This window comes from Polynucleobacter bastaniensis, assembly GCF_018882205.1.
In the GTDB taxonomy this organism is placed as follows: domain Bacteria; phylum Pseudomonadota; class Gammaproteobacteria; order Burkholderiales; family Burkholderiaceae; genus Polynucleobacter; species Polynucleobacter bastaniensis.
In genome coordinates, this window is record NZ_JACVOU010000005.1 from 173,015 (window position 1) to 229,607 (window position 56,593).

The following is a 56,593-nucleotide window of genomic DNA, read 5'->3' on the forward strand; positions in this document are numbered from 1 at the left end:
TATTTTATCGTCCTCAGAACCTTTTTCGATACCGGCCGCCTTCAATTGCTCCAGAAGGTCTGGCGCGGTACGTTTTAATTCTTTAGCGAGTACTTTTACTGTTGTTGCCATGTACTACTTCCTCTCATGAAGTAAACCAATGTTCGCGCGCTTTCATGATGAGCGTTTTCGCGGTTTCTTCATCAATTTGTGTCGCCTCAATTAGCTCATCAACAGCCAGTTCAGCTAAGTCGTCACGGGTATGAACTTGATTGTCAGCAAGCTTTGCAACCAATTCAGTCGTCATTCCCTCAAGGGAACGCAAATCTTGTGAGACTTCGCCAACGCGCTCTTCTTTGGCCAATTCCATGGTCAAGAGAGAATCACGCGCACGAGTACGCAATTCGTTTACGGTGTCTTCGTCAAAAGAATCGATTTCCAACATTTCAGAAAGGGGTACATAAGCAACCTCTTCCAATGTGTTGAAACCTTCTTCGATCAAGATATCAGCAACTTCTTGGTCAACGTCCAATTTATCCATGAACAATTGACGTACAGAAGCAGCTTCTTTTTCAGTTTTCTCAGCAGATTCTTCTGGAGTCATGATGTTGATTTGCCAACCAGTCAATTCGCTAGCCAAGCGAACGTTCTGTCCGCTACGGCCAATCGCAATTGCCAAGTTCTCTTCATCAACCACCACATCCATGGCGTGACGCTCTTCGTCAACCACGATAGAAGATACTTGTGCCGGAGCCAAGGCACCAATCACAAACTGCGCTGGATCTTCAGACCACAACACAATATCTACTGCCTCACCAGCTACTTCGTTACGTACTGCAGTAACGCGTGTACCACGAACACCAACACAAGTGCCAATTGGATCGATACGCTTATCGTAAGTAATTACAGCAATTTTTGCGCGGATACCAGGATCGCGAGCTGCGCCCTTAATCTCCAATAAACCCTGCTCCATTTCTGGAACTTCGTTCTCAAATAACTTGATCAAAAAATCTGGGCAAGTACGTGAGAGCTCAATCTGTGGGCCACGGGCTTCACGATCTACTTTCAGGATGTAAGCACGAACACGGTCACCAGAACGTAAGTTTTCTTTAGGAATCATTTGATCGCGACGCAGCAAGGCTTCAACGCGACCAGATTCAATAATCAAACCATTTTTGTCAGCACGCTTTACGGTACCGGTCATGACTTTTTCGCCACGCTCAAGGTAGTCGTTCAGAATTTGCTCACGCTCAGCATCACGAATGCGTTGCAAGATCACTTGTTTAGCAGCTTGTGCGCCAATACGGCCAAAGGCTAAAGATTCAATTTGTTCTTCGATGTGTTCGCCAACTTCCATATCCGGAAATTGTTCAAGCGCTTCAAAATGCAGAATTTCTTTATCAGGCTCTTGGAGGCCAGCTTCATCAGGAACAACCAACCAACGACGGAAGGTTTCGTATTCACCAGACTCGCGATCAATCGCTACACGAATATCCACATCTTCTGTCGGATAACGTTTCTTGGTAGCTGATACTAACGCCATCTCTAGCGCCTCAAACACAATTGCTTGATCTACGTTCTTTTCACGCGCTAAGGCGTCTGCCAACATGAGAACTTCTCGGCTCATGACTTTCTTCCTTTGAAATCAATAACAGGGACCAACCGAGTCTTTTCGACCTCGGCTAAAGAAAACTCCAATTGAGACTCAGCGCCATCGGCGCCTTCAAACAACAAACCAAATTTGGCATCAGGTGAATCCAATTCACCGCTCAGCAAACCTTGCAACACACCACGAAACTTCTTGCGATCGCTAGTGGCGACACGTAACTTCAAATCCACTTCCATTCCGGAGAAGCGCTCGTAATCAGCCGCTGACTTCACAGGGCGATCGAGACCAGGTGAAGAAATCTCTAGACGCTCAAAGGGAATGTTTTCAACTGGCAAGGTGTAGCTCAGTTGATGACTTACCTTTTCGCAATCCTGGACATTAATCAATCGCTCGTAATCCGGGTTTTCAATCGTGACACGCAGCAAACCTCCGGCTTCACGCTCGATATCGACTAGCGTGTACCCTAGATTTTCTACCTCCGCAGAAATAATCCGCTGATCCTTCACGAACACCCTTCAATCCAAAATGGCAAAAAAAAATGGGCTTCAAAGCCCATATTCTCGAAATTCAGAACAGGCCGACTTACGTTGATCGCAACATCAGTCGGTAACAACTCATAACAGCAGCAAACTGCTGTAAGAGCAAAATTATAGCCGATTTAGAGGAAAACTCATCAAAATCAGAAGCTTTCGATAGGATTTCGCGGTTTTCTAGGGCCTTTATTGAAGGGTTTACGCCCTTTTGGAGCCCCCCGTTTAGGGCCATTACCCGGGCTTTGGGGGCTTGCTGTTACAAAAGCAGACTGTCCGTGATGGACTTTCTTGCCTTTATTACGGTTCTGGCCTTGAGCTCCCTGGCCAGCACCTTGACCGCCCTGACCACCTGCGCCTGGACGCCCACCCTGGGTACGACCACGGAAAGGACCGCGCCCCTCGCTCGAACCACCACCGCTAGGTTTACCACCCCGACCTTGATGAGTAAGAGCGCCATGACCACTAGCCTGGGTTAAAGCATCCCGTGAACCCCAATAAGAAACCGAGGTTTGCATTGGATCTGGCTGAAAATCCCCGCTAGAAGCAGGATTACGATCTCGTCCATGAGACCCAGAAGCTGGGCCACGACCCTTATCTTGGGGTTGAGGCATTTTTAAGCCTGCAAACTTCATTAAGTTATAGATACCGCCGGCCTCAATCTCTTCCCATTTACCCCGTCTCAAACGTGGAGGTAATAAGAAAATGCCGTAACGCGTACGAATCAAACGAGAGACGACATGCCCGACTGCCTCAAACATGCGGCGTACTTCCCGGTTACGACCTTCCGTCAAAGCAACGTGGTACCAACGGTTCGCACCTTCCCCGCCACCCATAGAAAGTCGTAAGAATTTGGCTTGACCATCATCTAAAGTAATACCGCTTTTTAATTGAGCTGTGTTTTCTTGGCTCAAATCACCCAAAATACGGACAGCGTATTCGCGCTCAACACCGTAACGGGGATGCATTAAGCGATTAGCCAGCTCGCCTGAAGTCGTAAATAGCAATAGACCTTCAGTATTAAAGTCCAGACGCCCTACCGCAATCCAACGTCCTTGACGCGGCTTTGGCAAACGATCAAATACCGTTGGACGACCCTCTGGATCGGACTGACTTACGATTTCGCCGGAAGGCTTGTGATACATGATCACGCGTGGCGGCTTAGTCTGAATCTTGCGATGTACTGGTTTGCCGTTAATGCGCACTTGATCAGTAGGTCCAATGCGCTGACCGATATGGGCTGGCAGTCCATTCACGGATACGCGCCCTTGAATAATTAAGTCTTCCATATCGCGACGTGAACCCATACCGACGTCAGCCAATACCTTATGCAATTTGACAGTATCTTCGTCGTCAGCTTCGTCATCTAAGCCGTCTAAGTCTGACCAAACTTCATCACGCAAGCTGAGCGGCAAATCATCGATGTTGGCAAATTGCAAACTGCTCATCTCATCATCGCTAGGTGTATCGGCATCTTCGTCATGACGCACACGTTGTGCGCGACGCTCTGCACCAGTTTGATGAGAAATCTCATTCTCATTCACACCATCTGGATTTTTGACTTCAACTACTTCAGGTGCATCTAATGCAGCATCAAATTCTCCAGAGACTACTGAAGCAAACAAGGCTTCACTCTCTGCTGCATTCGGTGCTAGCTTGGCAGCTGATGGGTTAGCACCCTCGCGCCCGCCACCAGGCTCACCCTCGCGACGAGGCCGATCCTTATTAAATGGACGTTTCTTATTAAACGGCTTGCCTGCACCTGCACCCTGACGGCGAGGACGACGTTGACCGCCTTCGCGCCCCTCGCCTTTTGCAACCTCAGTATTGGGAGCAAACTCAGAGCTAGTAGAGTTATCCGATGTAGGTTTAATCGGAGATGAATCGTTTTCGTTATGACTTGTCATTAATAATTATTTTTGTTCGTCTGATTTTTCTTCAGACTCTGAAGTAACTTCTTCTACTTTACTTATTTCTTCGCTGATGGATTCTTCGTTTACTAACGCATCCTCTGTTGACTGAATGATGGGCTGACCGTGTTCATCTAACTCGATGACTGTCTCTACGGTTGCAGTAGAGTCAAACTCCATTACCGCCTGACCTAATTGCGCAGCTGCGGCCATCGGTGCAGCATCTTCTAACATTGGCAAGCTTTGTAAATTAGTAAGACTCAAATCATCTAAAAACTGTTTGGTGGTGGCATATAAACCTGGGCGACCGATGGTCTCTTTATGACCAATCACCTCAACCCAACCCCGATCTTCTAACTGCTTCATCACATTGCTGCTTACTGCAACGCCACGAATCTCTTCGATCTCACCGCGGGTCACTGGTTGACGGTAGGCAATGATCGCCAAAGTCTCCATCACCGCGCGAGAATACTTTGGCGGCTTTTCTGGAGTCAAGCGATCAAGATATTCACGCATTGCTAAGCGGCTCTGAAAACGCCAGCCTGTTGCAATGTGGACTAACTCCATGCCTTTGTCTTCCCAAGCCTTTTGAAGCTCTAAAAGAGCATCATCAACTTCGCCAGGGGCAATATCTTCGACAAATAAGCGCGTCAGATCAGCAACTGTGAGTGGTTCTTGCGCGCACAAGAGGGCTGTTTCAATTACGCGTTTATTGTGATCATCCATAAAATTCGGGCTATCAGGTAAGGACCTGATGAGACTATAAAAATGTATTTCAGTAATGGGTTGGTAGTTTTCTGGTGGCGCTATTTAGCTACAACGGGCAGTTGATCTCTGTAAATACACACTGGAGAACTACCCGCGCTGAAACGAAGTTTTTTTCGCTCACCTGTGACCATTATAAGGGAGGCTCAATACAATAGCTATATGCACGAAATTACAGCCATATCCCCTCTTTTATCCACCAAGGCCGACACAAGACGTCGTTTTCTGGGCTTAAGCCTATGTTTTGGGGCTCTCATTGGGGGTTCAAGCCTGAGCGGGTGCAGCCTAATGAGTAGTCGCAAGCCAGTCATTGGGCTTGTCTTGGGGGCAGGTGCCGCCCGAGGTTTTGCCCACGTGGGTGTCATTAAGGCATTAGAGGCACAAGGTATTCGGCCCGATATCGTGGTCGGCAGTAGTGCCGGAAGCGTTATTGCGGCACTACTTGCCTCTGGCGCCACTGGAAATGATCTCAATCGGCTTGCCTTAAATCTTGATGAGGCAACCATTGCCGACTGGGGCCTGCCTTTTGCGGGAAGGTTCGGAGGTCTGATTAAAGGGGATGCACTTCAAAACATGGTGAATCGTGAAGTACAAAATAAGTCTATCGAGCAAATGCGCATACCCCTAGGAATTGTGGCGACTGAACTGCAATCTGGTAAAGGTATCTTGTTTCGCTCTGGCAATACAGGTTTAGCGGTGCGAGCCTCCTGCAGCGTCCCAGGCGTATTCCAGCCCGCAGTCATCAGCGGCAAAGAATATGTGGACGGCGGCTTGGTTGCTCCAGTCCCTGTGAGCTATGCAAGGCAGATGGGTGCAACCATCATCATCGCGGTCAACATCTCATCAGAACCCGTTCATCAAGATGCCAGCGGAACCTTTGGTGTTATGCAACAAACGATATCCATCATGCAGCGAAGTATTAATCAGTATGAGCTCAAGAGCGCAGATATTGTGATCACGCCTCTTCTCAAACAAATGAGTAGCGGCGACTTCAAATCCAGAAATGCCGCCATCCTTGCTGGTGAGGTTGCGGCACAGGAGCAAATGGCGCTAATAAAAGAGAGGCTAAAGAGCTAGACATACTCTAGCTAGAAGCCTATAGGCTACGAGATTTGCGTTTGAGTTTATTTACTTCATTTAACAACTCTTTACGCTCTGCGTCACCCAAGTTGTCACTGCCGTCGAGGCGGCGAGCACCATCAAAGCGCTTATCCCAGTAGAGGCTACCGAGATCGTCTACACGCACACTGGTACCCTTAGATGGGGAATGAATGAATTTATTGTCGCCAACATAAATGCCGACATGAGAGAAAGTTAAACGCATGGTGTTGAAAAACACTAAATCACCAGGCTGCAATTCTTCACGAGTAATCGGTTTGCCTACTCGGCTCATTTGAGTAGATTTGCGTGGCAATAAAAAACCTAGCTTATCTTTAAAAACATAGCCAACAAAACTACTGCCGTCCAAACCAGATTGCGGTAACTCTGCATCCCAGCGATAACGCACGCCAATCACTTCCATGGCGCGGTTAATTAATTCATCTGATTTAACGGTAACGGAATCTGCCAAACGATCTGACACACGAGCGAAGTAAGACTTACCCGCCTGAAACATGGTTTCTTTGGGAGCCTCCTTAGCAACTTCTGCAGGCAGGTCTTTTGCAGCATCAGCAACAGTATCCGAAGCTCGTGCAGGATTGGCAGCCAATGTGATTGCAATCAGTATAGCGATTGGCAAGAGGTCTTTTTTAAGGGACATTCCTTCATTCTAACAAAGAAGGCCTCTTTCACCAAGTGCTAGCCCAAGAGTTAACTTATTGTTTTCAATGGAGTATTTACCATTATGGGGCGTAAATGCACCAATGTAGCGCCTTAGGGCGTCTATTTCAGGGAAGTCTTAGGTCAGTTCAGCGGCCGCAAACAACTCTTGGGTATAGCTCTGACGTGGGTGCTTAATGAGGGTCTCAGTATCACCAAACTCCACAACCCTCCCCCCTTTGAGCACCATCACCTCATGCGACATCGCCCGAATGACCGCCAAATCATGGCTAATGATTAAATAGGCCAAGTTGTATTTTTTCTGGAGCTCAGTTAGCAAAGCGAGCACCTGTTTTTGAATCGATACATCTAATGCTGAAGTTGGCTCATCTAATACCAGGATCTGCGGCTTCAGAATCAAAGCACGAGCGATCGCAATACGCTGCCTCTGACCGCCAGAGAATTCATGGGGATAACGTGTGAGGGCAGAACGATCAATTCCCACTTCTCGCAAAATATCCAAGACACGAGACTCACGCTCCGCCGCAGACAAATTCGGAAAGTGCACATCCAAACCCTCTGAAACAATTTGCATCACATTCATACGCGGAGAAAGTGAGCCAAACGGATCTTGAAAGATCACCTGCAAACTAGAGCGCATGGCTCGACGATCTAATGGTTTTAACTTTTGCCAATCCTTACCCAATACATCGACTGTGCCAGTGGTTTCTGCTGCAGAATCACCCAACAAACCTAAAACCGCCATGCCTAAGGTAGTCTTACCTGAACCAGACTCACCAATCACGCCGATAGTCTGCCCCTGCTTTAGCTCAAAGCCAAGCTTACGCAAGACCTGATGACGTGGAGATTTTTTAAACCAAGAGATCGACTCTGTGCCAGGATAAGAGACCGATAAGTTCTCTGTCTTTAATAAGACGGGTGCCAAAGGCATTACCGGCGCTAAATCGCGCGCTGGCACACTGTTGACTAAGGCTTTTGTATATGCGTTATCTGGATGCTCAAAGACTTGCTTTGTAGTTCCGACCTCCATCAAGTTGCCCTGATTGAGAACGGCAACGCGCTGAGCAAAATGCTTAACCAGGTTGAGATCATGTGTAATTAACAGGATTGCCATACCGCCATGATCTTTAGACTCTTCTTGCAACTCTTTGAGTAAATCCAAAATCTGTAGACGCAAGCTAACGTCCAAAGCAGTGGTAGGCTCATCTGCAATAAGTAATCTTGGCTTACACGCTAAGGCCATTGCAATCATGGCGCGTTGACGTTGTCCACCAGATAATTGGTGCGGATAAGAGTGGAAGCGCTTCTCTGGCTCAGGAATGCCAGTTTTCTTGAGCAATTCAATTGCAGCAGACATTCCGTCGGCCTTAGAGATCAGTGGCTCATAAATCTGCACCGCCTCCACAATCTGATTACCGATAGTAAACAAAGGATTGAGTGCAGTCATCGGCTCCTGAAACACCATCGCAATCTCACGACCCCGAATCTCACGAATAGCTTGTATTGGCAAATCCAGTAAATTCACTGAAGGGTTACTAGCATCTGAACTCTTGCCACTCCACAAAATTCGGCCGGATGTTTTTGCACCCTCAGGCTCAAGACGCAGAGGCGCTAGGGCAGTCAGCGTCTTACCTGAACCAGACTCCCCAACGAGCGCAACGCGCTCACCCACGCCGATCTCTAGATCCAGATGGCTCACGGCAAATTTTTCGCGCCGACCTGAACCAAATGAAATTGAGAAATCTTCATAGCGCAGTAAAGGAATTACTGATTTATTTGAATTAGCCTTTTCACTCATGAGCGACCCCCACTCATAGCGCCTGACTTACGAGAATCAAAAGCATCGCGTAAGGCTTCACCCATAAAAGTGAGCAAAAGTAAGGTGGCCACTAAAACAACAAAAGTCGATAGTGAAATCCACCACGCATCTAAATTACTTTTTCCTTGAGAGAGTAATTCACCCAGACTTGGCGTTCCTGGTGGCACACCTAAACCCAAGAAATCTAAACTGGTGAGAGACAAGATCGCCGCGCTCATTCTGAAGGGAAGAAAGGTAATGACGGGCGTCAAACTGTTCGGCAAAATATGACGGCGCATAATTTGTAGATTGGTTAAGCCCAATGCTCGGGCTGCACGAACGTACTCTAGTGCGCGATTGCGGAAGAACTCTGCACGCACGTAGTCAGATAAACCCATCCAACCAAATGCTGCCAGCAAAATAATCAAGAGCCAAATACTTGGGTTAAAGATAGAGGCAAAAATGATGAGTAGGTATAACTCTGGCATCGCCGACCAAATCTCAATCAAACGCTGAGAAACTAGATCGAACTTGCCACCAAAGAATCCCATTAAAGAGCCGGTAATGATGCCAACGCTGACACCAACAATGGTGAGCGCTAAGCCAAATAAAATCGATAGGCGAAAGCCATAAATTAAGCGCGATAAGACATCGCGCCCACGATCATCAGTGCCTAACCAGTTATCAAGCGATGGTGGTGCAGGATTAGGTGCTTTTGAGAAGTAATTGAGCGTCTCATAGCTATAAGGAATCGGTGGATAAATTGCCCAATTACCATTGCTGGTGATGTTGTGACGGATATCCGGATCTAAAAAATCGGTTGGCGTTGCGAAATCACCGCCAAAGACTCGCTCAGGCTGTGACTTCACAATCGGAAAATAGAATTTCTCTTCGTAGCGAACTATCCAAGGTTTGTCATTCGCAATCAGCTCGGCCCCCATGGAGAGACCGAATAGGATCATGAAAATCCAAAGGCTGGCATAACCCATGCGACTATTTTTAAAGCGATGCCAGCGACTCATGAGCCACCTCCCGCACCAAACTGGATGCGCGGATCAATGTAGACGTAGCAAAGATCCGAAATCAACTTTGTAAATAAACCAATCAGCGTGAAAAGATAAAGCGTTCCGAAAACCACTGGGTAGTCGCGTCGCATAACGGACTCGTAAGAGAGCAAACCGAGTCCATCTAAAGAAAATAGAGTTTCGATCAGCAACGAGCCTGTAAAGAAAGCGCCAATAAATGCTGCTGGAAATCCAGTCACCAAAGGAAGAAGTGCATTGCGGAACACATGCTTCCACAGCACTTGTTTTTCCATGAGACCTTTAGCTCTCGCAGTCAATACATACTGTTTGCGAATCTCCTCTAAAAAGGAGTTCTTCGTCAGCATCGTGATCACCGCAAAGCTACCTAAAACTGAAGCGGTAATTGGTAAAACTAAATGCCACAAATAGTCCATTACCTTGCCCATCATGCTGAGCTCACTCCAGTTATCTGAAGTCAGTCCGCGTAGTGGAAAGATTTGCAAAAAACTGCCGCCGCCAAAGAGGACAAGGAGGAGTACTCCCAATACAAATCCTGGAATGGCATAACCGACCAAGATGCAGCTGCTAGTAACCGCATCAAAGCGAGAGCCATCGCGCACTGCTTTGGCAATGCCCAAAGGAATGGATACCAGGTAAGTAATAAAGAAGGTCCATAGACCAATACTGATCGATACCGGCAACTTAGAAACTACTAAGCCCCAGACACTTTCGTGCTGGTAATAGCTTTGACCTAAATCGAATCTGGCAAAACGCCCCAACATCATGAAATAACGCTCTACTGGCGGCTTATCAAATCCGTAGAGCGCTTTAACCTCTTCCAAACGTTGTGCATCGACACCTTGACGCCCGCGATAGCTTGCTCCAGCACCCGATGACTCTGATCCACCGGTTGCTCCAGCACCTTTGCCTTTTAATTCCAAGACCATCTGTTCTACTGGGCCGCCGGGTACAAATTGCACGACTGCAAAAGTCAAGGTCAGTACACCCAATAAGGTAGGGATCATCAGCAGAAGGCGTTTAAAGATATAGGCGCGCATTTGACCTTGCATTATTTAGCCTCCTCTTTCCACCAGTTTTGCATAATCCAAGGCTCCGCTGAGTAGTACAAGGGAGGCTCTGGGTAGCGCATCTCTTTGCGATAGGCAACCCGGTGCGTTGGGTTGTACCACTGTGGAATGACGTAATAACTATTCCAGAGTACGCGATCTAAGGCTCTCGTAGCGGCACGTAACTCCTCGCGATTTTGTGCTTTAGTAATTTCCTGAATCAATGCATCTACTACTGGCGACTGAATGCCAATGACATTATCTGATCCCTTTTCTTTGGCAGCCTGACTACCAAAGCGATCCCATAATTCATTACCAGGATTTTGCGAATCTGGGAAACGAACTGTTGTCATATCAAAATCAAATTCATCCATACGCTTTTGATGAAGAGCGAAGTCGCTAGTTCGAATATCTACCTGAACTCCCAACTTCTCTAGATTGCGCACGTAAGCAGAAATTACCCTCAGAAAGAATCCGCCATTTTCCACCATCTCAAAACGAAATGGCTCACCCTTTTCATTACGCAATGCGCCATCGCGATACTGCCAGCCAGCATGCATCAATAGTTCGCGGGCTTTCTTTAAATTCTGACGTAGGCTGTCTGGTGACTTGGTAGATGGGGCTGGGGGCATTGGATTAAATACTGCATCAGGCACCCATTGCGGGTACTTTGTTTTTAAGGGTCTTAGCAGCTTTAGTTCTGCTTCAGTAGGCTTACGCGGCCCATCAAAATTCGCGCTCAAATCGCTATTCTGAAAATAGCTATTGATACGACTGTATTGATCATAAAAAATTTGGCGATTGAGCCATTCAAAATCTAAGGCGTAACCTAAAGCTTCACGTACTCGAGCATCCTTAAAGATTGGGCGACGAAGGTTCATCGCAAAACCCTGCATCCCTGCCCCGTTGTTATTGAGAAATGCCTTCCTCAATAGAGTGCCGTTATCAAACTTGGAACCCACATAACCCTTAGCCCAAATCTTGGCGCGGTATTCAACGATAGCGTCGAATTCACCTGCTTTGAAGGCCTCTAGACGAACAGCATCATCACTATAGAGTTTGTAAAGCACGCGATCAAAGTTATAAAAACCAACGCGGACATTTAAAGGCTTACTTAATTGATCGGCCCAATATTGCGGGTTTCGCTTATAGACAATGGATTTACCAGCTTTAAAGGATTCAATCAGGTAGGGCCCACTACCCAATGGCGTTTCAAAGGCAATCTTCTCAAAAGGAATGATCGTACCGTCCGGATTCTTTCCCCAGTTACGAGAAAAGATAGGGAGCGTTCCTGCCAAAATAGGTAATTCTGTGTTGTTGTTTTTGAAATCAAAACGCACTACTCGGTCTGATAACACAACCGCTTCTTTAATATCTGCGAAGGTAGTTCTATAGCGTGGATGCGCTTTACCACTCATTAATACATCAAAGCTATGTTTCACATCTGCAGCTAAGACTGGGCTACCATCAGAAAACTTTGCTTCAGTACGAATACGAAACGTTACCGACTTATGGTCTTGAGCAACAGCAATATCTTCAGCAAGCAAACCATAAATGCTTGATACCTCATCAGCACTTCCCTCGGCCAAAGATTCAAACATCAATTCAATTCCAGGCGCCGTTACACCCCGCAGAGTAAAAGGATTGAACTTATCAAAACTGGTTCTTTGCCCTGGGTTGGGTAAAGTGAGAGTGCCTCCCCTAGGGGCATGAGGATTCACGTAATCAAAATGGGCAAATCCTTCGGCATATTTAGGCTTGCCATACTGGGAAATCCCTTGAGCTGCCTGCGCTACATTGGCCCAAAGCCCCACTAGCATGGCTAGTAGCAAGAAATGGGCTATTTGGCGAATGGGGTTTAGGGTGGACATATATGCAACAATTGTAGATAGCTAATCATATTTGAAGTAAAGGAAACAACATGGGCTTTCTCTCCGGCAAAAAAATCCTGATTACCGGGCTTCTCTCTAACCGCTCTATAGCCTATGGTATTGCCAAGGCATGCCACCGCGAAGGGGCTGAACTGGCCTTTACCTACGTTGGTGAGCGCTTCAAAGACCGCATTGTCGATTTCGCTAAAGAATTCAATACCGAACTGATTTTTAACTGCGACGTTGGCAGCGATGAACAGATTTCCGCCCTTTTTAAGGATTTGGCTAAGACTTGGCCGCAATTTGATGGCTTTGTCCATGCGATTGGCTTTGCACCACGTGAAGCGATTGCTGGAGACTTTTTAGAAGGTCTTTCTCGCGAGGGCTTCAAAATCGCTCATGACATCTCGGCCTACAGCTTTCCGGCGATGGCAAAAGAAGCTTTGCCCATGTTGCGCGACAAATCTTCCTTGTTGACATTAACTTACCTCGGCAGCTTACGTAACGTTCCCAACTACAACACTATGGGACTTGCTAAGGCCTCACTTGAAGCCTCGGTACGCTACATCGCTGGCTCAGTCGGACCTAAAGGCATTCGCGCTAACGGAATCTCTGCTGGCCCGATTAAAACTTTGGCCGCTGCTGGCATTAAAGGGTTTGGCAAGATTTTGGAGGCAGTTGAACAAACTGCCCCCATGCGTCGCAATGTCACGATTGATGATGTTGGTAATACTGCCGCTTTCCTATTGTCTGATTTAGCAAACGGCATCACCGCTGAAATCATTTATGTCGATAACGGCTTTAGCCAAGTGGTTGGCGGCATGGAAGAACTTTGAACGTTCCACTACGCGAGGCCCTGAAGTTTTGGGCCAAACTGGGCTTCATTAGTTTTGGTGGGCCCGCTGGACAGATAGCCGTTCTGCATCAAGAGCTAGTTGAGAAGCGTCGCTGGATTTCTGAGCGGCGTTTTTTACATGCGCTCAACTATTGCATGCTGTTGCCCGGACCTGAGGCGCAGCAATTAGTTACCTACATCGGCTGGTTAATGCATCGTACTTGGGGTGGTGTTTTTGCTGGCACCCTCTTTGTTCTGCCCTCCCTCCTTATTTTGATCGGCTTATCTTGGATCTACCTCACCTTTGGGCAAGTGCCTTGGATTGCTGCCATCTTTTTTGGCATCAAACCTGCAGTCACTGCCATCGTCCTTCATGCAGCAGTTCGTATTGGTAAACGCACGCTTCATAATCAAGCACTACGTTGGATTGCAATCGGATCCTTTCTGGCGATCTTTGTTTTTAATTTGGCTTTCCCAATCATCGTTATCGTTGCTGCATTGATGGGCGTCTGGGGTGGCAAGCGCTACCCAGAATATTTTCAGCAAACTGCCACTCACGATAAATCAACAGCAGCACACGCTCCAGCATTAATTGATGATCACACCCCCACTCCAGAGCACGCTCAGTTTTCCAAAAAGAAGCTGGCGCTGCATAGTTCAGTTGTTCTCGCGCTCTGGTTAATTCCGTTTATTGCCCTAGCACTGATCTTTGGTTGGAAGACGCTCTACCCGCAAATTGCTTGGTTCTTTACTAAAGCTGCCTTCCTCACTTTTGGTGGTGCTTACGCAGTTCTACCCTACGTCTACCAAGGCGCAGTAGATCAATTTCATTGGCTTAGCGCAGGTCAGATGATGGATGGTTTAGCGCTTGGAGAAACCACTCCAGGACCACTCATCATGGTGGTGGCTTTTGTTGGATATCTGGCTGGCCATATTCAACATCTGATTGGGAATAGCAATCCGTTTTGGTTTGGCGTGCTTGGGGCTTGTGTTGCCACCTGGTTTACTTTTTTACCTTCTTTTTTCCTGGTACTAGTCGGCGGTCCACTCATTGAATCCACTCATGGCAAGCTGAGTTTTACTGCGCCCCTGACTGCCATCTCTGCAGCAGTGGTCGGCGTCATCGCCAATCTAGGTCTATTCTTTGCGTATCACGTCTTTTTTCCGCATGGTCTTGGTGGTTCAATCTCATGGATTTCGATTGTGATTACCTTGTTTGCAGGTTTAGCGCTCTTTAGGTATCAAAAAGGGGTGATTAGCGTGTTGATCGGTTCAGCTTTGGCTGGGCTTCTGAGTTATTTACTGACTACTTTATTGATCTAGCAAGGCTGTATTGGGGGCTGAAATTGGCATAATGGAACTTATGCGAATTGAACCCCAAACCATCACTCACCTCCAAGAATGGCTCGGTAAAACTGAGACCCTTCAAGACACTGTTACCGCAGCACCTGTCAGAGCTCTGTCAGCAACACTAGATCGACCTGATCCCGCTCCAAATGACGGAACTTTTCTGCCAGAGTTATGGCATTGGCTCTATTTTTTACCTTGCGCTCTTCAATCAGAAATCGGTGCTGATGGTCATCCACAGCGTGGTGGCTTTTTACCCCCCGTCCCATTGCCGCGTCGCATGTGGGCCGGCAGTCGAATTGAGTGGTTAGCACCTCTAGCAGTTGGCGATGAAATCGAGCGCACCTCCAAAATTGAATCCGTTACACATAAAGCGGGTCGCACTGGCGATCTCATCTTTGTATTGGTCAAACATAACATCTCCAATCAAAATGCCTTAGCTTTAGTTGAAGAGCATGACATCGTGTATCGCGACGCTCCCGGACCAGACGATAAGCCAGTGGCACCAACACCAGCTCCTACTGGAGCCACTTGGTCCAAAACAATTACTCCTGATGATGTTTTATTGTTTCGTTACTCAGCACTGACATTTAATGGTCATCGCATTCATTACGATCGCAAATACGTCACTGAAGTTGAGGGCTACCCCGGCTTAATTGTTCACGGTCCTTTAATTGCAACTTTATTAGTCGATCTTGTGCGTCAGAGTATTCTCAATTGCAAACTAAAAAGCTTTGAGTTCCGTGCCATTCGCCCTACTTTTGATATCAATGTATTTAAGGTAAGTGCCAAGCCCGATCTAGAGAAAGATCCTTCCGGAAAAACAATCTCCATTTGGGCCGAAGATCACGAAGGCTGGCTCACCATGCAAGCCACTGCAGTTTTAGCTTAGGAAATTTTGACTTAATGACTACTCCACACTTATCTAAAACCTTAGCGACATTTGCTTCCGAATTAAAGCTTAGTGATATTCCCCCAGAGGTGATTGCACGCACCGAAGATTTACTAGTGGATTGGTTTGGCTCTGCCATTGCTGGTAAAGGTTCACGCCCAGTAGAAACGATGACGCAGTTTGCGCAAAACATGGGTGGCTTTAATATCGCCAATCCTGGTTCCGCTGAAATTCTGATTAGCCGCAAGAGCTCGAGCCCTTTTTTAGCGACACTCGCTAATGCTGCAGCATCACATATAGCCGAGCAAGATGATGTTCATAATGGCTCTGTCTTTCATCCAGGCACCGTGGTATTTCCTGCGGCATTAGCAACGGCGCAAACGATTGGTGCCTCAGGCGAAGATCTTCTGGTAGCTGCTGTTGCTGGCTATGAAGTCGGCATTCGGGTTGGAGAATTTCTAGGTCGTTCACACTACAAAACATTTCACACTACAGGTACAGCGGGTACTTTAGCTGCAGCCGCTGCAGTGGGTCATCTACTGAAACTAAACCCCACTCAAATGTTGCACGCCTTTGGTTCAGCAGGCACCCAGTCCGCTGGCCTTTGGGAATTTCTGCGCGATGCCGCCGACTCTAAGCAGTTACATACTGCACACGCTGCCTCTACTGGTTTGATGTCTGCCTACTTAGCGCAATCGGGCTTTACTGGTGCCGAACATATTTTGGAGGGCAAACAAGGTTTAGCTGCTGGCATGTCAAGCGATGCAGATCCTAGCAAGTTGATTGATCGATTGGGCAGCCGCTGGACTATTGCTGAGACGAGCTTTAAATATCACGCCTCATGCCGTCATACTCACCCTGCAGCAGATGCCTTGTTACAAGTCATGCTGGAACATCACCTCAAGCCTAGCGATATCGCCAAAGTAGAAACCTTGGTTCATCAGGGCGCAATCGATGTGCTTGGCCCAGTAACTGATCCTACGACTGTGCACCAATCCAAGTTTTCCATGGGAACTGTATTAGCCCTGATTGCTCACTATCAATTTGCAGGTCTACAAGAATTTGATCAGCACTTTCATGATCAAGCCATTTGCGCATTCCGTGATCGTGTCACGATGATCCTTGATCCCGAAGTTGATGGCGCCTACCCTCAGCGCTGGATTGGCAAAGTCAAAGTCTATCTAAACAGTGGCGAAGTTTTAGAAGGTCGCGTAGACGAACCCAAAGGCGATCCTGGTAATACTCTGAGTCGCGCTGAAATTACCGATAAGGCCATGCGCCTTGCTGCATTTAGTGGCGGCGCAAGCCCAACTGAGATGAGCGCTGCTATTGAGCACTTGTGGAATATCAGCAAGGAGTCCAAGATAGGTATGTTGATCTCCTAAATCACTTTGCTGATTTTTTTGCCTCATATTTAATAAAGCCACAAACATGAATCCACTTGATACACCTATCGGCTTTAGCAATACTTTCTTATTCGTTCCGGGGACGCGCCCAGAGCGATTTACTAAAGCACTTGATAGTGGTGCTGATGGCGTCATCATCGATTTAGAAGATGCTGTTGCCCATGAAGATAAAGAATCTGCTCGTGCAGCAATACGAGCGGCTTGGTCCTCATTCACCACAGAACAAAAAAAGCGTCTGATTATTCGCTCAAATTCTCCTGGCAGTCATTTTTATGCGGCAGACCTGATCTTGGTCCAAGAGTTAGATGCTGCTTGCTTACTTATTCCAAAAAGTGAATCCCTCGATCAAATTAATGGTGCAGCACAAATCCTGCCAAACACAGCCATCATTCCGATGATTGAGACTGCCATCGGTCTTGATCGCCTCAATGAAATCGCAACTTCTGAACAAGTATTGCGCTTAGCCTTAGGCAACATCGATTTACAAGCAGACCTAGGAATGGTTTGTGATGCACAAGAAACTGAACTGCAAACTGCGCGCTTTCAGATTGTGTTGGCCTCACGTTTGGCCCAAATTGCCCCTCCAATTGATGGGGTTACCCCATCTACTGACAATATTGAGCGCATCACCGATGATGCAGAGCGCGCCAAAAGAATGGGCTTTGGTGGCAAGTTGTGCATTCATCCAAAACAGGTTTCTCTGGTGAAGGATTCCTTTATGCCTACTGATGCAGAGGTTTCTTGGGCTCATCGAGTCATCGAGGCTGACAAGGTATCAAAAGGAGGCGCAGTCAAATTAGATGGCCGCATGATTGACCGTCCAGTTGTTCTACTGGCCCAAAGAACTCTAGCGATTGCTGGTAAACCCTAAAGCCGATAGCATTTAATAGTGGCAAAATTAGTCAGCATCAAACAATAACGGAGACTTAAATGAAATTCAAGAAAACCCTCTTTGCTGGAATTGCTGCAGTTGTCAGCGCCAGCACTTTATTGGGCAGTAACATTGCATCTGCTCAAAAGGATTGGCCTACAAAATCAGTTCAATTGGTTGTTCCATTTGCTGCTGGCGGCCCAACTGACACTATCGCACGCTTAATTGCAGTGCCAATGGGTCAGTCTTTAGGTCAGACCGTTGTAGTTGAGAACGTGCCTGGTGCTGGCGGCACAATTGCTTCCACTAAAGTAGCCCGCGCAGCTCCAGACGGCTACACCATCTATATTCATCACATGGGGATGGCTACAGCAAATGCGCTGTACGACAAGCTCCCATATGACCCAATGACAAGCTTTGAGTACATCGGCCAAGTTGCTGACGTGCCAATGGTATTGCTCGGTAAGAAAGATTTGCCAGCTAATAACTTCAAAGAGCTTGAGGCTTACATTAAAGCTAACGGTTCAAAAGTAACGATGGCTAATGCAGGTCCAGGCGCTGTGTCACAGCTCTGCGGTTTGCTATTTCAAAGTCGCATGGGTGTTCGCTTGACTAATATTCCTTACAAGGGAACTGGTCCTGCTTTAACTGACCTCCTGGGTGGTCAAGTTGACCTCTTGTGCGATCAAACAACACAAACAATTCCTTACATCAAGGATGGTCGTGTGAAAGCATTTGGCACAACCACGATGAAGCGCTTGCCTGCAATTCCTAACGTTCCTACCTTGAACGAACAAGGCCTCAAAGGCTTTGAAGTCAAAGTGTGGCATGGTGTGTATGCTCCAAAAGGCACTCCACAGCCAGTTCTGGACAAGATCAATGCTGCACTCAAGAAAGCATTGAATACTCCTGATGTGAAGAAGCGTTTGGAAGATGCCAATATTGATATCGTACCTGCAGAGAAGATTTCTGCAAAAGGTCTCAGAGAACACCTTGATAGAGAAATCAACGTTTGGGGTCCAGTCATTCGTAAAGCCAATATTCCAGATTAATTCCGGAATAGCGGCAAACAAAAAAGCCAGCGAATATCTGCTGGCTTTTTTGTTATCTAAAATTAACTAATGTACTGATGTGCTGATGCACCGATTAACTAACTCGCTACTTAACCCACCCTAAACAGGTAACTTGATTAGGCTCTTACGCGACGCTTCTGATAAATCGCATTCGGGATTGCCAGCAGAGCCCAAATAGCTAAGAAGGGATCTAAGAGGTAGTCCCAGAGATTTGCGGATTCATGCCAATGAACTGCCCACGTAATGATCGCAAAGGACAGGATCCAAACGCACTTAGTCCAGCCAGCAAGGCCGCAAACTATAGCAAAGAAGATAGTAGCGGTTAAAAGGCCAATGGAGCCGTAACCCCAAGCATAGGGATCGAGCATGCCAAGACCCAGCGCCAAGGGGTAAAACGCAATTGCAATCAATGCCACTGGCACTTTAAATCCTAGCGACGTCTTTTTAGCAGCAGGAAGTATGGAACTCCAAAGCAAAAGCATAGTCACAATACTGAATTCACCAGTCACTCCGCGCACGTAGGCAGACAAAGGCAATTCAAGCGACATCCCCAGTGGCCAGAAAAAAAGATTTACCAGCAAGGCAACTGCGACTAGACGAACCACAAATGGAATCTCTCTTGAGGAAAGTTTTTGCGACAAAATAATCAGGACTACCGCACAAGTAAGCGACATCTCTAGAAGAGCGATCAGTTGTAAATAAGGAGTCATCATTGCGCTTCCTTTGCCTGAAGACTGCTGACGGCATACTTAAACCAGGTAGCTGGAAAATATACATGCTTAATCTTTGTTCTATTCCAGGTATAGGTAAGATGCGCATCGTCACCATTTGCAGAAATCAAGTAAGGATAGGAAAATTCTCGATGCTGATCATTGAGTAAAGATTCATCATCTTCGAGCACCTGCACTACCCGCCATTGAGGGGATCTGGGCTCACGCATGACCATCACCAATCGATAGCGCGCAGCCTCGATATTATTCAGCACCATCAATCTTGTGCCATTCGCTAAAGTGAGTGCAGCAAGCGCTGAATTGGGATTTGGAATCTCAAGATCTTTTGTTACTGCCCAAGTTTGTCCAGCATCCTTGGTTTCACTTACAGGAATTTGCTTTGGCTGAGAACTGGGTCGAGTTTGGCGAAAGAAAGCCTCTGCTTCTTGTGGGCCATTAGTAAAAACTACCGGCTGAATTGCATCCCTACCAGAACTCATGCGTCGCTTATCAATCACCTGACTCGCATCGACTCTGAGAAGCTCGCCAAAGCGACCAATCCACTCGTGATATGCCGGTAAACCCAGTCGCCCATCTATAAATGCCATGGCTGGTGACTTTACTAAGGTGCTCAGATTAATCAGCGGGGAGCTGATTAGGCGCTGCGGTCGATCCCAAGTCAAACCTTCATCATCTGAAATCATTGAAGAAATTGAACTGCCAGCCCAACCCCCAATAGAGACTGTGACAAAAAATAATTGCATCCGGCCATCTGCCATTCTAGCTGGCACAGGATTGCCCAATTTAGCAATGTAGCGAGATAAGCCTTTTTCAGCGCTAACGCGATCCACTACAACTGTTGGGACACTCCAACGAGATGCCTGCGTATCAAAAACAGATGTATTAATCACTACGTCTGGAGCACCTTCTCGACTACCCGCAAACCAGAAGGCTCTCACCGCACCATCCTTTAGTGCAATTAAAGAGGCAGCATGTACTGAGGGAGCTCCAGTGTCAGGTAACCAATCTGTCCGCAGACTCGGCTGTGCGGGCTTTACTGACGTTGCGCTTTTCAGCATCTTTGACTGCTTAGCGCCCCCGCTGAGCTCTGATGAATCATCAAATTGATTTACATGATTAATTGAGTAATTACTTGCAAACGGCGCCCATACCGGGCGACTGTCAATGTGGAGATAACCCAGCACCGAGGCCAGCAATAAAAAACAAAAGGCAATTACCCGACTCATCGACAAGCATCCTTACCTACTAATGGCAATGTAATAGTCGCAGGAGTAGCAATTAAATATTCATTCACAAACAAGTGTTCTCCGATATGACCCCTGAGTATCGCCTGAATTTCTGCATCAGAATGGCGCGCTCGCATCTCCATCCGCTTACCCACTATTTTGCAAGAATCACATAGCGCGGGTTCCTCACCAATCGCTGACTGCACTGCTACCAGCGGATAATTTTTAGTCAGCAAATCAATTTGACTCGCATCCTTTGCAAAATAGCCATGCAATATTGCTCCAGGCAATAAGAGTCGATACTCTTCATCCTTGGCACGATAGTCGCAAGGCACCCAAACATCTTTTCCGGCAAGGCCTTGAATAGTCGCTTGCGAGTACCGACCTAAAGTACCCTCGAGCGGTGATAAGCCACTGGTAAGTGCGCAATAGCAAAGAAAGCAAGACGCCAAAGCGATTACCTTAGTAAGCTCTCGATTAAATAGGCCAAGCAACACTAGAGCCATCGCGGCTCCCATAAAAATCCAATGCCAAGGGGAGTAACTCCAGATACCTGACTGACCCAGGAAGTTTGACAGTTGTAAACTACCGCCCACCCAAACAAGCGCGGTAAGTAACAGCAACTGAAGTAGCAATGCAATCCTAAATCCCCAGAAGGGCAATCGATCCCAATACAGTGCGATCACGGCAGCAAATGCCGGCATCACTGGAAGTAGATAACGCCCAGAGCGCTGACTTGGCAAACTAAAGACAATGAAAAAGGCTAAGACCAAGAGCAGCAAAATACTCTCTTCAAGAGACATAAAACGCCGCTCTCGCCAACATTGAATTAATGCAGAAATCAACACAAAAGTAAAGAGTCCAGCATTGGCTAAGGTCGTTAAAGCCAGCATCCAAACACTATCACCGCCTCGTACTAGATCTAATAAATAGTTGGAGCTACGCGCTTCAAACTTACCGGCATTCTCACCCAGAACAAATTCTTTCCAAACCGCTTCAGGGAAAGGATCCAGCACAAACCAAAGTGCAAATACACCTAAAGCTAGAACAGCAATCAATAAGACTTTATAAAGGTCTTGCAATAAGACCTTAGGGATACTCCATTCACGCCAGCGCCAGTAGAACAAGCCCAAAGCAAATGCGGCAGGAACAATATAGGCAAAGGATTTTGACAGCAAAGCCATACCAAAAGAGGCACCTGCCAACACGGGAAATAAAAGCTTCGATTCAAAAGCGGCTCTACCCCAATGCAGCAGCGCAAAGAAAGGCAGGCTTAGCCAAAACACTTCGGGGGGATCCGTTAAGAACGGACGACCATAGCGGTAAGTTGCAAAAAAGGAGAGCCATACTAAAGCCGCCAATAAGCCAGTCTGCATTCTTCCGCTAAAACGAGATACGGCCAAAAATAAGAAAAGTGCGGTTAAGCCGGTATATACAACACTGGGCCAACGCAGTGCGAAGAGTGTCCAGTCGCTTCCCCAGCTGGTACTAGCGATGCCCTCCCAAAATACCAAAGGAGGCTTCGTATTTTTAATGCCGTCCATCTCCGATTGAAGAGGTAGCCAAGCGCCAGAATCGGCTGTCATTCGGACGATATGCATATAAGGGTACTCGTCCCCATTCTTCGGAGCAAAGCGACTATCTAAACCATATAGATAGGTAAATACACCTAGAAGTAGGATGAAAATAGCATTTCGGTAGGTAAATGAGCCTCGCATATTGCTAGTTTATAGGTCTCGGGGTGGAATACTAGAAACTAGCAAGGTCAATGCCCTCTTTTTTGGTTCTGAGCTTATTGAAAATCAATCTAAGTAAAACCACTAATCCCACCCCTATCTGATTAAGATAGAGTTCATCAGCAGTATCCCAAGAACAGATGTCTGTAAGACGGAGATGATCCCTATGCAAATGAAGTACTTAAAACCCATTTTGGTGACTAGCGCCCTCATTAGTCTGAACCAGTGGAGCGGACTTAGCTTCGCCCAAACCGCTGATCAACTATATAAACGTGGACTTGCTGCTACCTGTGCCAATTGCCACGGCACAGATGGCAAAGGCGTTGTGGATGGTGGCATGCCGCTAATTAATAATCTCACTAGCGCGCAAATGCTGGAGAAATTAAAGGCCTACAAGTCTGGAGCATTAGAGGGCACCATCATGCCTCAGCTAGCTAAAGGCTATTCCGACGAACAACTCACCACTATTGCCAATCAACTTGGCAAGAAACAATAAGGAGGCGCCATGGATCGTCGACATTTTATAGGTCAGAGCGCTGCAGCAGTGGGTTTGCTTGCAGGACTCTCAAGCCACACTAAAGCAGCTAATTTACAAAAAGCAGAAATCTTAGTCATTGGTGGCGGATATGGTGGCGCTACCGCTGCTAAATATTTGCGACTCTTGTCTAATAACACTGCCAGAGTAACCCTGATTGAGCCCAATACATCTTTTGTGTCCTGCCCAATGTCTAATTTGGTTATCGGTGGCTCACGTACGATCGCTGAAATTACTTCACCGTATGACACTCTGAGCAAGCGCCATGGCATCAAGATTATTCAAGATAGCGTCAGCAGCATTGATCCAGATAAAAAGACAGTGATACTCTCTTCTGGAAAAACTTTACGCTATGACAAAGCCATTATGTCCCCCGGCGTCTCAATGAACTTCAAAAGCGTTGAAGGCCTTGCACAAGCTAATAAAGATGGCGTAACACTACAGGCTTGGAAAGCTGGTCCAGAGACGGTTGCCTTGCACAAGCAGCTCGCTGCTATGCGTGAAGGTGGCACTTTTGTAATCAGCATTCCAGAAGCACCTTATCGCTGCCCTCCTGGACCCTATGAGCGTGCATGTCAGGTAGCAAACTATCTTCAGCAACACAATCCTAAGGGCAAGGTATTGGTTTTAGATGCCAACCAAGATGTGGTTTCTAAAGGAGCCTTGTTCAAAAAAGTTTGGGCTGAGCAATACGCTGGAATGATTGAGTACCGTCCAAAGAGCAATGTCATTGGCGTTGATGCGAAAACCAAAACCCTCAAACTCGAAGTTGAGGATGACGTGAAGGCTGACGTATTAAATATTTTGCCGCAAATGGCTGCTGGTGAAATTGCCATTAAAACTGGATTGGCTAATTCCAATGGTCGCTGGGCGAATGTGAACTTCCTCAACTTTGAGTCAACAGCACGCAAAGATATTCATGTACTAGGTGATGCGATTCAGATTGCGCCTTTAATGCCCAAATCTGGTCACATGGCTAATCAACATGCCAAAGTCGCAGCAGCAGCAATCGTTGCAGAATTAAATGGCTGGGAAATCAATCCTGCACCTGTGCTCACTAATACCTGCTACAGCTTTGTGAATAACCGAGAAGTAGTCCACGTTGCTAGTGTCCATCAATACAATGCCGCTGAAAAAACTTTCAAGACTGTTCCGGGCTCTGGAGGTTTATCACCAGCACCTTCTATTCTGGAGGGTATTTATGCTTGGGGCTGGGCGCATAACATCTGGGCAGATAGCTTGGGTTAAGCAGTATTTACGCTCATTAAAAAAGAGGCCTCGGCCTCTTTTTTAATAACTACAGCGATTTACCCATATCAATAATTCGCTTGCGTCTTCGTTTACTAATGAATAAGAAAGTAATCGCTACTACTGGGGCGGCGATAGCGGCAATAATTTCTGGGTGAATAGCAAGGCCAGCTTCTTTGCCACCCTTAGCCATATAGGCTAACAAACTCACTGCATAGTAAGTTAGCACCAGAACAGATAGACTCTCAACAGTTTCCTGTAAGCGCAATTGCAAACGCGCTCGCTGATCCATACTAGCTAGTAATTTTTGCGTCTGCTCCTCGTTTACAAATTCAATACGCGTTCTCAAAGTTTGAGTTGTCCTTGAGATTCGGTCAGATAATTCTTTTAATCTACGCTGAGTCCAAATACAAGTTCCCATCGCTGGCTGAAAACGTCGATCCATAAATTCTGAGAGGGACTGCACACCCGGAATCGGAGACTCCGCTAACTCGAATAGGTTTTTATTCAGCAATTGGCTATAGGCCTCAGATGCAGTAAAGCGCAATCCATATCCAGAGATCCATTGCTCAGCTCGTGAGGCTAGATTAGAGAGCTCACCTAAAAACTGGCCATCTTTTTCGGTGTGTACTCCTGGTTCAGTTTGTAGCTGAGAGATATTTTTAGATAAATCCGCCAATTCCGACTCTGCAGTTCTTAGCGGCATCGAAAGGCTCTTCGCTACTGGGAAAGCGATCATCGCTGCCATTCGATACGTTTCTGCTTCAGCGATTGCACGTGCTACACGACCAGCCTGACGTGAGCCCAAAATATCGTGTGGAATAAAATAAGAGATAAAGCCATCTTCATCTAAACGTAAGTCCGTCCACAACTGAGCCTTCTTGCTCGATGAGATATAACTACCAAGCACGGTATTACCACTAAAAATAGAAGATACTTCTTGAGCTTCTGCAAAGAGGGGGCGATGCTCAAATGCGAGATCTAGGGCAGAAATTCTTTCGCCGCCAGCCTCAACAATAGTTGGGCAACCTAAGCTTTGAAGCAATACATCTAAACTTTTTTCTAGAGCGAGGCGTGACTCCAGTAATGGTCCAGTGATTTTGATGGGATTGTGCGTAATGGCCGCAATGGTTGCAAACTCGCCATGCAACTCCCATTTAATTAATACCCTCTCCGGCTCAGGTGCCAAAGTCAACATCTTGAAGGAGTGATCCTGCTGATGATCATTAGGAATGCCTAAGGCGGCACTGAGCTTTTGAATCCATTCAATTTGAGTCTGACGAGAACTTGCATCAAGCAAAAAGGATTGCGATAGCACTCTTTCATTTGGCCAAAGCGCAATAGGTGGACGCGCATGCACTTCTTCGTGCAATTGTTTTCGAGCGGGATGATCGTAAGGTTTCATGGGGCTTGGCTTGATTGGATAGGCATGCTTAAACTATACGCCAACAGCATTCTCCTGAGATTGATATGGATGCACACCCCGATTAAGGCAGTTACGGACATAGTCTATGCTGGTGCGTAAGGCGTAATAATCGCCAGACATACTTTTAGAGACTTTTAACTGCAATGCCTCGTACTCCAGTAAATCCAATTTCTTCAGATATTCATCTTTCACTTCTGGCAGAAAGTTTTCAGTGAGTTCTCGCTCGTAGTTCTTAAGAGTGCCATACAGCTTATCGATTTTTCGCTTCATGCGCTTGTTACGGTAGCCCGGCAAAGTCAGCAAGACAGGGTAAGCCACAGCACAAAATGGCAGCAATACAAAAACTAAGCGATTAATCAGTTCTGCCAACCAAAAGGGGAAATAGAGCATCAATAATGGCGAGCCATTTTTTTCGTAATGCAAAGCTACAGAACTTTGTGGGAGCCCTGTATTTTTAAAGGAAGGAAATTCGCCACTATCCGCAAAAAAAACTTGCTTTACCGTTAATCTCGCGTGCAGCCTCTAAAAATAAAAATTGTAGTGCCGGATGCATTCTGTCATCAATCAGTAAATTCGTGGTTGAGGCCATCAACTTAATATCTCTAGAAGGAAAGTTCCGCGCTAAGCTAAATGCACCTGCAGGGACATCCAGAATTTGCATATATGGCAGCAACCGCGCATATGCCTCAGCTCGATCAAAGGCAACTAAATGTAAGCTGGGGTCCTTTAGTAATTTCTGGACATTCAGAGCCTCATAAGCATCCACAATGAATGCCGCATCGATCTCGCCTTTTTGTAAAGCTTCAACTGATTGAGTGCTTGAGAGATTTAAAAAATGAGCTCCTTCCTCAAAGCCATTCGCCTTCAGGATATGCATTGCTTGAGCATGAGTGCCGCTACCCTTCAAACCAACCGACATTCTGGAGTTCAGAAAGAAACTGGCGCGAGCTTTAATAGCCTGAAAATCATCTACCTTAATCTCTGGGCCACGATAAAAAAGCCAAATTGGGTCATATGAAATCGTGCCAAGGGATTCAACCCCAGTAACCTCATGAGCATTGAACGCGCCTGCTTGTACGAAGGCAGCCTGAACTGGATCTTTGCGATCAACCAAGTGCGCCACATTTTCCTCAGCACCTTTTGTAGGGAGTAATTCAAGAGTAATGCCTTTTTTATCAAAAAAAGCAGCGTACTTTTTTCCCAAAACATCGTAGGAGCCGCCAGGCTGGCCAGTTGCCATCACCACATGTCTTGGTGGCGGTGGATCGGCGTACCACCACACTCCGAGTAAGGCCACTAAGAGAACAGCCAAGATAGGCCAAGCCTCTTTCAGGAACTGAGAAAAATCATTCCACTTTTCCTGAGCGGTCTCGTATAGCCCAAGATAAGTTTCTTTAATGTCTTGTTTGATACTTCCCATAAAAAACCAATCAGCAAATATGTGAAAAGCTAATGATAATGTGCTTATTACCCTCCAGAAAAGACTCTGCTCATGCAAACCCTCCGAAAAGCTCAAGACCGCGGCTATGCCGATCATGGCTGGCTTAAAAGCTTCCATTCCTTCTCTTTTGCTGGCTATCACGATCCCCAATTTATGGGCTGGGGCAATCTAAGAGTAATTAATGAGGATCGGGTTGCCGCAGGCATGGGTTTTGGCAAGCATGGCCACCGCAATATGGAAATCATCAGCTATGTTTTGTCTGGGCAATTAGCGCATGAAGACAGCATGGGAAATATCAAAGGTATTCCGCCGGGTGATGTTCAACGCATGAGTGCGGGAACGGGAGTCACCCATAGCGAGTTCAATCACGCTAAGGATCAGACTACCCACTTCCTACAAATTTGGATAGAACCTAATGTCATGGAGATCCCACCAAGCTACGAGCAAAAATCTATTCCAACCTCAGCAAAGCAAAACAAGCTCTGCTTAATTGCCTCGCCGGATGGATTAGGAGATGCTATCAAAATTCATGCAGATGCTCGGGTATATGCCGGCCTTTTTAATGGCCACCAGACTCAAAAATTGGATCTGGATTTACAGCGCAAGGCCTATGTACATCTGATAAGAGGCTCTCTACATGTCAACGATATACTTTTATCAAGTGGAGATGCACTACTAATAGAGAATGAAAGTAGCTTACTTTTTGGTGATGGCAAAGATGCTGAGGTCTTGGTGTTCGATCTCAGCAGTGAATAAAAAAGGGTATCGACTGAAGTCAATACCCTTGTAATTAAGCTAATTGAAATTAATCTAGCTTAATTTTTGCTTTTTCAATCACTACTTTCCATCTGGCAATATCAGAGACATATAAATCGGTAAATTGCTGAGTAGTCATCGGTGCAATTTGCACCCCCGCCTTTATAAAACGCTCTTTCATCTCTGGAGTCTCTAGAATTTTCAAGATTGTCTTACTGAGAGTGTTGATAATGGCAGGAGGCGTTCCAGCTGGAACAAACATGCCTTGCCACAAAGCCATTTCATAACCCTTTACGCCAGCCTCTTGGATAGTAACTAGTTCGGGAGCTCCACTAAATCGATTCTTACTGGTTACAGCAAGTGCATTGACTTTTTCACCCTTATATAAAGGTAGCCCTACTGGCATACCCGCAAAGTAAAAATCAATTTGACCGCCGACTAAATCGGTTGCAGCTGGTGATCCACCCTTATATGGAATATGAATCGCTTGAGTGCCAGTAGTTGCGAGAAATAGCTCCCCAGCCATATGGTCGGAGTTACCAATACCAGAGGAGCCAAAGCTCATCTTTCCAGGATCAGCTCGGAGCATAGAAATTAAATCAGCTACATTTTTAGCCTTCGAATTGGTATTCACAATTAAGATATGCGGAGTAGCTGCTACTCCAACAACAGGAATCAAATCTTTTTGACCATTAAAAGGCAGTTTTGGGTTTGCAGCTACGTTAATTGCTAAGCCATTTTGGGCAAATAGCACGGTGTAACCATCTGGAGCGCTTTTGGCAACCGCATCCGCTGCCAAGCTACCTGCAGCACCACCTCTATTTTCCACGATGACTGATTGCTTTAAGGCAATACTGAGCTCATTGGCCACCATTCTTCCAACAATGTCAGTTGAGCTTCCTGGGGCATACCCAACCAACATTTTGATTGGTTTATCTGGGTAGGATGCAAACGCCGTTCCCAAAACTAATGGCAATACTAAAGAACCTAACACTATTTTTTTAATTGATTTTTTAATCATTGTTGTCTCCTCCGGTAAGTTATAAATCTAATGCTGCAATACCGCACTCTTTGGCGCAGTTATTCAATGACTCTTGTAATTCGCTTGAGATCGGAATGCCATGCGAAAGTCGCTCTGCCATCACTCTTGCAGCACCATCGCCGGGCACTCGAATTTGATTCACGCCTGGCAATCTAGAGGAGGCCTTTAAATCATCGACCAACGCAATCACGCGGGTAATAAATTGCTCCTGATCCCCAAAAGCGCTTGGATCAACTGCGATGATTGTTTGACCAGTATTAGTAATTAGATCATGATGAGCATTAAAGTCAATCGTGCCTTTGCCAACTGCAGCATTATTGAGCGCACCCGCAAGAAGACCAATCATGACAGCCAAACCATATCCCTTGTAACCTCCGATAGGAAGCAATGATCCCTCACTTGATTTTTGCGGGTCAGTAATGGGTTGTCCTTGTCGATCGATCATCCAAGTATCAGGAATAGACTCACCCTTTTGGGCTGCAAGCTTTACCTTACCGTAAGCAGCGACTGTGGTGGCAATATCCAAGAGAACGATTGGCTTATCTCCAGAAGGAACTGCAATAGCAATCGGATTGGTGGATAACAATAAGTCAATGCCGCCCCACGGTGCCATGTGATTAGCATTACCAACCGCCATATAGATTCCGATATATCCTTGCTCGGCTAACTTTCTGACATATACAGATGCCGCACCAGAATGATTTCCATAGTGACTACCAACCCAACAAACGCTGTGTTGCCTTACTTTTTCTATTGCAACATCAACTGCCTTGTTCATTACCAAATGCCCCAAGGCGTTATCTCCATTGATCAAAGCGGTTGCACCCTGCTCACGTTCAATCTCAATATTGGGACTCAAATTAATACCGCCAGCCCGAATCCGCTTGATGTAAGCGGGCAATCTGAAAATTCCGTGACCATCAGCGCCAACGAGGTCTGACTGGATCATCAGTTGGGCTACAAGCGTGGCATCCGCCAAAGGCACCTGGTTAGCGTGCAATGCTTGTGCAATAAATGCCTCGGCCTTAGTTGTAGCTAAATATTTCATGTTTGTTCTTGTGATTTAATTCCCAGCATCACTCTTAAATTCCATTTTGTAAGTGTATCTATTGTGAGGATGATAGGTGAAGGTTACTTCAAAAAGCTTATCCTGATTATCAAAGTAACGCCGAACAATGACTAAACAAGGGGCATGCACCTTTAACCCAAGCTTCTTTGCAATATCAGTAGACACGTCGATGGCATAAACATCAACTTCAGCTCGATCAATTCGAGTGCCATACTTTTTCTCGATCTGCTCGAACACCATCACTTGACTATGCTCGGGCTCCGATGTCAAGGATGAAAATTGCGGAAGAATATATATATCAGTCCAAGCAATCACTTCCTCGGTATCTCGCTGCTTTCGAATAGCTCCAATGTGATACCAAGAGGATCCGACTGCATCGCCAATCATTTCGCTGAGCGGTTTATCGAGCTCAATAAATTCTTCAATGGTGTTTTGTCGATAGGTATTTCTTGGATAACTCAAAATATCCACAGGGGAATTAAAACTTTGGGTAAATCTCCTCACCTTGCGCCTAGAGATCACCTGAGTGGGCGCTCCTTGACGACGTAAGACCATGCCATCCCGCTCTAGAGTTTGAAGAGCATGTCTTAGGGTATGGCGACTTGCAGTGAAACTTTTACAAAGTACTGCTTCAGATGGCAAGTGAGAACCTACCGCCCAATCGCCCTCATAAATACGCTGAGCCAGCGCATTTGCTAAGGTTTTATAGAGCGGTAGAGATTCTTTCAACTTAGGATAGGCCAAACATCTTTTTGCCAGCTACAGGCAATCGTGCTTTCAAGATATCACCAGAGAGAGATTCAGTGATGTACAAATCCCGATTATCCTCGCCACCAAAACACATGTTTGCTAGGTGATGGTGGTGTGGATTGTCTGAATAGATCAAATGTGTCGGGAGCATATTGCTATCAAATCTCCAGATACCAACGCCTAAGTGGCAAACGAGCAAACCATTTTCAGAATCCATCTCGATACCATCAGGTCCGGCAACGCCACCTGTTAACTGAATGGCAACGCCTGTTTTAGAAACAGAACCATCCGCCATCAGGGGTAAACGCCAAATTTGCTGAGATCTGGTTGCCGCAACGAATACATGCTTTTCTTGAGTATTTAAGGTGATGCCATTAGGACTCGGTACGTTAATAGCCAAACGATCTAATTGACCATTGGCACGCAATCGAAATACTCTGCCTGTTGGATCTGCAATTCCAGTTTGACCCTGATCGGTAAAGTACAGGTCGCCATTGGAGGCAAAGTGCAAATCATTCAAGCCCTTGAAGTTTTCGCTATACATGGATCCAAGAATTGTTTCTACTTTTCCAGTTTTAGGATCGAGGGCCAATAAACCTAGCTTGTAATCACAAATGAACGCACGGCCATCTTTATGAAATTTCAATCCATTCGGCCAGCCATCAAATTGCGTTACCAAATCCCAATCACCCTTCGGCGTAATTCTGAAGACTCGTCCAAAAGGGATATCTAGAAACCATAAGTTACCCTCACGGTCAAAAGAAGGTCCCTCTAAAAAACACTCTACTTCGGCGTTTTGGCGGTTAGGATCAGACCAGCCTGTGCGGGACTTCTTTCTAAACTTCCCGGGCATTGACATAAAGACTTCTGCCTTGATTTTCTCTATGGGTTGAAATGGGTTGTGCATCGTCATAATTGATTGCTCCTCTGTGTAGTTATACGGATAAGTTTATTTAAATGATTCACAATTAAAACATAATTGGTGATAATGTACTGTAAATAAAAGCTTATGGTGAGCTCAATTTATTAAAACTTAACCGTATAAGTAAGGTTTCTTATGAACTATGTTGCCGTAATTGGTACCGGAATCATGGCCGCAGGTATTGCTGCAGGGTTTGTTGCGCAAAGTACTCCCGTCGTCATCTTGGGTAGAAGTAAAGACAAAGCCGATGCATGCTTAGATAAAGCACTGACCCTCGCTCAGAAAATAGGGATTGTCGGGACCTTCGCCAGCCAGAGCCAGGATGCAATCAAGACTGAGCAGAAAACTGCAGTCCTTGAGAACTGGTCCGACTGGAATGGGTGTGACTGGGTCATCGAAACTGTGGCCGAAAACCTTGCTCTGAAGCAAGAGATATTCCAATACCTTAACGAACGCGTTCCGGCGCATATTCCTATTGGTAGCAATAGCTCAGGATTTCCAATCAGCAAAATTGCTGCAGGCCTTAAAACTGCTAATCGCATGATGGGAGCCCATTACTTTATGCCAGCCGAGGTTGTTCCCCTGGTAGAGGTGGTCATGGGAGAGAAAACGGAATTGGAATTTGCAGAACAAGCCTGCGGCCTTTACAAAAGTATTGGCAAAAAACCAGTTTTAGTAAAAAAAGATATTCCTGGGTTTTTGGCGAATCGCATTCAGCATGCACTTATGCGTGAAGCCCTATCACTTGTACAAGAGGGAATTGCAAGCCCTGAGGATATTGATGACGCGGTACGTTATAGCTTTGGCTTTCGATATGCTGCCGTTGGTCCAATGACCCAAAAAGAGATCTCAGGATGGGATGGGATGGCCAATGCCGCAAAAGAGATTTATCCCTCGCTTTCTAACATCACTACCCTACCTCCGAAGGTAGTACAGCTGATGAGCGAAGGAAAAACAGGTATGAAATCTGGCGAAGGTTTCAGAAAGTGGACGCCAGAAGAGATACGGCAAGTTTCAGACTCCTACTCCAGGAGACTGAAGGCTGCTTTCGATGTTCTTAATATTGAATAGCCGAATATCCCTTAGCAATGACTTCCTTTACTCGATCGATGTTTGGAGTTACACCAAGGCCGCTGGGTGCTAGTTGGCTCACTTTGATGCTTCCCTGCTCGGCTATCAATGGCGTGTCACAGATATCAAACTTCAAGTACTGATTTGACATGCTAAAACCCCAATTCACTTTGCCTATTGCAAATCCTAGAGATGCAGTAGCTGCCGCCGATAAGGAAGTCTCCGCAACCTTACACGCTAAATTGAGTGAGAGCTTATGTCGCTCAAGTAATTGGGCGCACTCAAGTGCCTGCATCACTCCCCCCGTTTTAATCAGCTTTAAGCTTGCTCCACTGAATGCCTTAGCCTCGATTAATTGCTCTAGCTCGGCAAGGCCATGGACCGACTCATCTAATCCGATTGGAATAGGGGAACTCTTATTGAGTAGTACAAAATCTGCCATGGGCAGCTCTGTAGAAATCAATTGCTCGGCAAACGTTAATTTACTTGCTGACTCTGACTGGCAAAATCGAAGTGCGTCTGTCAAAGTGAGTGCGCAGTTTGCATCAACAGAGATGACATCATCCTCCAAGGCATCGCACAATACTTTCACCCGATGCAGATCCTCATCAAGCGAGAGAGAGCCAATTTTAATTTTCCAGTGCTTAAATCCAAGCTCACGAAATGCCTTGGCATCGCTCAGCTCTTTGTCCAATGAGCCGCCCAACATTCTCAACAAGGGTATGGGTGCAGGTACAGCATCTGGCAAGACGCCACTTACACTTCGTAGATATCGCCATAAGGGGATGGATAGCTCTTGCGTATATAAATCCAGCAAAGCCATCTCTAGACAAGACTTTGCTGATGCATTGGCATACAAAATTCGATTAAAAACACTTGCAAATTCGGTTGGCTCGCTCCAATCTATTGGCAATCCATATTCCACTAAATACTTAATGCTAGCAACGAGACTATCCAGGCTTTCCCCGGTCATCAAAGGTGCGACCGAGGCCTCACCCCAGCCCTGTCGACCCTTGTCGTCAGTTAAACAGAGCAGCACCGTTTTTGCATCCACTACCATTTCACGAGACATCTTGATGGGCTCGATAAGAGGAATGGATAAGGGGTAGATTTCAGCGCATTTGATTTTCATTTTTGCTTTATGAGCTTTGACAAAATAGTTTTGATTTAAAAATAATATCTAGGAGAACAATACATGAGAAAAATCATCTTTACCTTACTGGCTTTAGGAATCACTCTGCCATCGCTAGCAAGCGCACAAGGATATCCGAGCCAACCGATTAAGCTAATCATCCCATTTGCAGCTGGTGGACCATCAGACGTACTCGCTCGAGGATTTTCTCCTAAGCTTGGTGAAAATCTAGGCCAGCCCATCATCATTGAAAACAAACCCGGTGCGGGAGCCAATTTAGCTGCGGAGTATGTAGTCAACTCTAAAGGCGATGGTTACACACTCTTTCTAATGCTTGTGGGTACTCAAGCCATTAATGAAACCTTGTATAAAAAACTCAATTACAACGTTGTTAAAGATTTTGCCCCGGTCTCACTAGTCGCCTCCTCTTCACTAATGTTGGTAGCCAACCCTGGTGTACCTGTAAAAACGGTTGCAGAGTTAATAGCGTTTGATAAAGCCAATCCTGGTAAAGTCAGCTTTGGCTCTTCGGGTGCGGCCACACCACTCCATTTGGCGGGTGAGTTATTTAATACTCAAGCAGGAACTAATATTCTTCATGTGCCATACAAAGGTGCGGCTCCTGCATTAACAGATGTACTGGGTGGACAGATTCAAACAGCTATTGTTGGCACCCCAGCAGCGCTACCTTACGTCAAGTCTGGAAAGCTGACTGGATTGGGTGTCACTAGCTTAAAGCGGTCTCCAAATGCTCCAGAAATTCCAGCCATATCAGAGACCCTGCCGAAATTTGACGTAGAACTGGTTTATGCCATTGTTGCGCCAGCAAGCACACCAAAGGTAATTGTGGAAAAATTAAATGCCCAGCTAGCCAATGTGCTGAACAACCCTGAAATTAAATCCCAATTGAACGCAAGAGGATTTGATGTTGTCACCAGTACCCCGGGTCAGCTTGGTGACTACATTAAATCTGAAGTTGCTAAGTGGGCGCCGATTGTCAAAAAATCAGGTGTTACTGCAGAATAATGAAAAATATACTAATCGAAAGTCACTCATGATTGAAGCATCTGAAAAAAAATTAGCTGGCGCAATTATTCGCTTGCATCCAAATGATAATATTGTTGTTGCTCGAGTTGATGTTGCTATTGGCGAGCAAGTACCCAGTGAGAATTTCACGAGCCGTAGCCAAGTACCTGCGGGTTATAAGATCGCTACAAAGAGAATCTTGAAGGGTGAGCCCATCCTCAAATACAACGTCACCGTGGGCTTTGCTAATACCAATATTGAGCCTGGCATGATGGTCCACAGTCACAACACCGAGTTTCGTGAATTCGATCGTGACTATGCTTATGCAAGCGAATACAAGCCCACCACCCTTCTTCCGGAATCTGAGCGTGCAACATTTCAAGGTTACGTGCGCGCCAATGGAAAAGTAGGTACGCGTAATTTCATCGGCATTCTATCAACCGTCAATTGCTCTGCAACGGTGGTCAATAAAATTGCTGACTGGTTCACGCCCGAGAGCTTGAAAGACTACCCAAATATCGATGGTGTAGTTGCCTTTAGTCACGGTATCGGCTGTGGCATGGAAATGAGTGGCGAGCCAATGCAACTACTTCGTAGAACGATGGCAGGTTATGCACAGCATCCTAACCTCGCTGCAGCCCTCATCATTGGCTTAGGTTGCGAGCGTAATCAGCTAAAAGGATTGATGGAGCAAGAGGCTTTGCAAGAAAACTCTACCTTGCACACCTTCATCATGCAAGAGACTGGTGGCACACGGAAAACGATTGAAGCAGGAATTGAAGCCGTCAAAGCACTCCTGCCAGAAGCCAATAAAGCAAAGCGTCAAACTGTTTCTGCGAGCCATTTATGTGTTGGCTTGCAATGCGGTGGATCAGATGGATTCTCTTCTATCACCGCAAACCCAGCATTAGGCGCTGCGGTAGATATTTTGTCGCGCCATGGTGGCACAGGCATTCTTTCTGAAACGCCAGAAATTTATGGGGTTGAGCACACACTTACCCGTAGAGCCGCTACTAAAGAAATCGGCGAGAAGCTCATTAAACGAATTCGCTGGTGGAAAGATGAATATTCCGTTGGTCGTGATGTACAGATCAATGGGCAAGTGAGCCCCGGTAATCAAATTGGTGGTCTTGCTAATATCTTTGAGAAGTCGCTCGGCTCTTCTATGAAAGGCGGCACTGGGCCTCTGATGGAAGTCTATCGATATGCAGAGCCAGTTACAGCCAAGGGTTTTGTATTTATGGATACACCTGGCTTTGATCCCGTCTCCGCAACTGGTCAAATTGCAGGTGGAGCAAACCTGATTGCCTTCACTACTGGACGTGGCTCTATGTTTGGCTCTAAACCAGCACCTTGCATCAAGCTTGCTACTAATACGCCTATGTATCAAAGGCTAACTGAAGATATGGATATCAATTGCGGGGAGATCTTAGATGGCACGGTTTCCGTTCAAGAGATGGGCCAACGTATTTTTGAACTCTTCCTCAGGACAGCCTCAGGAGAGGCTTCTAAAAGTGAATTGTTGGGTCTAGGTGACTATGAATTCGTGCCTTGGCAAGTGGGTGTCATGAGCTAATGAAAGACTCCACCTCACATTAGCGATCAGCGGGCATTTAGCCCGCTTTTTCTTTGCCTAAAAGAAGCTAAAAATCAGCGCCGGGGACTGTAGAATTAATACTATTGAATCAATCAGGACTTCATTCGGCTTATGAAATTCAGGGACTACTATGAAACACTCGGTGTAGCGCGTGGCGCCACTGAAGCAGAAATTAAAGCGGCTTACCGAAAGTTAGCGCGCAAATATCATCCAGACGTAAATAAAGAGGCTGGAGCGGAAGAGCAATTTAAAGAAGTTGGTGAGGCCTACGCCGTTCTCAAAGATACTGAGAAGCGCGTTGCCTACGATCGTATGGGCGCTAACTGGAAAAATGGTCAAGACTTCACCCCCCCTCCAAACTGGAATGAGGGCTTTGAGTATTCTGATAGCAACTTTGGTGGCGGCTACGAGGGCGATCAAAGTGAATTCTTTGAATCTCTGTTCGGTAGAGGGCGTCATACTCAAGGCGGTAGGGGTGGTAACCCACGCCAAGGCATGAACTTCAAGGGGCAAGATCATCATGCCAAGATATTGATTGATCTGGCGGATGCCTATAACGGCGCACAACGAACTATTGCCCTGCATATGCCCACGCAAGATGCTAACGGCCATGTCAGCACCCAAGAACGTAAGCTCGATGTCAGTATTCCGAAGGGTATTAAGGCTGGACAAAATCTACGCTTGGCTGGTCAGGGCGGCCCAGGTATGGGATCTGGTGGCGCGGGTGACTTGTACCTTGAAATTGATTTCCACCCCAACCCCATCTATCGCGTAGATGGCAAAGACGTTTATCTGGATTTACCGCTGGCCCCATGGGAAGCAGCGCTTGGAACTACCGTCAACATTCCAACTCCTGCAGGCTCAACTTTAGAGCTGAAGATTCCAGCGGGTACAGCAACTGGCCGTAAGATGCGACTCAAAGAAAAGGGAATCCCTAGCAAAGAGGCGGGCGATCTATATGTAGTACCAAACATTGTTTTGCCTGGCGCCGAAACTGATGCGCAAAAAGAAGCTTATCAAGCGCTGGAGAAAGCTTTTGATTTCAAACCCAGAAACCATTTGAAGGGATGAGAATATGACACAAACACAAATCACCTGGATTACAGGTAGCGTTGTTGAAGAAGAAGTGCATATGAGTATTGTGGAAATTTCGCGAGCGACACGTGCACCAGAGGATCTGATCATGTCATGGGTATCCGAAGGTGTTCTCAGCCCTGCGGGCTCATCCCCAGAGGACTGGCGCTTTAGTGGAGAGTCCCTCAAGCGCGCAAAGACTGCTGCTCATCTGACTCATGATCTAGAGCTCAACACTCCTGGAGTCGCTTTAGCACTTGATCTTCTAGATGAAATCAGTCGTCTTCGTAATCAGATTCTTCGTGAAAAAATAATTTAAGCTCCCGAGGGACTTAGCAACAGTGTACTTTGTAATTGAGGATAAAAATAAATGACCGCATTGCCCTGTATTGAAATTGAAACCGCTCCCAATCCAAGCACTGCTGTCATTTGGCTGCATGGTCTAGGAGCTGATGGCAATGACTTTGTACCCATCATTCCCCAACTCAATCTTTCCGAGTGCCCTGCTATTCGATTTGTTTTTCCAAGCGCGCCCTCTATGGCTGTCACAGTTAATGGTGGCTACGTGATGCCAGCCTGGTATGACATTACAGGGAGAACCGTCAACGACCGCGAAGATCTTGCTGGTATCCATAAATCAGCAGTAGCAATCTCAGAATTAATTGAACGAGAGGCAAGCCGCGGCATTGCCTATGAAAAAATTGTTTTGGCTGGCTTCTCGCAAGGCTGCGCTATGTCCTTGCAGGTTGGCCTACGCTTTCAACATAAATTGGCTGGCATCATGGCGCTGTCAGGTTATTTGCCTCTAGCAAATACACTGGCTCTCGAGAGAAGCGAAGCTAATAGCAAGACGCCTATTTTTATGGCGCATGGCGTTTGGGATGCGGTGATCACTCCAGAGCGCGCAGAAGCCTCAGCCGATACTCTAGAAAAATTAGGCTATCAGGTGGATTGGAACACCTACCCAATGGAACACTCTCTTCATCCAGATGAGCTAGTAGACATCTCTAGATTTTTGACTATGGTACTTAGCAAGTCATAAACTAGATTGAATTAAGATTCTGAGCGGCTTAAGAGTAGCTCCCAGCGCTGTAGTTTGACATCTAGATCGGCAGTGATTTCTGATAAGCGCGCTTGCATACTCGCCGCTAATTCAGGTTCATTCTTGTAAAGATCTGGATTACTCATGGCGATTCCAATATCAGCCTGCTCCGTCTCCAAAGTTTCGATCTGCAAGGGCAGGACTTCTAATTCCTGACGCTCCTTACCATTGAGCTTACTCACCCCATTTTTTGCAGCAGCAGGTTTTGATTCAACTTTTGCCTCTGGTTTTAATTCTGGTTTTACTTCGGATTTCTCAGCAGCCTTCAGACCACCGTTGGCTGCACGAATCTTGTCTGAGCGCGCCTTCTGAATCTTCCAGTCCTCATAACCACCTTCATACTCGCGCCAGAATCCATCGCCCTCATTAGCGATGATGCTAGTCACTACGTTATCTAAGAAGTAGCGATCATGGCTGACTAAGAACACGGTGCCCTTATAGTCTTGAAGTAATTGCTCTAGCAAGTCTAGAGTATCGATATCTAAGTCATTGGTTGGCTCGTCTAAAACTAAGACGTTTGCAGGACGAGCAAATAAGCGCGCCAACAATAAGCGGTTACGCTCGCCACCAGACAAAGTACTCACTGGTGAATTGGTCCGCTCCGGTGCAAATAAGAAATCACTCAGATAGCTCTTGACGTGTTTCTTATTGCCATTAATTTCAATCCACTCGCTACCTGGGCTGATGTAATCTTCAAGCGAAGCGTTGAGATCGAGACCTTCACGCATTTGATCAAAATAAGCCACCTCAATACGAGTGCCCATCGTTGCCGTTCCAGAGTCTGGTGCAATAGTTCCGAGGATTAACTTTAGAAGCGTAGTCTTACCAGCACCGTTAGGCCCTAGCAGTCCCACTTTATCGCCACGCAAAATCGTTGCCGTGAAATCCTTCACAATCGGGCGCTCGTATGACTTAGAAACATTCTGTAGATCAGCAACAATCTTGCCGCTTCTGTCTCCCGCTGAAACTGCAAGCTTGACTTGCCCAACAGCATCACGTCTTTGCGAGCGAGTAGTACGAAGATTTTCTAAGCGTGCAATACGAGCAACGCTGCGAGTGCGCCTAGCCTCAACCCCTTTGCGAATCCAGACCTCTTCTTGAGCAAGTAATTTGTCTGCACGTGCGTTAGCCAAAGACTCTGAGTTCATTTCCTGATCTTTTAATACCTCATAGGCCGAGAAATTACCCGGGTAGGTACGCAAGATACCGCGATCGAGCTCAACAATCTGCGTACAGACGTTATCCAAGAAAGCGCGATCATGGGTAACCAAAATTACAGAGCCCTTGTACTCTTTCAATAAATCTTCTAACCAAGAAATCGAATCTAAATCTAAATGGTTGGTAGGCTCATCCAGTAGCAATACATCTGGCATTTCTACCAGCGCACGAGCAAGAGCAACCCGCTTCTTAGTTCCACCCGATAAAGTATTAATTTTGAGCTCAGCCTCTAGGTGTAGACGATCTAGCGTTTCATGAACGCGTTGTTCCCAATTCCAACCGCTTAAGGCTTCGAGTTGCGACTGGACTTCATCCAGGCGATGGTGAGCAGCATCGTCCCACTCTCCAATGCTGAGGGCTTCATATTCTTCACGCAGAGCTTTGGCTTGAGCTACGCCCTTCGATACGGCTTCAAAGACAGTCTCCTCAGCCTCAAAGATAGGCTCTTGTGGAACATAGGCAATGCGCAGACCCTGCTGATATTGCAACAGACCATCATCCATTTTTTCTATGCCAGCCAAGATCTTTAATAGAGAGGATTTGCCAGTGCCATTGCGGCCAATTAAGCCAACCCGCTCCCCAGATTCCAGTGAGAAAGCAGTGTTTGCGAGGAGATCAACATGGCCAAAAGCCAGTTTTGCATCAGTGAGTACGATTAAAGCCATGGCGACATTATCGTCACTTCACCCAAAGTGGTGATATTTCCAATAAACATGGGATTGAGAAGTAGAATTTACTCAAGGAACACCTCCAAATAAAGGGATAAATGACCTGCAAGCTCAGCCCTAGCGCTCCACGACTTATTCTCTTTGCTGGCCATGCGGGCACCGGTAAAACTACTTTAGCTAAAAAAGCGCTGCCCATCATTGTTGAGAAGACCGGGGAAAGCTTTTTCTTTTTAGATAAAGATACTGTTTATGGCGCCTATAGTGCCCATGTCATGGATCTCACCACCAAAAACCCCAATGATCGAGATAGTCCTTTTTATCTTCAGAACTTAAGGGATTGGGAATATGCAGGACTGATTGCCATCGCCAAAGAAAACCTACAGCTCGGGGTGAATGTCATCCTAGTGGGACCCTTCTCTAGTGAAATCCAAAGTGGTCGAATTTTTAAGCCGGAAGAACTTGGTGTACCCAGCGTATCGAGCATCAGAATTGCCTGGATTGATTTAGACGAGAGTGAAGCTAAAAGTCGTATAGAGCGACGCGCAGACCCGAGAGATGAATACAAACTACAGCATTGGGATCAATATACTAAGCGAAGAATAGAGCCTCCAAAGCATGCTGCAATACAACGCTTTGATAATTTACATTTTGATGAAATTCAGTTTGAGAAATTAATCGATCACTTAATTGACTAACTATTTACTTAGATAGATAGTCGAGCGCAACTGCTTCCGCTACCTTAATGCCATCAACCCCTGCCGATAAGATTCCACCAGCATAGCCAGCGCCCTCGCCCGCAGGGTAAAGACCTTTGATATTCAAGCTCTGATAATTGCCACCTCGAGTAATACGTAATGGTGAGGATGTGCGCGTTTCAATACCAGTCAGCACTGCATCCTTCATTGAGAAGCCTTTAATCTGTTTCTCAAAAGCGGGGATCGCCTCTCGAATTGCTTCAATAGCATAAGGAGGCAAAGCATCGGCGAGATCTGTCAGGTGCACGCCGGGCTTATACGATGGAATTACCGAACCAAATTCTGTAGAGGCTTTACCAACTAAGAAGTCGCCCACTAATTGACCGGGGGCTTCATAGGTAGATCCACCGAGCTCGTATGCCTTTGACTCTAAAGCTCTCTGAAACTCAATTCCTGCCAAAGGACCACCTGGATAGTCCTCGGGAGTAATGCCGACAACGATGCCTGCATTGGCATTACGCTCGTTACGAGAATATTGACTCATCCCGTTTGTAACCAAGCGATTGGGCTCAGAAGCAGCGGCAACTACCGTTCCACCAGGACACATACAAAAGCTATAGACTGCTCTTCCATTCTTGGCATGGTGAACTAATTTGTAATCAGCCGCTCCAATCAACTCGTTTCCAGCATGTGGTCCTAAGCGTGCTTTATCAATTAAGGATTGGGGATGCTCAATACGAAAGCCCACAGAAAACGGTTTGGCTTCCATATAAACACCTGCCGCATGTAGAGCCTCAAAGGTATCGCGAGCGCTATGTCCCAAAGCAAGCACGACATGATTGGCAGGCAAATCAGAATGTCCTTCAATTTTGACGCCTGCAATCCGATCATCCTGAATATCAAAGCCAACTACTTTTTGCGAGAAACGAATCTCTCCACCAAGTTCAATAATTTCTTGACGCATTCTTTCAACAACGCCTACCAAGCGAAAGGTTCCAATATGTGGCTTAGCTACATAATGAATTTCTTCGGGGGCGCCCGCTTTGATGAATTCAGCAATGACTTTGCGACCGTAAAATTTTGGATCTTTAATTTGACTCCAGAGCTTGCCATCAGAAAACGTACCTGCTCCACCCTCACCAAATTGCACATTGGATTCTGGATTGAGGACATTCTTACGCCATAAACCCCAAGTGTCTTGAGTGCGTTCGCGCACTGGTTTGCCACGCTCTAATACGATTGGCTTAAAATCCATCTGCGCTAACACTAAGGCAGCAAAAATTCCACATGGACCAAATCCAATGACAACAGGTCGCTCAAAGCTTTCACCCTTCACTTGCGAGGCGTTGGCTACAAAGTGATAACTCATATCCGGTGATAGTCGAATATGAATGTCATTCGAAAACTGCTTCAGTAATTTTTCTTCATTCTTTACCGATAGATCTACTGTATAGATAAAGGCCAGAGCGACGTTTTTTCTGGCATCGTAGCTACGCTTAAAAATATCAAACCGAATCAAGTCATGAGCCTGGATATTTAAGCGCCGCAAGATTGCCTCTTCCAATGCCTCGGGGGCATGGCTGATAGGTAGGCGAAGTTCGGTAATACGGATCATGGGTCTCTACGATACACAGTAAATCAGGTTAATTTTCTTAAATAATACTGGGATGAGCAGGATTGTTGCGTTAAAAGGCGATAATGCGCCATGGCTCTACGCGCAACTATCCACAAAGTCGACCTTCACGTCGCAGACTCTGACCGCCACTATTACGGCAGTCACTCACTCACTATTGCTAAACATCCTTCTGAAACCGAAGAGCGCATGATGGTACGCATCATTGCATTTGCCCTGCAAGCACAAGAAGAGTTAGCTTTTACTAAAGGCTTGAGCGATACCGATGAGCCCGACCTTTGGATAAAAGACCTCACGGATGCCATTAAGCTGTGGATTGAGATAGGTCAGCCTGATGAAAGACGAATTCTGAAAGCCTGTGGTCGATCTGATCAAGTCATCGTCTACTGCTATGGCGGACACACCAGCAAAATCTGGTGGGATGGTATTACTAATAAATTGACGCGGGCCCGTAATCTACAGGTGATCTCTATTCCAGCAGAGCAAGCAAAAGAACTGAATAAGCTAGTCGAGCGGAGTATGGTGCTGCATGTGAATATTCAAGATGGGGAAGCATACGTTTCTTCAGATATGGGACAAGTCACGATCACCCCAGAAATCTGGCGTAATCAACAGCAATGAGGCCCGTAATTTTAGACACCAATATCTTGCTAGATATTTTTGTCTTCAATGACGAGAGAGCCCTTCATTTAAAGAAAGTGCTTTTTGATAAAACAATACACTTCGTAGCTAGTCAAAAAACTATTGAAGAGTTTGCTGATGTCATCTCGCGCCCTATCTTTAAACTGGATGAACAAACTCAAGCATCTATTCTGGCTCAATGGCAATTTATCGCAAAGCAACAGAATGATTCCGATTTAACTCCTGCACCGTGGACATGCCAGGATCCGGATGATCAGATCTTTCTAAATCTAGCTTATCGACTCAGGCCCACGATACTGATTAGCAAAGATAATGCAGTACTTCAAATCGCCAGCAGAGCGGCCTCAGAGGACATTCTCATTACCAACGATTACAACGCCTTTAGGCTGCAGAACTAAAGCGCAAGCCTTTAGCTGCTTCAGCAGCAATTTCAAAGGACTTGAGACGGGCTTGATGGTCATAAATTTGACCTGTGATGATGATTTCATTTGCGCCGGTCTGATCGAGCCAATGCTGCATCTCTTTTCTTACGACCTCTAAAGACCCGACTGCAGAACAGCGCAAAGCATGAGCGGCAGTCTTTTTTTCATGCGGCTCGCAAAAGTCATCAATATTTTCAATTGGGGGCGGTAACTGCCCGCGGGTATTGCGGCGCATACGAATGACGTTTTGTTGCAAAGTAGTAAATAGATGAGCAGCTTCCTCATCGGTATCAGCGGCGACTACATTCATCAGAAATGCGCAATAGGGTTTGGCCAACTTATCCGATGGCTTAAACAGTTCACGATAGGTGGACATCGCATCTAATAATTGCTCAGGTGCAAAATGCGAAGCAAAGGCATAAGGCAAGCCAAATTGAGCCGCCAATTGAGCGCCATATAAGCTAGATCCTAATATCCAAATCGGTACTTCAGTATCCACACCCGGAATAGCCTTCACAAGCTGACCCTCCTGAATAGGGCCAAAGTAATGTTGTAGCTCGCGCACATCCTGGGGAAAGCGGTCATCACTCCCAAGCAAATCGCGTCTTAAGGCTCTAGCTGTCATTTGATCTGACCCCGGCGCACGCCCCAAGCCGAGCTCAATCCTGCCGGGGTAAATAGATGCCAAAGTGCCAAATTGTTCTGCGATTACCAAGGGCGCATGATTTGGCAACATCACGCCACCAGAGCCAACACGAATAGTTTTTGTACCCCCAGCAATATAGCCAACCAAGACTGCAGTGGCAGAGCTGGCGTTGCCCGTCATATTGTGGTGCTCAGCTACCCAGTAGCGGGTATAACCTAAAGACTCCGCATGCTGGGCAACATCTAAAGAGTTCCGCAAGGCATCTGCAGCAGTAAATCCCTCGGGGATCGGAGATATATCTAGAATGGAGTACGGGACAGTATTTGTCATTCCTAGATCATACTGAGAAAGTATTTTTTAAACATGAGTAAACCAGAGATGCCAAAAATGGCGGGCGCCGATGACGGCCTCTTCAAGCCGGGTAGCAAGCTAAGGCACATTAAGACGGGTGGCTTTTATGAGGTAATCTTACTAGCCAACGTCGAGGCTAACCTAGAGCCAGCCTACGTATATGAATCCCTCCAGTCGCACGACTTTTGGATCAGGCCCAAAGCGGAAATGGAAGATGGTCGATTTGAATTGATTTATGCCTAAGCTAAAGATAGAGGAATTGATATGAGCGAAGATCGCATCACTAGTCTTGAAATTAAACTCAGCTTTACTGAAGACTTGATTGATCAACTCAATCAAACGATCTACAAACAGCAGCAACAAATTGAATTTCTGTATCGTGAGATTAAATCTATCAAGGAGCAGGCTAGCAGCGGGGATAGTATGGGTAATAGTAGTCCTAAAGATGAAATCCCTCCACATTATTAAAGCCCTTGATTTATTGTTGATTAAGTTATATCATTTTTGACATATATCAATATTGATATAATTTATGGATGACCACATGGACCGTACATACCCTTAACACCACAGTTAATGATGAGCTAGAGGCCCTGCCAGTAGATATTAGAAGTAAGTTTGTCAGAGTCTCTGGATTACTTGAGCAGTTTGGCCCCCAAAATGTTGGAATGCCTCACATCGGGTCTTTGGGTGATAAATTCTGGGAAATACGAGTCTCTGGTCAGGATGGAATTGCACGAGGAATTTATATCTACTCCATTGGGAAAAAAATAATCGTTCTACATGTATTTATTAAGAAGACTCAGAAAACTCCACCAGCAGCTTTGCAGATGGCGACAAGAAGAGCTAAACAGGCAAATTTAATATGACTAAGATCTCAAATTTACATAAAAAGTGGATTAAAAATCCAGATTACAAAAAAGCTTACGATGAATCTCGTGTGGAATTTGAGATTGCGAAGGAAGTTATTGAGGCTCGTATGAAGAGTGGGCTATCCCAAGAGGAGCTAGCCGCACTGATGAGCACTTCCCAATCCGCAATTGCAAGACTTGAAAGTGGGGTTAGCCTCCCCTCCCTAAGAACCTTGACTAAATTGGCAGCAGCCACAAATACGCATATTGAAATCCACTTTAAACCAATTAAAAATTCAAAGCAAAAATTAGCCGCTTAGGACTACACTAAGATTAACTGCAATCGATATTGATTTCTAAGGCTATTAAAAAGGTTAAATATCATGGGTAACTTAGTACCGTTTTTAGTCCAATGGGGCTTAACTTCCCTAACTCTTTGGGTTGCCAGTTATCTTTTTAGCGGCTTACGCTTTGCAGATGGTGGCTCACTATTAGTTGCCGCCCTACTGCTGGGATTTGCCAATGCAGTAGTGAAGCCCTTATTAATTCTCTTCACGCTGCCACTAACTGTCCTCACGATGGGATTGTTTCTGCTGGTAGTGAACGCTTTAGTGCTGATGCTGGTTTCTTCGGTAGTGAGTGGTTTTACGATTTCCAGTTTCTGGACCGCCTTCTTTGCCAGCATCTTTATTTCATTATTCAGCCTATTTATCAGCGGAATACTGTTTTGAATTTACTCCGCCCCAGGGTAAATATCAGACCAAGGGTGGAGCGCATCGCGGCAGGGGTGGCTCTTTGAAGTCATTGATCTGGCATTCTCAGCCAAAATGCTTGCGCCGCCTGTCAAAAAACCAAGTCCAATCGAGACAGCGCTATTGACTACTCCAGCTTGATTGATGCCCACCTTGGGATCTGCTAGAGTGCCGCCCATCTTTACCATTCCAGTTAAATCCAGGCCTGTTGTGATGCCTGACTTCTCTTTTGGATCAATAGTGAGATTAATAGCCTCTGTCTTCAAATTAATAGAGCCAGCTAAAGCCGCATCCAATCTATCCGTTTCAATTCCAACTGACTTGGCTATATTGATCTGTCCATTATTAATTGGCAAATAGGCGACCGCACACTCCAGAACCGTCTCACTCGTTTTTTTACGCAGTGGGTTCATCGAATCTAAAAGTGTCACTACGAAATCACCGGCATCATTTAAAAAATTTGTGCCCATACGAGCCTGGTTAATACTTAACTGAATCTTGCCATTTGAATTTGATGCCATTTGGTGCAAGCTACTCCCAGATGTTTTCACATCAATTGCCATCTTCATGCTGCCTCCGCTCACCTTGGATCCCGGGTCAAGTCTAGCCAGTAAGCTTTCAAGCGTGAAATCCTTCGTTGCCCCTTTAGCTGCGAGAACAGGAGTTGATGTATCCAGCCCTGAGAGTTTGATCTGCAAATCAGCACTTCCCTTGCCCATCTCAAACCTCAGGTTTGGAATATCAATCACATTGCCATTCAGTTGCAAGGTAGCCTGAAGATTTTCAATGGGCTTACGTTTTGGCAAATTCAATTCGCCAATATTCATGATGATTTCCCCCTTGGCTTGCGGCAGTAGATCAAAAGGAATACTCTCATTGCTAAATAAGTACTTAGGTTGCGGCTTTTGGGCTTGATGCAGGACTACTGCTGACTTAGCGCCGCTTACAGCCAGCAAGGGATGATTGGGAGATGCCCCCAAGACGGGCCAGTCAAATACTTTTGAGTTCAATGTCAAATTGATTGCAGGTAAGGTCTTTTGATTCTTGATTACCTCACCTTTAATCATCATAGACTTGCCATTCATGGTGAGATTCAGGTCGAGCGGAAATTGAGTAGAGGAAACATTCCACTGTTTTAGTAATCTAGAAAGTGATCCTGTTTTTCCGCTGAGTTCTAGTGCCTGCTCTTGAAGTTTTATTGCAAGGAATACAACCGTTTTATCACCACTCTCTGCTAACGATAAACGTCTAATTTGATAACTCGATATAGCATTTGAAGGATCTTGATACTGAATGTAAGCATCCGCAATCGAAATACTATCCACGGAGATTAAATTATCGCTAACAGGAGATCTGCCTGCATCATTGTTAGCTGCCGAGGGGCCCCCAGATGCGTCTGTACTGAAATCCCAATTCGCTTTACCAGCCCCATTTTTTTGAAGAAATAACTCCAGACCAGCAAGCTTCACACTGCCAACCTCAATGCGCTTACTCAGCAGCGGCAGAGTTTTAATATTTAGATCAATCCGCTTGAGCGTCAGCATGTCAGAATCAGATGCCCAGGATGCATTACTCAGACTTACGCCCTCTGCAGAAACAGAAATCACCGGAAAAAAACTTAAGCTGACTGGCCCAGTGATTTTGAGATCTCTGCCAGTAGCTGTTTTTACAGAGGAAGAGAGTAATTTGGTCAGCTGCACTGGATCTACCGTTGAGGCTGCATACCATACCCCTATTGTAATCAGGAAAATTACACTGCCAAGGGCGCTAATAGTGATTTTGACTAATTTACTCATTCTTCATTGATTCTAAATTACCTACCAGCCTTAGACTAGGATTGATTTTTTTATCACTAGCTTTGATGGCATAAGGGCCTTAAGTAGCGATCGCTTTTTGTTGATGATTAAATCAATTGGACATTCACCCTTTATGTTGCAAGGTAAATCCCCATATAAGTATCAGCAAAAGTGGAAAGATCTGAAGTAAGATCAAAGGTGCAATAAGCACATTAACTACCAATAGGAAGGGTAATAGACCATGGCTACAAAGAAGTCTCCAGCAAAAAAGAAAGTAGCTACTAAGGTGGTAAAAAAAGCCCCTGCAAAGAAAGCCGTTAAAAAAGTTGCCGCTAAGAAAGTGGTAGCAAAAAAGGCCGTAAAGAAGGTAGTGAAAAAACCAGTTGCTAAGAAAACGGCGAAAAAGGTAGCGGCGAGGAAGCCGGCTGCCAAAAAGCCAGCTCCAAAGAAAGCTGCGCCCAAGAAACTTAAAGTCGATCAGTACGGACTCGAGGAAGATGATGAGTTCTACGGCTTGTACTTTGCTAAATCAACCAACAAGGGTTTAGTTGAAGTTAAACCTTGCACCTTCTCGCTAATGTATTGGTGGAAAGGCTTGCTTGGCTACCCTGACATGATTGAAATCTCAAAAGATAGCAATACTGCGATGTTGCAGTTTGAGTCTACCTTTGGCGGTGGCGATTCTGGTGAGACAGAGTTGACAGAAAAAGATGTGTTCGATGTTGACCATATTATTGAAATCGACGAACAAGAGCAGTTAGTCTCTCTTTACTCTTACGTTCCTATTCCTGTTCCAGAAAAACTGATTGGTGCATTAGGCCTCTCTATTTTGAATATCAATCCAGAAACCCGTTACGGCAGCCTTGAGATATGCTCTACTGACAACGAAGAAGGTGTGAATGAGCACTTCCTACGCTACCGTGCGGCGACTTATTTGCGTGGCGTGAAATCTGGCAAGGTTGAGGCCATTGAAAGTATGGTCACCAATGGTTCAGAGTTCTTTGGTTTAGCTTTAGATGCAATGTGCGTTAACAAATCGATTAAGAAATGGTTGCTGAGCTAAGCTTGATTGATTAATAGGTATTACACACAAAAATATAGGTCATAGGAAAGCGGTCGTTCACTGTTTTACGAGTTTCAACAATAGTGGCGCCTCGCTTTCCTAGTTTTTTACACTCCTCTACTGCGGCTGCTTGAGCCTCAGTATCTTTAGCGGATTTAGGGGCATGCACCCCAACCGTTCCGTCAGACTGTCGATAGACTCCAAACTCGCTTGGTGGTGTTGCGCAAGCTAACATGCCCATTGAAAGAGCAAGAACCAAAGCACTCGAGATAATTTTCATATTCAAATCCAGATCTTTTAAACAATGGATTCATTCTAGCTATCTTTGGACCCTAGTAACTGGATTTCACTTATACCCAACTCGATCAAGTAAACGTTGCGCAGCAATTTGGTTCTTGCCAATTGCTGCAATAGAGATATTTTCTGCTTTGAATGAGCCCAACATCTTGAGGCCTTCATTTTCAATTTTGACTGACTTCACTACAGGCCACTCGTTATTGCCGTTAGCAAAATACTCCTGTGCAGAGTCACTTGCCAAGTATTCAAGAAATTGTTTTGCAGCCTGTGGATGCGGCGCACTCTTAGCAACCCCACCCCCCGCAATATTGATGTGCGCGCCAGTGGTCTGTTGATTTGGCCAAATAAATCCAATCTTAGAAACAACAGCCTGATCTTCTGGCTTAGTTGAGCGTAAGAGCCTGACTAAGTAATAAGAATTTGTTAAAGCTACACCGCATTCGCCTGAGGCTACCGCCTTGATTTGATCGGTATCGCCACCTCTTGGAGGGCGAGCCATATTGATCGCCATACCCTTGGCCCACTCCTCAGTGGCAGCCTCGCCACGACGCTCAATCATGGCGCCGATTAGTGACAACATATAAGGATGAGCACCTGAGCGAGTACATACCTTACCCTTATTCATAGTCTCTGCTAACTTCTCGTAAGTATCAACGTCTTGTGGGTTTACTTTTGCTTTGTTATAGACCACGAGACGTGCTCTGGTTGAAAAGCCAAACCAAGTTGATCCCTCTGGCTCAGATTGAGAACGCAAGTTTGCCGGGATGCGACTCTCTAAATATTTTGACTGTATTGGCTTAAAGAAACCATCGATCTGAGCACGCCACAGTCGAGCTGCATCCACCATCAAAATCACATCTGCTGGACTGTTCGCACCCTCGCTTTTTAATCTCTCTGCTAAAGCATTGTCATCAGCCTCAATCCGGTTGATCTTGATACCTGTCTTTTTAGTGAAGTCACTGTAGAGCGCCTCATCAGTTTGATAGTGACGGGCTGAGTAGAGATTAAGTTCTTTCGCTTCCTTTGCATCCTGTGCTTGCAGAGGCAAGGCTAGAAATACACTCAATAACAATGCTGAGTTGCCTAGGAATTTTCTTAATTGTGGGTTTGTCATTGCTGTATTTGCGATCAGAATTAGATTAAATCTAATGTATCACAAATACGAATGATTATCAATTAGGATTTGGAAATGACCCTTGAAAGCAGCAATACTGGAAAAAGTCCAACCAAAACAATGGTTAAGGAAGGCAATGCTAATTCAGCGAGGCGTTCATCTGCTGCTAACTGATAGGTTGCGACAGCCAAGGTATCAAAGTTAAATGGGCGCAATAAGAGTGTTGCAGGTAATTCTTTCATGACGTCGACAAAAACAAAGAGGCCTGCAGTAATCAGACTACGCTTAAGCAAGGGCACATGCACCCGCTTCAAAATCTGCGCTTTAGAAAGACCCAAGAGTGCTGCTGAAGCATCCATAGATGGAGTGATGCGCGCTAGACCCGCTTCTACACTCTGCAAACTAGAAGAAAGAAATCGGACTAGGTATGCATAGATCAGCACTAGTATGCTGGCAGACATCCACCAAGCAAGTTGAAAGATTTCTAGAAAAGAGAGGATACCAATAGCTAATACCGCACCGGGTAAAGCATAACCAAAGCCTAATAATCTATTAACCCAACTTAAACGCGCATTCATGCGTACGGAATAAGCAAAGAATACGGCTAACGCTACCGAGATGAGAGCCGTTAGAATCGAAACTAATAAAGAATTACTCAGCCAATCTAGATATCGAATATCGATCGTGAGGCCTTGTTTGAAAAGTAATTGCAAGAGTGCAAATGCAGGTATCAAAAATCCACACAGGAGCGTAGCACCACAAAACGCAAACGCAAAAAAAGCTTTCTTGCCTTCCAGAGACTTCGCGAGTGGCTTACTCCGAGTTGCAGAGGCAAAACGTAATTTTGAGCGACTACTTTGCTCGATAAAGAAAATCAGCAAGACAAAACTTAAGAGCCCTAAGGCAAGCTGCACTGCCGCCATTCGGTCCCCAAATGAAAGCCAAGCCTTAAAAATACCGGTTGCAAAAGTCTGAACGCCAAAGTAAGAGACAGCACCAAAATCAGCTAACACCTCCATTAGCGCAAGAGCCATACCCGCAAAGATAGCTGGCCTTGCCATAGGCAATACCAATTTCACAAATCCTTGAAGCGGGCTGTAGCCTAGTGTTTCTGAAACCTCAATCAATCGACCACTACGCTCTAAGAATGCCGTACGCGTAATGAGATAAACATAAGGAAAGAGGCAGAATGAGAAAGACCAAATAGCCCCACTCAAGGATCTTGGATCTGGAAAGAACCAGAGTGCATCAACTCCCAGTGCAGCGCGCAGCGTACTCTGTATCGGACCCGAAAACTGTAAGAGATCAACAAAGAGGTAGGCCATGACATAAGTGGGGACTGCCAAAGGCAGAATGAGAGCCCACTCAAATATTTTCTTTCCTGGAAAGTCATAGCTAGCAATGATCCAAGCATTACCCACCCCAAGAATAAAGACGCCCACTCCGACACCAAAAATAAGTACTAAGGTCGAGGCAATATAGCCGCCTAGTACAAAGTTCCATAAATGGCTGAGGGTGCCGGTGGCTAATAATTCCTTCCCCGGGAATAGGAAAGGTGCTGCCAGGCCAAAGAGGGGCAAAAATAACAACAGGGCAAGTGGCACCACAATACGATTCATGAAATCGGCAATCCGTTTAGACTCTAGCTATGTATTAAACCACTAGCATTAATGAGAAAATTATAGAGATGAACTCTGCTCGCACCCTACTTTCGATTCAAGCACTGGAAATCGACTATCCCAGTCGAGACGGTCAAGGTCGTGTTACTGCAGTTAAAAACCTGAATCTCGATCTGGCTCAAGGTGAGATTGGCTGCTTATTAGGCTCATCTGGCTGTGGAAAATCTACCGTCTTGAGAGCTATTTGTGGGTTTGAGCCCGTTAAGGCTGGGAAGATTCTCCTGCGTGATCAGGTGGTGAGCTCTGCCTCCATTCACCTCCAACCCAATCAAAGAAAAGTTGGCATGGTCTTTCAGGACTTCGCCCTCTTTCCCCATCTCAGTGTTTTAGAGAATATTGCCTTTGGCTTACAACACCTAGTAAGCAATGAAAGATCTGTAGTGGCCATGGAGTGGCTTAAGCGGGTGTCCCTATCCGATAAAGCTGATGCATATCCCCACGAGCTCAGTGGCGGCCAACAACAGCGTGTGGCACTGGCTAGGGCAATGGCACCGGAACCAGATTTAATTTTGCTAGATGAACCCTTCTCTAGTTTAGATATAGAACTGAGAGAGCGTCTTGCAGGCGAGATGCGAGAAATCCTCAAAGCAAACAACATTACCGCCCTACTAGTAACTCACGATCAACTTGAAGCCTTCGCCATTGCCGACAAGGTCGGCGTTATGACCGATGGCAATGTATTACAGTGGGATGTCCCTTACGAGCTTTATCACAAGCCAGCCAATCGCTATATTGCCGACTTTATTGGTCGCGGTGTATTTCTGAAAGGTGTCGTCCAAGCCAACAACAAAGTCAGAATTGAATTAGGTGATCTCGACCTGGAGGAAGATCGCAGGGCTGAAGTTGGAAAAGAAATCGATGTACTCTTACGTGCTGATGATATTGTGCATGATGATCACAGCACCTTGTTAGCAGAGGTTGTACGTAAGACCTTTAGAGGAGCCGACTTCTTGTACACCCTCAAGCTCGCTTCAGGTGTTGAAATTTTTGCTTTTGTACCTAGTCATCATGATCATGCGATTGGTGAAAAAATTGGCATACACCTGGTAGCTGATCACGTAGTTACCTTTAGCGAATGAGTGGTTTTCACCAAGAAAAGCACCCTCATTTCCCTCTCAGCAGAAAGTACTCTTTTCAGATACATTGTGCTTTTACCCCCAATAAATCATTGTTGAGAGCTGAATATGCTACCGAATATAGCGTTAGAGCGCCTAAACGGCAATCAAGAGCAAACCTCTGACTACGCAGACAAAGTTCTATTAATAGTCAATGTAGCTAGCCAGTGCGGCTTTACTTCTCAGTACAAAGAGCTTCAAGATCTCTATGATGAATTTCACAGTCAGGGATTGGAAATCCTTGCTTTTCCATGCAACCAATTTGGCGGCCAAGAGCCCGGCACACCTCAGCAGATCGAAGCGTTTTGCAGCACCCGGTTTGGGGTCACCTTCCCTGTTTTTCAAAAAACGGATGTTAATGGTTCTAATGCCCACCCCCTGTTTGAATATCTCAAAACAGCTGCTCCAGGCTTGCTTGGGACTGAAGGGATTAAATGGAATTTCACAAAATTTTTAGTAAATCGTTATGGACTACCAGTAAAGCGATTTGCGTCAGCTAGCTCACCCGCGAGCATCAGTGCGGATATTAAAAAACTACTTTAAATTATTAAAGAATATCGATACATGAACGATGGCATCCCACTCTCAGAAGTAATACGCAAACGCATCAAAGCTAAAAAAGCGAGATTCCATGCAAACGATAATATCTCTGCATTTATTCAAGCTGGGGAGCTCGATACCTTGATAGAAGAGGTAGCAGTCAAAATGCAGGCTGTCCTTGAGAGCCTGGTGATTGATACAAAAAGTGATCACAACACACAAAATACAAGTAAGCGTGTCGCCAAAATGTTTGTCAATGAAGTGTTTAATGGCCGCTACGTAGAGCAACCTTCGCTAACAAAATTTCCTAACGTCAGCCACCTGAATGAGTTAATGATTATTGGCCCCATTACCGTCAGAAGCGCTTGCTCTCATCATCTATGTCCGATTATGGGCAAAGTGTGGATTGGGATACTGCCGGATAAGAACTCGGCCCTGATTGGCCTCTCGAAATACTCTCGCCTCACTGAGTGGGTCATGTGTCGTCCACAGATTCAGGAAGAGGCGGTTGTAGAGCTCGCCGACATGATTGAGAAAAAAGTTAAGCCTACTGGTGTTGCGATTGTGATGGAAGCTGATCATTTTTGTATGCAGTGGCGTGGCGTTAAAGATCCAGACTCCAAGATGATCAATAGCGTGATGCGGGGATCTTTCTTAAGAGATCCCAATTTACGTCGTGAATTTTTATCACTAATTGCACGCAATTAAGACAGGCAAAGAGAGCATCGAATGACATCAACAGCCTGTATAGAATTAAATGATCTCCGACTGAATACCCAGATTGGGACTTATGCGCCCGGCGCCACAATCCCTGATCAGCATCTACTGGACCTGACCTTATGGATCGACCCTAAACTGATTTTGATTTCAGAAGATCTCATGGATCGAGTGTTCGACTACGATCCCCTTGTCCTTGAAATTGATCGCTTGGCTGCCGATGGGCATTACGAGACTCAAGAAAGATTGGCTTCCAGAATAGTTGGGGCATGTGCTCGCTATTCGGAAATTAAGTCTCTAGAAATTAGCCTCAGGAAAACGCCCGTAAGGGAGAGCTCAGGCGCATTAGGAATCAAGCTATATGTTGATGAAAGCAGCCTTGCTAGTATGAGAACAAGGCTGGCTTAGAGGCTTAAGCTTCTTCCTCAAGCGCATCAACGAGATGGTCGTACTTTAAAAAATTTTCACGATGTCTTCTGTAATATAAAAGGCCTTCGTTCAGACTGGCCACAGTAGCGCCCTGTTCGCGCATTTTGTCCCAGAGATTCCAGTCCTCCTGCGGGTGAATGCCATCGGCATATCTTTCTTTGTAACCCACTTGCTGACCCAGAGAGGTGCGATACATCATTGAACCATGATGCTTTCCTTCGCGATCCCAGTAAAGGTCGCCTTGGTGAGACCTGGTCTCACCAGGAACACGATCATGAATCTCTTCTTTTAATTCTCCAGTAACCACAATGTCGTAAGTAACGATATCTGCATGAGTATTGGATAGCAGCTCAATTGCATCTGATCTAAGCCAATTGTCAGCGCCAATGAAAAGAACATATTCCGTATTGACCCTCATGAGTACATCGTGGAAATTATCCACAGTACCTAAATTCTGTGGCCTGAGAATATATTCAATATCGGGATATAGGCTGGGCAAGTGTGCGCAATCATGTGCCCCATCATCGACAAATAGAATTCTGGCGGGGGCTTGTGTTTGAGATAGCAGGGACTCAATGCAGTGCGCTGCAAGGTGGCCATACTTATAGGAGGCAATAACGACGGTAATCATATTGCTGGGCATTAGAACACGAAAGTATGATGTCTGAATGAAGCCCGCTTTAAACCCCATACAATAGGCATATGTTGATACAAATCGCCAACCTTCTCCTCCAAGTCCTCGTGAGCATTGTTGCGGGAGCATGTCTCCTGAGATGCTATCTCCAGTGGCTCGCCTTTAATCTGGGCTCTGGCCAAAGCAGAACCATCGGCGCATATGTGCTTCCACTGAGCAATTGGATCGTGATCCCACTTCGCAAGCTGATCCCAAGCATTGGTCGCTTTGATGTCGCCAGCTTTTTAGCCGCTTACCTACTGGTCGTAGGAAAGACAGCAATCCTGTTGCTGCTCTCAGGAGCAGCTCTTACGAACATTTCGTGGCTTCTACTGGCCTTAATTGACTTGGTAGACCTGATTCTTTCGGGATTGGTTGGCTTGGTTTTTGCGAGCGTGATTCTCTCGTGGGTTAGTGCTGGCTCACAGATACAGTATTTGGTCTCACTTCTAGTTGAGCCTCTGCTGGCGCCAATCAGAAAGGCAATGCCCAACTTTGGAGCTCTAGATTTATCACCTCTGGCATTACTGCTAATTCTGCAAGTACTTCAGATTGTGCTTAGCCATCTCAGATAGATGGGGAAGTCTTATTTGCCTCTAGCTTTCCTGAATGACTGCCAGGAGGTGTTCGTCATAACGCTTTAGTCGTAAT

General features: G+C 45.9%; 59 protein-coding genes (1 of these 59 only partly in view). 30 read left to right on the plus strand and 29 right to left on the minus strand.

Annotated elements, in window-relative coordinates; all coding sequences use genetic code 11:
* From infB to scpB, 5 genes are all read right to left on the minus strand, one after another.
* Window positions 1–111: the 5' end (the start) of a translation initiation factor IF-2 gene (infB, locus tag ICN22_RS10210; RefSeq protein WP_216170773.1), read on the minus strand. Its footprint begins 2,667 nt before the window's first position; only the first 111 of its 2,778 coding nucleotides appear in the window; it begins with the start codon at window positions 109–111; its stop codon lies off the left edge, out of view.
* Between the two features lie 13 nt (window positions 112–124).
* Entirely contained in the window at window positions 125–1,606 is a 1,482-nt protein-coding gene (gene nusA / locus ICN22_RS10215; RefSeq protein ID WP_216170775.1) for a transcription termination factor NusA, read from the minus strand.
* Window positions 1,603–2,094 (minus strand): ribosome maturation factor RimP, encoded by a 492-nt coding sequence (gene rimP / locus ICN22_RS10220; RefSeq protein WP_216170984.1) that lies wholly within the window; start codon window positions 2,092–2,094, stop codon window positions 1,603–1,605. The genes nusA and rimP overlap by 4 nt, the downstream gene beginning before the upstream one ends.
* A 173-nt stretch (window positions 2,095–2,267) precedes the next feature.
* The gene (locus ICN22_RS10225; RefSeq protein ID WP_216170777.1) at window positions 2,268–4,025 is read right to left on the minus strand and encodes a pseudouridine synthase; all 1,758 of its coding nucleotides are present in this window, start codon (window positions 4,023–4,025) and stop codon (window positions 2,268–2,270) included.
* Between the two features lie 6 nt (window positions 4,026–4,031).
* The gene (gene scpB / locus ICN22_RS10230; RefSeq protein ID WP_216170779.1) at window positions 4,032–4,754 is read right to left on the minus strand and encodes an SMC-Scp complex subunit ScpB; all 723 of its coding nucleotides are present in this window, start codon (window positions 4,752–4,754) and stop codon (window positions 4,032–4,034) included.
* Between the two features lie 327 nt (window positions 4,755–5,081).
* Here scpB and ICN22_RS10235 point away from each other — a divergent pair, with 327 nt between their 5' ends.
* A complete protein-coding gene (locus ICN22_RS10235; protein WP_439650994.1) occupies window positions 5,082–5,870 on the plus strand; it encodes a patatin-like phospholipase family protein in 789 nt (262 codons plus the stop codon).
* Between the two features lie 19 nt (window positions 5,871–5,889).
* Here ICN22_RS10235 and ICN22_RS10240 read toward each other — a convergent pair whose 3' ends face one another.
* The 5 genes from ICN22_RS10240 to ICN22_RS10260 form a co-directional block, all read right to left on the minus strand.
* On the minus strand, window positions 5,890–6,552 hold the full coding sequence (locus ICN22_RS10240) for a C40 family peptidase (RefSeq protein ID WP_216170784.1): 663 nt from the start codon (window positions 6,550–6,552) through the stop codon (window positions 5,890–5,892).
* A gap of 138 nt (window positions 6,553–6,690) precedes the next feature.
* Window positions 6,691–8,370, minus strand: coding sequence for an ABC transporter ATP-binding protein (locus tag ICN22_RS10245; protein WP_216170786.1), 1,680 nt, complete (start codon window positions 8,368–8,370; stop codon window positions 6,691–6,693).
* Window positions 8,367–9,392 carry an ABC transporter permease gene (locus tag ICN22_RS10250; protein ID WP_216170788.1) on the minus strand — a complete coding sequence of 342 codons (1,026 nt, stop codon included), beginning with the start codon at window positions 9,390–9,392 and terminating at the stop codon, window positions 8,367–8,369. The genes ICN22_RS10245 and ICN22_RS10250 overlap by 4 nt, the downstream gene beginning before the upstream one ends.
* Window positions 9,389–10,453, minus strand: a complete 1,065-nt coding sequence (locus ICN22_RS10255) for a microcin C ABC transporter permease YejB (RefSeq protein ID WP_216170986.1) — start codon at window positions 10,451–10,453, stop codon at window positions 9,389–9,391. Before ICN22_RS10255 ends, ICN22_RS10250 begins: the two co-directional genes overlap by 4 nt.
* An 11-nt stretch (window positions 10,454–10,464) precedes the next feature.
* Window positions 10,465–12,333: an extracellular solute-binding protein gene (locus tag ICN22_RS10260; protein ID WP_216170791.1), complete on the minus strand. Its 1,869-nt coding sequence runs from the start codon at window positions 12,331–12,333 to the stop codon at window positions 10,465–10,467.
* A 50-nt stretch (window positions 12,334–12,383) separates the two neighbouring features.
* Between ICN22_RS10260 and fabI the strand changes: the two genes are divergently transcribed.
* The 6 genes from fabI to ICN22_RS10290 are packed head-to-tail and all read left to right on the plus strand — an operon-like array spanning window position 12,384 to window position 18,736.
* Window positions 12,384–13,169, plus strand: coding sequence for an enoyl-ACP reductase FabI (gene fabI / locus ICN22_RS10265; protein WP_216170793.1), 786 nt, complete (start codon window positions 12,384–12,386; stop codon window positions 13,167–13,169).
* Window positions 13,166–14,491 carry a chromate efflux transporter gene (chrA, locus tag ICN22_RS10270; protein ID WP_216170795.1) on the plus strand — a complete coding sequence of 442 codons (1,326 nt, stop codon included), beginning with the start codon at window positions 13,166–13,168 and terminating at the stop codon, window positions 14,489–14,491. Before fabI ends, chrA begins: the two co-directional genes overlap by 4 nt.
* Window positions 14,492–14,522: 31 nt before the next feature.
* Window positions 14,523–15,407 (plus strand): HTD2 family dehydratase, encoded by an 885-nt coding sequence (locus ICN22_RS10275; RefSeq protein WP_216170797.1) that lies wholly within the window; start codon window positions 14,523–14,525, stop codon window positions 15,405–15,407.
* A gap of 14 nt (window positions 15,408–15,421) precedes the next feature.
* Entirely contained in the window at window positions 15,422–16,792 is a 1,371-nt protein-coding gene (locus ICN22_RS10280; RefSeq protein ID WP_216170799.1) for an MmgE/PrpD family protein, read from the plus strand.
* 46 nt (window positions 16,793–16,838) lie between these two features.
* Window positions 16,839–17,684: an HpcH/HpaI aldolase/citrate lyase family protein gene (locus ICN22_RS10285; protein ID WP_216170801.1), complete on the plus strand. Its 846-nt coding sequence runs from the start codon at window positions 16,839–16,841 to the stop codon at window positions 17,682–17,684.
* A gap of 59 nt (window positions 17,685–17,743) precedes the next feature.
* Window positions 17,744–18,736: a tripartite tricarboxylate transporter substrate-binding protein gene (locus tag ICN22_RS10290; RefSeq protein WP_216170803.1), complete on the plus strand. Its 993-nt coding sequence runs from the start codon at window positions 17,744–17,746 to the stop codon at window positions 18,734–18,736.
* A gap of 137 nt (window positions 18,737–18,873) precedes the next feature.
* Here ICN22_RS10290 and ICN22_RS10295 read toward each other — a convergent pair whose 3' ends face one another.
* Genes ICN22_RS10295 through ICN22_RS10305 form a run of 3 tightly spaced genes read right to left on the minus strand, consistent with a single transcriptional unit; the run spans window position 18,874 to window position 22,432 of the window.
* Entirely contained in the window at window positions 18,874–19,470 is a 597-nt protein-coding gene (locus ICN22_RS10295) for a hypothetical protein (RefSeq protein WP_255533929.1), read from the minus strand.
* Window positions 19,467–20,714, minus strand: coding sequence for a sialidase family protein (locus tag ICN22_RS10300; RefSeq protein WP_216170805.1), 1,248 nt, complete (start codon window positions 20,712–20,714; stop codon window positions 19,467–19,469). The genes ICN22_RS10295 and ICN22_RS10300 overlap by 4 nt, the downstream gene beginning before the upstream one ends.
* Window positions 20,711–22,432 (minus strand): ArnT family glycosyltransferase, encoded by a 1,722-nt coding sequence (locus ICN22_RS10305; protein WP_216170807.1) that lies wholly within the window; start codon window positions 22,430–22,432, stop codon window positions 20,711–20,713. The genes ICN22_RS10300 and ICN22_RS10305 overlap by 4 nt, the downstream gene beginning before the upstream one ends.
* 175 nt (window positions 22,433–22,607) lie before the next feature.
* On the opposite strand from ICN22_RS10305, the gene ICN22_RS10310 reads away from it, so the two are divergent.
* Window positions 22,608–22,946 carry a c-type cytochrome gene (locus ICN22_RS10310; protein ID WP_255533930.1) on the plus strand — a complete coding sequence of 113 codons (339 nt, stop codon included), beginning with the start codon at window positions 22,608–22,610 and terminating at the stop codon, window positions 22,944–22,946.
* A 9-nt stretch (window positions 22,947–22,955) separates the two neighbouring features.
* Window positions 22,956–24,233 carry an NAD(P)/FAD-dependent oxidoreductase gene (locus tag ICN22_RS10315; RefSeq protein ID WP_216170809.1) on the plus strand — a complete coding sequence of 426 codons (1,278 nt, stop codon included), beginning with the start codon at window positions 22,956–22,958 and terminating at the stop codon, window positions 24,231–24,233.
* Window positions 24,234–24,282: 49 nt separating this feature from the next.
* Here the strand turns inward: ICN22_RS10315 and ICN22_RS10320 are convergent, their stop codons facing one another.
* Genes ICN22_RS10320 through ICN22_RS10330 form a run of 3 tightly spaced genes read right to left on the minus strand, consistent with a single transcriptional unit; the run spans window position 24,283 to window position 27,079 of the window.
* On the minus strand, window positions 24,283–25,638 hold the full coding sequence (locus ICN22_RS10320) for a DUF3422 domain-containing protein (protein WP_216170811.1): 1,356 nt from the start codon (window positions 25,636–25,638) through the stop codon (window positions 24,283–24,285).
* 33 nt (window positions 25,639–25,671) lie between these two features.
* On the minus strand, window positions 25,672–26,082 hold the full coding sequence (locus tag ICN22_RS10325) for a hypothetical protein (protein WP_216170813.1): 411 nt from the start codon (window positions 26,080–26,082) through the stop codon (window positions 25,672–25,674).
* 52 nt (window positions 26,083–26,134) lie between these two features.
* Window positions 26,135–27,079, minus strand: a complete 945-nt coding sequence (locus ICN22_RS10330) for a TAXI family TRAP transporter solute-binding subunit (RefSeq protein WP_216170816.1) — start codon at window positions 27,077–27,079, stop codon at window positions 26,135–26,137.
* Window positions 27,080–27,151: 72 nt separating this feature from the next.
* Between ICN22_RS10330 and ICN22_RS10335 the strand changes: the two genes are divergently transcribed.
* On the plus strand, window positions 27,152–27,856 hold the full coding sequence (locus ICN22_RS10335; protein ID WP_216170818.1) for a pirin family protein: 705 nt from the start codon (window positions 27,152–27,154) through the stop codon (window positions 27,854–27,856).
* Window positions 27,857–27,905: 49 nt separating this feature from the next.
* On the opposite strand, the gene ICN22_RS10340 is transcribed toward ICN22_RS10335, so the two are convergent.
* Genes ICN22_RS10340 through ICN22_RS10355 form a run of 4 tightly spaced genes read right to left on the minus strand, consistent with a single transcriptional unit; the run spans window position 27,906 to window position 31,630 of the window.
* Window positions 27,906–28,877 carry a Bug family tripartite tricarboxylate transporter substrate binding protein gene (locus ICN22_RS10340; RefSeq protein WP_216170820.1) on the minus strand — a complete coding sequence of 324 codons (972 nt, stop codon included), beginning with the start codon at window positions 28,875–28,877 and terminating at the stop codon, window positions 27,906–27,908.
* A 19-nt stretch (window positions 28,878–28,896) separates the two neighbouring features.
* Window positions 28,897–29,946 (minus strand): Ldh family oxidoreductase, encoded by a 1,050-nt coding sequence (locus ICN22_RS10345; RefSeq protein ID WP_216170822.1) that lies wholly within the window; start codon window positions 29,944–29,946, stop codon window positions 28,897–28,899.
* A gap of 15 nt (window positions 29,947–29,961) precedes the next feature.
* The gene (locus ICN22_RS10350; RefSeq protein ID WP_216170824.1) at window positions 29,962–30,696 is read right to left on the minus strand and encodes a GntR family transcriptional regulator; all 735 of its coding nucleotides are present in this window, start codon (window positions 30,694–30,696) and stop codon (window positions 29,962–29,964) included.
* 1 nt (window position 30,697) lies between these two features.
* Complete coding sequence (locus ICN22_RS10355) at window positions 30,698–31,630, minus strand: SMP-30/gluconolactonase/LRE family protein (protein WP_255533932.1); 933 nt, start codon at window positions 31,628–31,630, stop codon at window positions 30,698–30,700.
* A gap of 144 nt (window positions 31,631–31,774) precedes the next feature.
* On the opposite strand from ICN22_RS10355, the gene ICN22_RS10360 reads away from it, so the two are divergent.
* Window positions 31,775–32,710, plus strand: coding sequence for a 3-hydroxyacyl-CoA dehydrogenase family protein (locus ICN22_RS10360; protein ID WP_216170826.1), 936 nt, complete (start codon window positions 31,775–31,777; stop codon window positions 32,708–32,710).
* Here the strand turns inward: ICN22_RS10360 and ICN22_RS10365 are convergent.
* Complete coding sequence (locus ICN22_RS10365) at window positions 32,697–33,842, minus strand: mandelate racemase/muconate lactonizing enzyme family protein (RefSeq protein ID WP_216170828.1); 1,146 nt, start codon at window positions 33,840–33,842, stop codon at window positions 32,697–32,699. The two genes, ICN22_RS10360 and ICN22_RS10365, sit on opposite strands and share 14 nt — an antisense overlap.
* A 63-nt stretch (window positions 33,843–33,905) precedes the next feature.
* On the opposite strand from ICN22_RS10365, the gene ICN22_RS10370 reads away from it, so the two are divergent.
* From ICN22_RS10370 to ICN22_RS10390, 5 genes are all read left to right on the plus strand, one after another.
* Window positions 33,906–34,868 (plus strand): Bug family tripartite tricarboxylate transporter substrate binding protein, encoded by a 963-nt coding sequence (locus ICN22_RS10370; RefSeq protein WP_216170830.1) that lies wholly within the window; start codon window positions 33,906–33,908, stop codon window positions 34,866–34,868.
* Window positions 34,869–34,896: 28 nt separating this feature from the next.
* Complete coding sequence (locus ICN22_RS10375; protein WP_216170832.1) at window positions 34,897–36,444, plus strand: UxaA family hydrolase; 1,548 nt, start codon at window positions 34,897–34,899, stop codon at window positions 36,442–36,444.
* 132 nt (window positions 36,445–36,576) lie between these two features.
* On the plus strand, window positions 36,577–37,536 hold the full coding sequence (locus tag ICN22_RS10380; protein ID WP_216170833.1) for a DnaJ C-terminal domain-containing protein: 960 nt from the start codon (window positions 36,577–36,579) through the stop codon (window positions 37,534–37,536).
* A 4-nt stretch (window positions 37,537–37,540) separates the two neighbouring features.
* Window positions 37,541–37,858 carry a chaperone modulator CbpM gene (locus ICN22_RS10385; protein WP_216170835.1) on the plus strand — a complete coding sequence of 106 codons (318 nt, stop codon included), beginning with the start codon at window positions 37,541–37,543 and terminating at the stop codon, window positions 37,856–37,858.
* Window positions 37,859–37,909: 51 nt separating this feature from the next.
* A complete protein-coding gene (locus ICN22_RS10390) occupies window positions 37,910–38,581 on the plus strand; it encodes an alpha/beta hydrolase (RefSeq protein ID WP_216170837.1) in 672 nt (223 codons plus the stop codon).
* 11 nt (window positions 38,582–38,592) lie between these two features.
* Here ICN22_RS10390 and ICN22_RS10395 read toward each other — a convergent pair whose 3' ends face one another.
* Entirely contained in the window at window positions 38,593–40,524 is a 1,932-nt protein-coding gene (locus tag ICN22_RS10395; protein ID WP_216170839.1) for an ATP-binding cassette domain-containing protein, read from the minus strand.
* 101 nt (window positions 40,525–40,625) lie between these two features.
* Between ICN22_RS10395 and ICN22_RS10400 the strand changes: the two genes are divergently transcribed.
* Complete coding sequence (locus ICN22_RS10400; protein WP_216170841.1) at window positions 40,626–41,222, plus strand: P-loop nucleotide/nucleoside kinase family protein; 597 nt, start codon at window positions 40,626–40,628, stop codon at window positions 41,220–41,222.
* A 4-nt stretch (window positions 41,223–41,226) separates the two neighbouring features.
* On the opposite strand, the gene ICN22_RS10405 is transcribed toward ICN22_RS10400, so the two are convergent.
* Window positions 41,227–42,837, minus strand: a complete 1,611-nt coding sequence (locus ICN22_RS10405; protein WP_216170843.1) for an NAD(P)/FAD-dependent oxidoreductase — start codon at window positions 42,835–42,837, stop codon at window positions 41,227–41,229.
* 90 nt (window positions 42,838–42,927) lie between these two features.
* Between ICN22_RS10405 and ICN22_RS10410 the strand changes: the two genes are divergently transcribed.
* Window positions 42,928–43,476, plus strand: coding sequence for a YaeQ family protein (locus ICN22_RS10410; protein ID WP_216170845.1), 549 nt, complete (start codon window positions 42,928–42,930; stop codon window positions 43,474–43,476).
* A complete protein-coding gene (locus tag ICN22_RS10415; RefSeq protein ID WP_216170847.1) occupies window positions 43,473–43,895 on the plus strand; it encodes a putative toxin-antitoxin system toxin component, PIN family in 423 nt (140 codons plus the stop codon). The genes ICN22_RS10410 and ICN22_RS10415 overlap by 4 nt, the downstream gene beginning before the upstream one ends.
* Here ICN22_RS10415 and ICN22_RS10420 read toward each other — a convergent pair.
* On the minus strand, window positions 43,879–44,895 hold the full coding sequence (locus ICN22_RS10420) for an LLM class flavin-dependent oxidoreductase (RefSeq protein WP_216170849.1): 1,017 nt from the start codon (window positions 44,893–44,895) through the stop codon (window positions 43,879–43,881). The genes ICN22_RS10415 and ICN22_RS10420 overlap by 17 nt on opposite strands.
* A gap of 33 nt (window positions 44,896–44,928) precedes the next feature.
* Here ICN22_RS10420 and ICN22_RS10425 point away from each other — a divergent pair, with 33 nt between their 5' ends.
* From ICN22_RS10425 to ICN22_RS10445, 5 genes are all read left to right on the plus strand, one after another.
* Window positions 44,929–45,159, plus strand: coding sequence for a hypothetical protein (locus ICN22_RS10425; RefSeq protein ID WP_216170851.1), 231 nt, complete (start codon window positions 44,929–44,931; stop codon window positions 45,157–45,159).
* Between the two features lie 21 nt (window positions 45,160–45,180).
* Window positions 45,181–45,384, plus strand: coding sequence for a SlyX family protein (locus tag ICN22_RS10430; protein WP_216170853.1), 204 nt, complete (start codon window positions 45,181–45,183; stop codon window positions 45,382–45,384).
* Window positions 45,385–45,452: 68 nt separating this feature from the next.
* Window positions 45,453–45,785, plus strand: coding sequence for a type II toxin-antitoxin system RelE/ParE family toxin (locus tag ICN22_RS10435; RefSeq protein ID WP_216170855.1), 333 nt, complete (start codon window positions 45,453–45,455; stop codon window positions 45,783–45,785).
* Window positions 45,782–46,087 carry a helix-turn-helix domain-containing protein gene (locus ICN22_RS10440; protein ID WP_216170857.1) on the plus strand — a complete coding sequence of 102 codons (306 nt, stop codon included), beginning with the start codon at window positions 45,782–45,784 and terminating at the stop codon, window positions 46,085–46,087. Before ICN22_RS10435 ends, ICN22_RS10440 begins: the two co-directional genes overlap by 4 nt.
* A gap of 60 nt (window positions 46,088–46,147) precedes the next feature.
* Window positions 46,148–46,498, plus strand: coding sequence for a phage holin family protein (locus ICN22_RS10445; RefSeq protein ID WP_216170994.1), 351 nt, complete (start codon window positions 46,148–46,150; stop codon window positions 46,496–46,498).
* A gap of 2 nt (window positions 46,499–46,500) precedes the next feature.
* Here ICN22_RS10445 and ICN22_RS10450 read toward each other — a convergent pair whose 3' ends face one another.
* Window positions 46,501–48,315, minus strand: coding sequence for an AsmA family protein (locus ICN22_RS10450; RefSeq protein ID WP_216170859.1), 1,815 nt, complete (start codon window positions 48,313–48,315; stop codon window positions 46,501–46,503).
* Between the two features lie 241 nt (window positions 48,316–48,556).
* Between ICN22_RS10450 and ICN22_RS10455 the strand changes: the two genes are divergently transcribed.
* A complete protein-coding gene (locus ICN22_RS10455) occupies window positions 48,557–49,378 on the plus strand; it encodes a hypothetical protein (protein WP_216170861.1) in 822 nt (273 codons plus the stop codon).
* A 10-nt stretch (window positions 49,379–49,388) separates the two neighbouring features.
* Here ICN22_RS10455 and ICN22_RS10460 read toward each other — a convergent pair whose 3' ends face one another.
* The 3 genes from ICN22_RS10460 to ICN22_RS10470 form a co-directional block, all read right to left on the minus strand.
* Complete coding sequence (locus ICN22_RS10460; RefSeq protein ID WP_216170863.1) at window positions 49,389–49,658, minus strand: hypothetical protein; 270 nt, start codon at window positions 49,656–49,658, stop codon at window positions 49,389–49,391.
* Between the two features lie 66 nt (window positions 49,659–49,724).
* On the minus strand, window positions 49,725–50,789 hold the full coding sequence (locus ICN22_RS10465; RefSeq protein WP_216170865.1) for an extracellular solute-binding protein: 1,065 nt from the start codon (window positions 50,787–50,789) through the stop codon (window positions 49,725–49,727).
* Between the two features lie 62 nt (window positions 50,790–50,851).
* Window positions 50,852–52,408: an ABC transporter permease gene (locus tag ICN22_RS10470; RefSeq protein WP_216170867.1), complete on the minus strand. Its 1,557-nt coding sequence runs from the start codon at window positions 52,406–52,408 to the stop codon at window positions 50,852–50,854.
* Window positions 52,409–52,476: 68 nt separating this feature from the next.
* Here ICN22_RS10470 and ICN22_RS10475 point away from each other — a divergent pair, with 68 nt between their 5' ends.
* The 4 genes from ICN22_RS10475 to ICN22_RS10490 all read left to right on the plus strand — a co-directional run bounded on the left by ICN22_RS10475 (window position 52,477) and on the right by ICN22_RS10490 (window position 55,248).
* Window positions 52,477–53,547 carry an ABC transporter ATP-binding protein gene (locus ICN22_RS10475; protein WP_216170869.1) on the plus strand — a complete coding sequence of 357 codons (1,071 nt, stop codon included), beginning with the start codon at window positions 52,477–52,479 and terminating at the stop codon, window positions 53,545–53,547.
* Between the two features lie 105 nt (window positions 53,548–53,652).
* Complete coding sequence (locus ICN22_RS10480; protein WP_216170871.1) at window positions 53,653–54,126, plus strand: glutathione peroxidase; 474 nt, start codon at window positions 53,653–53,655, stop codon at window positions 54,124–54,126.
* Between the two features lie 21 nt (window positions 54,127–54,147).
* Entirely contained in the window at window positions 54,148–54,831 is a 684-nt protein-coding gene (folE, locus tag ICN22_RS10485) for a GTP cyclohydrolase I (protein WP_216170873.1), read from the plus strand.
* Window positions 54,832–54,852: 21 nt separating this feature from the next.
* On the plus strand, window positions 54,853–55,248 hold the full coding sequence (locus tag ICN22_RS10490; RefSeq protein ID WP_216170875.1) for a dihydroneopterin aldolase: 396 nt from the start codon (window positions 54,853–54,855) through the stop codon (window positions 55,246–55,248).
* Between the two features lie 4 nt (window positions 55,249–55,252).
* On the opposite strand, the gene ICN22_RS10495 is transcribed toward ICN22_RS10490, so the two are convergent.
* A complete protein-coding gene (locus ICN22_RS10495) occupies window positions 55,253–55,900 on the minus strand; it encodes a glycosyltransferase family 2 protein (RefSeq protein ID WP_216170877.1) in 648 nt (215 codons plus the stop codon).
* A 71-nt stretch (window positions 55,901–55,971) separates the two neighbouring features.
* Here ICN22_RS10495 and ICN22_RS10500 point away from each other — a divergent pair, with 71 nt between their 5' ends.
* A complete protein-coding gene (locus ICN22_RS10500) occupies window positions 55,972–56,517 on the plus strand; it encodes a YggT family protein (protein WP_216170879.1) in 546 nt (181 codons plus the stop codon).
* Window positions 56,518–56,593 lie beyond the last annotated feature (76 nt).

Coding starts and splice junctions, on each gene's coding strand:
- nusA (WP_216170775.1), bottom strand. CDS start 1,606: ATGAGCCGAGAAGTTCTCATGTTGGCAGACGCCTTAGCGCGTGAAAAG.
- ICN22_RS10225 (WP_216170777.1), bottom strand. CDS start 4,025: ATGACAAGTCATAACGAAAACGATTCATCTCCGATTAAACCTACATCG.
- scpB (WP_216170779.1), bottom strand. CDS start 4,754: ATGGATGATCACAATAAACGCGTAATTGAAACAGCCCTCTTGTGCGCG.
- ICN22_RS10235 (WP_439650994.1), top strand. CDS start 5,082: ATGAGTAGTCGCAAGCCAGTCATTGGGCTTGTCTTGGGGGCAGGTGCC.
- ICN22_RS10240 (WP_216170784.1), bottom strand. CDS start 6,552: ATGTCCCTTAAAAAAGACCTCTTGCCAATCGCTATACTGATTGCAATC.
- ICN22_RS10245 (WP_216170786.1), bottom strand. CDS start 8,370: ATGAGTGAAAAGGCTAATTCAAATAAATCAGTAATTCCTTTACTGCGC.
- ICN22_RS10250 (WP_216170788.1), bottom strand. CDS start 9,392: ATGAGTCGCTGGCATCGCTTTAAAAATAGTCGCATGGGTTATGCCAGC.
- ICN22_RS10255 (WP_216170986.1), bottom strand. CDS start 10,453: ATGCGCGCCTATATCTTTAAACGCCTTCTGCTGATGATCCCTACCTTA.
- ICN22_RS10260 (WP_216170791.1), bottom strand. CDS start 12,333: ATGTCCACCCTAAACCCCATTCGCCAAATAGCCCATTTCTTGCTACTA.
- fabI (WP_216170793.1), top strand. CDS start 12,384: ATGGGCTTTCTCTCCGGCAAAAAAATCCTGATTACCGGGCTTCTCTCT.
- ICN22_RS10275 (WP_216170797.1), top strand. CDS start 14,523: ATGGAACTTATGCGAATTGAACCCCAAACCATCACTCACCTCCAAGAA.
- ICN22_RS10280 (WP_216170799.1), top strand. CDS start 15,422: ATGACTACTCCACACTTATCTAAAACCTTAGCGACATTTGCTTCCGAA.
- ICN22_RS10285 (WP_216170801.1), top strand. CDS start 16,839: ATGAATCCACTTGATACACCTATCGGCTTTAGCAATACTTTCTTATTC.
- ICN22_RS10290 (WP_216170803.1), top strand. CDS start 17,744: ATGAAATTCAAGAAAACCCTCTTTGCTGGAATTGCTGCAGTTGTCAGC.
- ICN22_RS10295 (WP_255533929.1), bottom strand. CDS start 19,470: ATGATGACTCCTTATTTACAACTGATCGCTCTTCTAGAGATGTCGCTT.
- ICN22_RS10300 (WP_216170805.1), bottom strand. CDS start 20,714: ATGAGTCGGGTAATTGCCTTTTGTTTTTTATTGCTGGCCTCGGTGCTG.
- ICN22_RS10305 (WP_216170807.1), bottom strand. CDS start 22,432: ATGCGAGGCTCATTTACCTACCGAAATGCTATTTTCATCCTACTTCTA.
- ICN22_RS10310 (WP_255533930.1), top strand. CDS start 22,608: ATGATCCCTATGCAAATGAAGTACTTAAAACCCATTTTGGTGACTAGC.
- ICN22_RS10315 (WP_216170809.1), top strand. CDS start 22,956: ATGGATCGTCGACATTTTATAGGTCAGAGCGCTGCAGCAGTGGGTTTG.
- ICN22_RS10320 (WP_216170811.1), bottom strand. CDS start 25,638: ATGAAACCTTACGATCATCCCGCTCGAAAACAATTGCACGAAGAAGTG.
- ICN22_RS10330 (WP_216170816.1), bottom strand. CDS start 27,079: ATGGGAAGTATCAAACAAGACATTAAAGAAACTTATCTTGGGCTATAC.
- ICN22_RS10335 (WP_216170818.1), top strand. CDS start 27,152: ATGCAAACCCTCCGAAAAGCTCAAGACCGCGGCTATGCCGATCATGGC.
- ICN22_RS10340 (WP_216170820.1), bottom strand. CDS start 28,877: ATGATTAAAAAATCAATTAAAAAAATAGTGTTAGGTTCTTTAGTATTG.
- ICN22_RS10345 (WP_216170822.1), bottom strand. CDS start 29,946: ATGAAATATTTAGCTACAACTAAGGCCGAGGCATTTATTGCACAAGCA.
- ICN22_RS10355 (WP_255533932.1), bottom strand. CDS start 31,630: ATGACGATGCACAACCCATTTCAACCCATAGAGAAAATCAAGGCAGAA.
- ICN22_RS10360 (WP_216170826.1), top strand. CDS start 31,775: ATGAACTATGTTGCCGTAATTGGTACCGGAATCATGGCCGCAGGTATT.
- ICN22_RS10365 (WP_216170828.1), bottom strand. CDS start 33,842: ATGAAAATCAAATGCGCTGAAATCTACCCCTTATCCATTCCTCTTATC.
- ICN22_RS10370 (WP_216170830.1), top strand. CDS start 33,906: ATGAGAAAAATCATCTTTACCTTACTGGCTTTAGGAATCACTCTGCCA.
- ICN22_RS10375 (WP_216170832.1), top strand. CDS start 34,897: ATGATTGAAGCATCTGAAAAAAAATTAGCTGGCGCAATTATTCGCTTG.
- ICN22_RS10380 (WP_216170833.1), top strand. CDS start 36,577: ATGAAATTCAGGGACTACTATGAAACACTCGGTGTAGCGCGTGGCGCC.
- ICN22_RS10385 (WP_216170835.1), top strand. CDS start 37,541: ATGACACAAACACAAATCACCTGGATTACAGGTAGCGTTGTTGAAGAA.
- ICN22_RS10390 (WP_216170837.1), top strand. CDS start 37,910: ATGACCGCATTGCCCTGTATTGAAATTGAAACCGCTCCCAATCCAAGC.
- ICN22_RS10395 (WP_216170839.1), bottom strand. CDS start 40,524: ATGGCTTTAATCGTACTCACTGATGCAAAACTGGCTTTTGGCCATGTT.
- ICN22_RS10400 (WP_216170841.1), top strand. CDS start 40,626: ATGACCTGCAAGCTCAGCCCTAGCGCTCCACGACTTATTCTCTTTGCT.
- ICN22_RS10405 (WP_216170843.1), bottom strand. CDS start 42,837: ATGATCCGTATTACCGAACTTCGCCTACCTATCAGCCATGCCCCCGAG.
- ICN22_RS10410 (WP_216170845.1), top strand. CDS start 42,928: ATGGCTCTACGCGCAACTATCCACAAAGTCGACCTTCACGTCGCAGAC.
- ICN22_RS10415 (WP_216170847.1), top strand. CDS start 43,473: ATGAGGCCCGTAATTTTAGACACCAATATCTTGCTAGATATTTTTGTC.
- ICN22_RS10420 (WP_216170849.1), bottom strand. CDS start 44,895: ATGACAAATACTGTCCCGTACTCCATTCTAGATATATCTCCGATCCCC.
- ICN22_RS10425 (WP_216170851.1), top strand. CDS start 44,929: ATGAGTAAACCAGAGATGCCAAAAATGGCGGGCGCCGATGACGGCCTC.
- ICN22_RS10430 (WP_216170853.1), top strand. CDS start 45,181: ATGAGCGAAGATCGCATCACTAGTCTTGAAATTAAACTCAGCTTTACT.
- ICN22_RS10435 (WP_216170855.1), top strand. CDS start 45,453: ATGACCACATGGACCGTACATACCCTTAACACCACAGTTAATGATGAG.
- ICN22_RS10440 (WP_216170857.1), top strand. CDS start 45,782: ATGACTAAGATCTCAAATTTACATAAAAAGTGGATTAAAAATCCAGAT.
- ICN22_RS10450 (WP_216170859.1), bottom strand. CDS start 48,315: ATGAGTAAATTAGTCAAAATCACTATTAGCGCCCTTGGCAGTGTAATT.
- ICN22_RS10455 (WP_216170861.1), top strand. CDS start 48,557: ATGGCTACAAAGAAGTCTCCAGCAAAAAAGAAAGTAGCTACTAAGGTG.
- ICN22_RS10460 (WP_216170863.1), bottom strand. CDS start 49,658: ATGAAAATTATCTCGAGTGCTTTGGTTCTTGCTCTTTCAATGGGCATG.
- ICN22_RS10465 (WP_216170865.1), bottom strand. CDS start 50,789: ATGACAAACCCACAATTAAGAAAATTCCTAGGCAACTCAGCATTGTTA.
- ICN22_RS10470 (WP_216170867.1), bottom strand. CDS start 52,408: ATGAATCGTATTGTGGTGCCACTTGCCCTGTTGTTATTTTTGCCCCTC.
- ICN22_RS10475 (WP_216170869.1), top strand. CDS start 52,477: ATGAACTCTGCTCGCACCCTACTTTCGATTCAAGCACTGGAAATCGAC.
- ICN22_RS10480 (WP_216170871.1), top strand. CDS start 53,653: ATGCTACCGAATATAGCGTTAGAGCGCCTAAACGGCAATCAAGAGCAA.
- folE (WP_216170873.1), top strand. CDS start 54,148: ATGAACGATGGCATCCCACTCTCAGAAGTAATACGCAAACGCATCAAA.
- ICN22_RS10490 (WP_216170875.1), top strand. CDS start 54,853: ATGACATCAACAGCCTGTATAGAATTAAATGATCTCCGACTGAATACC.
- ICN22_RS10495 (WP_216170877.1), bottom strand. CDS start 55,900: ATGATTACCGTCGTTATTGCCTCCTATAAGTATGGCCACCTTGCAGCG.
- ICN22_RS10500 (WP_216170879.1), top strand. CDS start 55,972: ATGTTGATACAAATCGCCAACCTTCTCCTCCAAGTCCTCGTGAGCATT.